General features: G+C 37.9%; 42 protein-coding genes, 4 tRNA genes and 1 other RNA gene. 27 read left to right on the forward strand and 20 right to left on the reverse strand.

Annotated features, from left to right (window positions below; genetic code table 11):
• Positions 1-123: 123 nt before the first annotated feature.
• The 10 genes from phsA (at position 124) to CVS92_RS03795 (ending at position 10432) form a co-directional block, all read left to right on the forward strand.
• Positions 124-2397 carry a thiosulfate reductase PhsA gene (gene phsA / locus CVS92_RS03750; protein ID WP_107788558.1) on the forward strand — a complete coding sequence of 758 codons (2274 nt, stop codon included), beginning with the start codon at positions 124-126 and terminating at the stop codon, positions 2395-2397.
• 9 nt (positions 2398-2406) lie between these two features.
• Positions 2407-2970 carry a 4Fe-4S dicluster domain-containing protein gene (locus tag CVS92_RS03755; protein ID WP_072595164.1) on the forward strand — a complete coding sequence of 188 codons (564 nt, stop codon included), beginning with the start codon at positions 2407-2409 and terminating at the stop codon, positions 2968-2970.
• On the forward strand, positions 2963-3898 hold the full coding sequence (gene nrfD / locus CVS92_RS03760) for an NrfD/PsrC family molybdoenzyme membrane anchor subunit (protein WP_107788559.1): 936 nt from the start codon (positions 2963-2965) through the stop codon (positions 3896-3898). Before CVS92_RS03755 ends, nrfD begins: the two co-directional genes overlap by 8 nt.
• A gap of 90 nt (positions 3899-3988) precedes the next feature.
• Complete coding sequence (locus tag CVS92_RS03765; protein ID WP_103583408.1) at positions 3989-4657, forward strand: response regulator transcription factor; 669 nt, start codon at positions 3989-3991, stop codon at positions 4655-4657.
• On the forward strand, positions 4641-5747 hold the full coding sequence (locus CVS92_RS03770) for a sensor histidine kinase (protein WP_107788560.1): 1107 nt from the start codon (positions 4641-4643) through the stop codon (positions 5745-5747). The genes CVS92_RS03765 and CVS92_RS03770 overlap by 17 nt, the downstream gene beginning before the upstream one ends.
• 48 nt (positions 5748-5795) lie before the next feature.
• Positions 5796-6806 (forward strand): Holliday junction branch migration DNA helicase RuvB, encoded by a 1011-nt coding sequence (ruvB, locus tag CVS92_RS03775; RefSeq protein WP_107788561.1) that lies wholly within the window; start codon positions 5796-5798, stop codon positions 6804-6806.
• Positions 6807-6829: 23 nt separating this feature from the next.
• Positions 6830-7909, forward strand: coding sequence for a cytochrome C (locus CVS92_RS03780; RefSeq protein WP_107788562.1), 1080 nt, complete (start codon positions 6830-6832; stop codon positions 7907-7909).
• 216 nt (positions 7910-8125) lie between these two features.
• On the forward strand, positions 8126-9166 hold the full coding sequence (locus tag CVS92_RS03785; protein ID WP_087583930.1) for an AI-2E family transporter: 1041 nt from the start codon (positions 8126-8128) through the stop codon (positions 9164-9166).
• A 14-nt stretch (positions 9167-9180) separates the two neighbouring features.
• Positions 9181-9552 carry an HIT family protein gene (locus CVS92_RS03790; protein WP_107788563.1) on the forward strand — a complete coding sequence of 124 codons (372 nt, stop codon included), beginning with the start codon at positions 9181-9183 and terminating at the stop codon, positions 9550-9552.
• Positions 9545-10432, forward strand: coding sequence for a cache domain-containing protein (locus CVS92_RS03795; protein WP_107696437.1), 888 nt, complete (start codon positions 9545-9547; stop codon positions 10430-10432). Before CVS92_RS03790 ends, CVS92_RS03795 begins: the two co-directional genes overlap by 8 nt.
• 44 nt (positions 10433-10476) lie before the next feature.
• On the opposite strand, the gene ssrA is transcribed toward CVS92_RS03795, so the two are convergent.
• Positions 10477-10835, reverse strand: a transfer-messenger RNA (tmRNA) gene (gene ssrA / locus CVS92_RS03800).
• 27 nt (positions 10836-10862) lie between these two features.
• Positions 10863-11267, reverse strand: coding sequence for a histidine phosphotransferase (locus CVS92_RS03805; protein ID WP_035167557.1), 405 nt, complete (start codon positions 11265-11267; stop codon positions 10863-10865).
• Positions 11268-11353: 86 nt separating this feature from the next.
• Here CVS92_RS03805 and panB point away from each other — a divergent pair, with 86 nt between their 5' ends.
• Entirely contained in the window at positions 11354-12163 is an 810-nt protein-coding gene (gene panB, locus CVS92_RS03810) for a 3-methyl-2-oxobutanoate hydroxymethyltransferase (RefSeq protein WP_107788564.1), read from the forward strand.
• A 37-nt stretch (positions 12164-12200) separates the two neighbouring features.
• Here the strand turns inward: panB and CVS92_RS03815 are convergent, their stop codons facing one another.
• The 11 genes from CVS92_RS03815 to CVS92_RS03865 all read right to left on the reverse strand — a co-directional run bounded on the left by CVS92_RS03815 (position 12201) and on the right by CVS92_RS03865 (position 19469).
• Entirely contained in the window at positions 12201-13220 is a 1020-nt protein-coding gene (locus CVS92_RS03815; protein ID WP_107788565.1) for a bifunctional 3,4-dihydroxy-2-butanone 4-phosphate synthase/GTP cyclohydrolase II, read from the reverse strand.
• 253 nt (positions 13221-13473) lie between these two features.
• Positions 13474-13550 (reverse strand) — tRNA-Asp (locus CVS92_RS03820).
• An 8-nt stretch (positions 13551-13558) separates the two neighbouring features.
• A tRNA-Val gene (locus CVS92_RS03825) sits at positions 13559-13634 on the reverse strand.
• Between the two features lie 18 nt (positions 13635-13652).
• A tRNA-Glu gene (locus CVS92_RS03830) sits at positions 13653-13728 on the reverse strand.
• 13 nt (positions 13729-13741) lie between these two features.
• Positions 13742-13817: transfer RNA gene (locus CVS92_RS03835), tRNA-Lys, on the reverse strand.
• Between the two features lie 582 nt (positions 13818-14399).
• Positions 14400-14660, reverse strand: coding sequence for a 30S ribosomal protein S18 (rpsR, locus tag CVS92_RS03840; RefSeq protein WP_021091467.1), 261 nt, complete (start codon positions 14658-14660; stop codon positions 14400-14402).
• A gap of 15 nt (positions 14661-14675) precedes the next feature.
• Positions 14676-15233, reverse strand: coding sequence for a single-stranded DNA-binding protein (locus CVS92_RS03845; RefSeq protein WP_107788566.1), 558 nt, complete (start codon positions 15231-15233; stop codon positions 14676-14678).
• 13 nt (positions 15234-15246) lie between these two features.
• A complete protein-coding gene (gene rpsF, locus CVS92_RS03850; protein WP_103618958.1) occupies positions 15247-15666 on the reverse strand; it encodes a 30S ribosomal protein S6 in 420 nt (139 codons plus the stop codon).
• A 77-nt stretch (positions 15667-15743) separates the two neighbouring features.
• Entirely contained in the window at positions 15744-16742 is a 999-nt protein-coding gene (holA, locus tag CVS92_RS03855) for a DNA polymerase III subunit delta (RefSeq protein ID WP_107788567.1), read from the reverse strand.
• Entirely contained in the window at positions 16735-18654 is a 1920-nt protein-coding gene (locus CVS92_RS03860) for an RNB domain-containing ribonuclease (RefSeq protein ID WP_107788568.1), read from the reverse strand. Before CVS92_RS03860 ends, holA begins: the two co-directional genes overlap by 8 nt.
• The gene (locus CVS92_RS03865; RefSeq protein ID WP_107788569.1) at positions 18651-19469 is read right to left on the reverse strand and encodes an HDOD domain-containing protein; all 819 of its coding nucleotides are present in this window, start codon (positions 19467-19469) and stop codon (positions 18651-18653) included. Before CVS92_RS03865 ends, CVS92_RS03860 begins: the two co-directional genes overlap by 4 nt.
• A gap of 142 nt (positions 19470-19611) precedes the next feature.
• Between CVS92_RS03865 and ilvC the strand changes: the two genes are divergently transcribed.
• From ilvC to ruvX, 4 genes are read left to right on the forward strand one after another with little or no spacing between them, the layout of a single operon-like run.
• Positions 19612-20634: a ketol-acid reductoisomerase gene (ilvC, locus tag CVS92_RS03870; protein WP_107788570.1), complete on the forward strand. Its 1023-nt coding sequence runs from the start codon at positions 19612-19614 to the stop codon at positions 20632-20634.
• A gap of 3 nt (positions 20635-20637) precedes the next feature.
• Complete coding sequence (locus tag CVS92_RS03875) at positions 20638-22029, forward strand: divergent polysaccharide deacetylase family protein (protein WP_107788571.1); 1392 nt, start codon at positions 20638-20640, stop codon at positions 22027-22029.
• Positions 22026-22796 carry a DNA-processing protein DprA gene (locus tag CVS92_RS03880; RefSeq protein ID WP_107788572.1) on the forward strand — a complete coding sequence of 257 codons (771 nt, stop codon included), beginning with the start codon at positions 22026-22028 and terminating at the stop codon, positions 22794-22796. Before CVS92_RS03875 ends, CVS92_RS03880 begins: the two co-directional genes overlap by 4 nt.
• Entirely contained in the window at positions 22793-23176 is a 384-nt protein-coding gene (gene ruvX / locus CVS92_RS03885; protein ID WP_087583917.1) for a Holliday junction resolvase RuvX, read from the forward strand. Before CVS92_RS03880 ends, ruvX begins: the two co-directional genes overlap by 4 nt.
• Before the next feature lie 15 nt (positions 23177-23191).
• Here ruvX and CVS92_RS03890 read toward each other — a convergent pair whose 3' ends face one another.
• The 6 genes from CVS92_RS03890 to CVS92_RS03920 form a co-directional block, all read right to left on the reverse strand.
• Complete coding sequence (locus CVS92_RS03890) at positions 23192-23992, reverse strand: hypothetical protein (RefSeq protein ID WP_107788573.1); 801 nt, start codon at positions 23990-23992, stop codon at positions 23192-23194.
• Positions 23989-25011, reverse strand: a complete 1023-nt coding sequence (gene queA, locus CVS92_RS03895; RefSeq protein ID WP_107788574.1) for a tRNA preQ1(34) S-adenosylmethionine ribosyltransferase-isomerase QueA — start codon at positions 25009-25011, stop codon at positions 23989-23991. The genes CVS92_RS03890 and queA overlap by 4 nt, the downstream gene beginning before the upstream one ends.
• Entirely contained in the window at positions 25004-25762 is a 759-nt protein-coding gene (gene tatC / locus CVS92_RS03900; protein WP_107691731.1) for a twin-arginine translocase subunit TatC, read from the reverse strand. Before tatC ends, queA begins: the two co-directional genes overlap by 8 nt.
• Positions 25762-26160 carry a Sec-independent protein translocase protein TatB gene (gene tatB / locus CVS92_RS03905; protein WP_021091442.1) on the reverse strand — a complete coding sequence of 133 codons (399 nt, stop codon included), beginning with the start codon at positions 26158-26160 and terminating at the stop codon, positions 25762-25764. Before tatB ends, tatC begins: the two co-directional genes overlap by 1 nt.
• A 67-nt stretch (positions 26161-26227) precedes the next feature.
• Positions 26228-27274, reverse strand: a complete 1047-nt coding sequence (gene hemW / locus CVS92_RS03915) for a radical SAM family heme chaperone HemW (protein WP_107788575.1) — start codon at positions 27272-27274, stop codon at positions 26228-26230.
• 53 nt (positions 27275-27327) lie between these two features.
• Complete coding sequence (locus CVS92_RS03920) at positions 27328-28212, reverse strand: helix-turn-helix domain-containing protein (RefSeq protein WP_107788576.1); 885 nt, start codon at positions 28210-28212, stop codon at positions 27328-27330.
• Between the two features lie 106 nt (positions 28213-28318).
• On the opposite strand from CVS92_RS03920, the gene CVS92_RS03925 reads away from it, so the two are divergent.
• The 12 genes from CVS92_RS03925 to cmoA all read left to right on the forward strand — a co-directional run bounded on the left by CVS92_RS03925 (position 28319) and on the right by cmoA (position 40540).
• Complete coding sequence (locus CVS92_RS03925; RefSeq protein WP_107788577.1) at positions 28319-30277, forward strand: TonB-dependent receptor domain-containing protein; 1959 nt, start codon at positions 28319-28321, stop codon at positions 30275-30277.
• A 1-nt stretch (position 30278) separates the two neighbouring features.
• Positions 30279-31376: a PepSY-associated TM helix domain-containing protein gene (locus CVS92_RS03930; RefSeq protein ID WP_107788578.1), complete on the forward strand. Its 1098-nt coding sequence runs from the start codon at positions 30279-30281 to the stop codon at positions 31374-31376.
• Between the two features lie 64 nt (positions 31377-31440).
• Complete coding sequence (locus CVS92_RS03935; RefSeq protein WP_021091471.1) at positions 31441-31905, forward strand: RNA pyrophosphohydrolase; 465 nt, start codon at positions 31441-31443, stop codon at positions 31903-31905.
• Positions 31905-33107, forward strand: coding sequence for an aspartate kinase (locus tag CVS92_RS03940; protein WP_021091541.1), 1203 nt, complete (start codon positions 31905-31907; stop codon positions 33105-33107). The genes CVS92_RS03935 and CVS92_RS03940 overlap by 1 nt, the downstream gene beginning before the upstream one ends.
• Positions 33107-33649, forward strand: coding sequence for a HobA family DNA replication regulator (locus CVS92_RS03945; RefSeq protein WP_072594585.1), 543 nt, complete (start codon positions 33107-33109; stop codon positions 33647-33649). The genes CVS92_RS03940 and CVS92_RS03945 overlap by 1 nt, the downstream gene beginning before the upstream one ends.
• The gene (locus CVS92_RS03950; RefSeq protein ID WP_107788579.1) at positions 33650-34270 is read left to right on the forward strand and encodes a DNA polymerase III subunit delta'; all 621 of its coding nucleotides are present in this window, start codon (positions 33650-33652) and stop codon (positions 34268-34270) included.
• Complete coding sequence (gene folP, locus CVS92_RS03955; RefSeq protein ID WP_107788580.1) at positions 34267-35406, forward strand: dihydropteroate synthase; 1140 nt, start codon at positions 34267-34269, stop codon at positions 35404-35406. Before CVS92_RS03950 ends, folP begins: the two co-directional genes overlap by 4 nt.
• 25 nt (positions 35407-35431) lie before the next feature.
• Entirely contained in the window at positions 35432-36292 is an 861-nt protein-coding gene (locus CVS92_RS03960) for an NADAR family protein (RefSeq protein WP_107788581.1), read from the forward strand.
• Positions 36293-36333: 41 nt separating this feature from the next.
• Complete coding sequence (gene ligA, locus CVS92_RS03965; protein WP_107788582.1) at positions 36334-38277, forward strand: NAD-dependent DNA ligase LigA; 1944 nt, start codon at positions 36334-36336, stop codon at positions 38275-38277.
• Positions 38267-38980, forward strand: coding sequence for a TlyA family RNA methyltransferase (locus CVS92_RS03970; protein WP_107788583.1), 714 nt, complete (start codon positions 38267-38269; stop codon positions 38978-38980). Before ligA ends, CVS92_RS03970 begins: the two co-directional genes overlap by 11 nt.
• Positions 38946-39839 (forward strand): bifunctional riboflavin kinase/FAD synthetase, encoded by an 894-nt coding sequence (locus CVS92_RS03975; protein ID WP_107788584.1) that lies wholly within the window; start codon positions 38946-38948, stop codon positions 39837-39839. Before CVS92_RS03970 ends, CVS92_RS03975 begins: the two co-directional genes overlap by 35 nt.
• Positions 39836-40540 carry a carboxy-S-adenosyl-L-methionine synthase CmoA gene (gene cmoA / locus CVS92_RS03980; protein WP_103633694.1) on the forward strand — a complete coding sequence of 235 codons (705 nt, stop codon included), beginning with the start codon at positions 39836-39838 and terminating at the stop codon, positions 40538-40540. Before CVS92_RS03975 ends, cmoA begins: the two co-directional genes overlap by 4 nt.
• Before the next feature lie 146 nt (positions 40541-40686).
• On the opposite strand, the gene CVS92_RS03985 is transcribed toward cmoA, so the two are convergent.
• A complete protein-coding gene (locus CVS92_RS03985; protein WP_320205035.1) occupies positions 40687-42966 on the reverse strand; it encodes a molybdopterin oxidoreductase family protein in 2280 nt (759 codons plus the stop codon).
• Between the last annotated feature and the right edge of the window lie 55 nt (positions 42967-43021).

Below are 43021 nucleotides of genomic sequence, written 5' to 3' on the forward strand. Positions count from 1 at the left end.
GATATTAGCATACCAATTTTTTAAAACTAAAAATCTAAATATAAATATTAAGTAAAATTTAATTTTATTTTCAACTTTAAATACTAGAATAACTAAAGGCAAATATCTTTTAAAGGGAGAAAGATGAGCTTAAATAGACGAGAATTTTTAAAATTCGGTGCTGGAGTTAGTATGGTTGCATCGTCCTTGCCGGGCGGTGCTTTAGAAAATGCTACAAAGCAAGATGAGAAGTACGTCCGTAGCTTTTGCGAGATGTGCTCTTCAAGATGCCCTATCGAAGCAAAGGTCGTTGATAACAAAATTTGCTTCTTAAGCGGTAATCCAAAAGCTGGCGGTACGGCGACTTCGCTTTGTGCAAGAGGTGGCTCTGGTTTTAGTCAGCTTTATGACGAAAATAGAGTCAAAAAACCTTTGATTAGGGTTGGTGAGAGAGGAGAAAATAAGTGGCGTGAGGCTAGCTGGGACGAGGCACTTGATCTAGTTGCTTCAAAAATGCTTGAGATCAAGCAAAAGTATGGCCCTGAAAGCTTTGTCTTTACCTGTAAAAGCTCACAAACGCATAAGCTAATGGTAAATTTTGCCTCATCTTATGGCTCGCCAAACTGCTTTTCACACTTTTCGTGCTGTCCGATCACATATCAAATGGTCTGTGAGCAGATGTATGGCATAGCTAAGCTAAAAAGAGACTTTGCGAATGCAAAATATGTTGTAAATTTTGGCCACAATCTTTTTGAAGGCATCGTCATAGCTGATGCTAAAAAGCTTGCTAAATTTGCGGCTAAAAAAGATACAAAGCTACTTGTGCTTGAGCCAAGATTTAGCGTGGTGGCTTCAAAGGCTGATGAGTGGCTACCAGTTAGACCTGGCACTGATCTAGCTTTTGTGCTAGCTATCATAAATACATGGATACAAAATGGCACTTATGATAAAGAATTTATTGAGAAATTTACAATTGGCTTTGATGAGATCGTTAAAAGCGTAGAGGGCAAAACGCCTGAATGGCAAGAGGCGATCACCGGCATAAAAGCAAGTGATGTTAGACGCATCGCTGATGAAATTTACAAAGCTGCCCCAAGAGTTATTTTTGATTTTGGGCATAAGACAACCACCACAAAAGCTGAATATATGAGGACAAAGGCTATCATGGTGGCAAATGCGATGATGGGCAACTGGGAGGTTAAGGGCGGTCTTTTTGGTGGCAAAAATGCAAAAACATTTAACAAGCTAGTTGGCGAGGATAAATTTCCAGTTCTTAAAAATCCAGATGAGAAATTTAAAGTACCAAAAGTCACTAGATTAGACTTTGCTGGCGAGACTGGTAGGCATAAATTTGTAAGCAGAAAACATGGCGTTTTGATGGATATAAATGATGCTATCTTAAATGAAAAGCCTTACGCCATAAAAGGCTGGTTTAACATCCGATTTAATCACCTAATAAACGTTGCTGAGACGATGAAGAGCATAGAGGCTATGAAGAAGCTTGATTTTATCGTGGTAAGTGATGTCTATCTAAACGATATGGCGACCTTTGCTGATGTTATCTTACCTGAGAGTAGCTACCTTGAGCGCGACGAAGGCATAGAGGATAAGTCAGGTCTAAAGCCAGCTTATATGATAAGAAATAAAATTATTGATCCAGTTGGCGACACGAAGGATGGGGCGTTTATCTTTAGAGAGCTAGCACGCCGCATGAAGATAGACGAGCTTTACACTTGGAACGACATACGTGAGTTTAGGATGCAACAAGCTGGTGGAGATGTAAATTTACTTGCTACGCTTGAAAAAGATGGTTTTATCACGTGGGATGAGCCGGGAATTTTGTTTAGAGAAAAAGGCATGATCGATAAATTTGTCGCTAAATATCCAGTCGCTGCTAAATTCGTAGGCGAAAATGGTCTAATGGATGATATGGCTAAGCTTAAAACAAAAAGCGGCAAGATAGAGCTATTTTTGCCTGATGTCGAAGCGCAGTTTGAAGGATATGGCGCGCTAAATGATAAAGATATGGATACATTTGACGGGCATGATCTTTGTCTAACTTGCGGCAAAACGCCTATTCATACCAATGGACATACTCAGGCGGTGCCGTCGCTTCATGATCTTATGAGTGATAGCCCTATCTGGATAAATCCAAAAACAGCTAAACGTAAAAATTTACGTGATGGCGATATGGTCGTGGTGAAAAATAAATTTGGCGAGCAAAAGGGCAAGCTCATGGTAACTGAGGGCATTAGAGAAGATACGCTCTTTATCTATCACGGCTTTGGACACATCACCCCAGCTCTTAAGAGCATAGATCACGTTGGGCTAAATACAAGCGTGCTTCTTAATCCAGCCGAAGGGCCAGTGGCTGCAACCATGGTTACAAATGTTGGCGTTAGTATAAGTAAAGCGTAAGGATAGAAAATGAAAAAATATATGATGATACATGATGAAAATTTATGCATCGGCTGTCAAGGCTGCTCGGTAGCTTGCAGAAGTGCAAACAACGTACCAAGGGGACTTTACCGCTTACAGGTGCATGCGAAGATGAGTGGAACATTTCCAAATTTAAAGACTGACTTTTTACGTCAAAGCTGCGTTATGTGCGAAGATGCACCTTGTGTTGAGGTTTGCCCAACTGGCGCTAGTTTTAAAACAGCTGATGGCGTGACGCTGCTTGATCACAGAATTTGTGTTAGTTGCAAATACTGCATCCTGGCCTGTCCATACGATGCTCGCTACGTCTTGCCAAATGGTGAGATAGGAAAATGCACATTTTGCTATGAGAGTAGGCTAGAAGAGGGCAAAGAGCCAGCTTGCGTTAGCGTCTGCCCTACAAATGCCCTAACTTTTGGCGACGTAAATGATGAAAACTCTAAAATTTCAAAGAAATTAAAAGAGAGTAAATACTATTTGCCAAAAGCGGAGCTAAATACAAAACCTTCACTTGCGATGATCGCAAATACAAAAGGAGCACACCATGAATAACATGTCAGGAAGCCTAGCTCAATACTCTGAAATTTACTGGGGCTGGCCGATAGCCGTTTATCTATTTTTAGCAGGACTTAGTGCGGGTGCTAGCATCGTTGCTGTGCTCATTTCAAAAAAATATGGCAAAGAGAATTATTACTTTAAAGCAGCTGCTCTTATCGCTCCAGCAGCGATCATTCTTGGGCTTGCTCTTTTGGTGCTTGATCTTGGCAAGCCGCTTAGCTTTTACTGGATACTCTTGCTTTATAACTTTGACTCAGTCATGTCAATAGGTGTTGCACTGCTTCTAGTATATACGCCTCTTAGCGTTATATACGCGCTTGGCGCATTTAAAAACGAGATCGCAATGCTTAAAATTTCTCTTTTTGACGTGGTTGCAAATTTAGCTAGCAAGCTTTCAGGTTTGCTTGGAATTTTACTTTTCATCTTAGGCATTGGCGTTGGTGCATATACAGGCTTTTTGCTAAGTGCAGCTCACAAGATCGCACTTTGGAACACATCAGTCTTGCCAGTATTATTTTTAGTATCAGGCTTGAGCTGTGCTGGTGCATTTACACTGCTTCTAGGCGTGCTAAAAGATAAGGCAAAAAGGCAAAACGATATTGCACACTATTTATTAAAATTTGATTTTTTTGCGATTATTGCTGAGTTTTTGCTCATAGTTGCTCTTTTTATGGTTGTAAAAAGTGCAAGCACAAGTGGTGCGCAGAGCGTAGCAAACGCACTTGGCGCAAATTCTCTTGGGCTGATGTTTTATATTGGCGTCATTGGTTTTGGTATGGCTTTGCCTATCATTTTAGACTTAAGCGTTTTAAAGGTGCATGATTTTAAACGCGAATTTGCCGTGATTAACGCATTATTCGTAATATGTGGCGTCTTTTTGCTAAGGTGTTACATTGTCTATGCGGGGCAAATTTTTATTTAATACTTAAAAAATAATTTTAATTTTGAATTTACCTATTAAATATTACAATAGGGCTAAATCTTAATAAGACTTATTTTTTAGGAGAGAGATTTGAAAATTTTGCTTTTAGAAGATGATTTAGGGTTTCAAGAGAGCGTCTGTGAGTTTTTGCAGACGCTTGATTATGAAGTTACAGCTGTGAGCGATGGCCAAGAAGCGTGTGATCTGATAGAGAAAAATTTCTATCATCTTTTTATACTTGATATAAAAGTCCCTGGCGTAAATGGACATGAGGTTATCAAGTACATAAGGAGCTTAAATCCAAACGCTCCTATCATGATAACAACATCTTTAGTTGATATAGGCGATATGGCTATTGGCTATGAGCTTGGCTGTAACGAATACCTAAAAAAGCCATTTGAGCTTGCTGAGCTTAAATTTAGAGTAGCTGAGCTTATGAGAAAATACTATGGAACTGACGATAAAAACATAGTAAAGATCAATGACGAGTTTAGCTTTAATCTAAACAAGCGTGCGCTATTTAAAAACGGCAAAATGGTAGATCTTAGCGCAAAAGAAGTTGCACTTGTTGAGTGTCTAGTTTCACATCTAAATTCTTACGTCAGCATGGAAGAGTTAAGAGATCTTGTCTGGAATGATAAAGAGATAGAAGGCGCTGATATCAGAATGCACGTTTTAAAGATAAGAAACAAAACAACTAGTGACTTTATCACTTCAAAGAGGCGTATAGGCTATAAGATAGATGCACAAGAGCTTTAAGATCCAGGTCATAGCGACATTTGTGATAATGTCGCTTTTTTGTTTTCAAAGCTTTGTGATCTTAAATTTAAGCCAAAAAAATAGCACTTCAAAAGCTCTTTTTGGTGCGATGAAGCATGAAACCATCATCAAAAATTCATTTTTAAAAAATGAAAATATAACTCCTTCTTTAAAGTATAAATTTGCAATCTATGATGTAAATTTTAATCCAATTATTTCAAATCTCTCCAAGCAGCCAAGCAACTTTAAATTTGTAACACTTGAAGAAAATGGCTTCTTGTTTTATAAAAGCTTTTTTATAAAGGATAAAACGCCTTATTACATTGTCGTTGAAAAAGAGCTTGATAATGAAAAAAGTATATTTCTAGCGGCACTTATGCTCCTTGTCATCCTTGTGGCTGTGCTTTTTATCGTCTATTTTTTATATCTAAGTAGCGTTAAGCCTTATAAAGAGTTTCAAAAGTATATGAATAACTTCTTTAATGACGCCATGCACGAGCTAAAGACCCCACTTGGCGTAGCTGGCATGAACCTTGAGATGCTTGGACTTGAAAACAAGTATATAACCCGTATCAAAAATGCCCTAAAACAGATGCAAATAACCTACGAAGATGTCGAATACTTCATAAAGCGAGGCTATATAAAATTCCCACTTGAGCGGCTAAATTTAGGCGAATACATAATAGAGCGAGTGAAATTTCTCTCAAGCGTAGCTGATGTTAAGCACATCGAGATAAAGACAAATTTAGAAGGCGATGCATTTACTATGCTAAGCAAGGTCGAAGCTCAGCGTATCATCGACAATACCATCACAAACGCCATAAAATACAGCCAAAAAGAGAGCGAGATACTAATAAATTTAAGCTTTGAGGATGAGCGCATAAAGCTTAGTGTGCAAGACTTTGGCAAGGGGATAAAGGACGTCAAAAAGGTCTGGAAACGCTACGTCAGAGAGGATGAAATCCAAGGCGGCTTTGGCCTTGGGCTAAATATCGTCAGCGAAATTTGCCAAAAACATGGCATTACATACGGCGTTGATAGCGTCTACGGCGAGGGCAGCACCTTTTATTATAAATTTAAACGAGCTTAAATTAAGCATAAAAGCGTAAAATGAAGTCTTAAAATTAGAAGGAAAACTTTGGATAGAATCGTTGAAATCGAAAAAGTAAGCTTTGAAAATGACTTTGAAGTCTCGCTTAGACCGACAAAATTTGAAGACTATATCGGACAAGAAAAGATCAAGCAAAATTTAGATGTCTTTATAAAAGCAGCCAAAAAGCGAAATGAGTGCCTAGATCACGTGCTATTTTACGGCCCTCCAGGACTTGGTAAAACTACCCTTGCTCACATCATAGCAAATGAAATGGGCGTAAGCATCAAAATGACTGCAGCACCGATGATAGAAAAGAGTGGCGACCTGGCGGCAATCCTTACAAATTTACAAGAGGGCGACGTGCTTTTTATCGATGAGATCCACCGTCTAAGCCCAGCTATCGAGGAAGTGCTTTACCCTGCGATGGAGGACTTTAGGCTTGACATTATCATAGGCTCTGGCCCAGCCGCTCAGACTATCAAGATAGATCTGCCAAAATTTACGCTTATTGGCGCAACGACGCGTGCTGGCATGATCTCAGCGCCTTTAAGGGACCGCTTTGGGATGGACTTTAGGCTGCAGTTTTACACAAGTAGTGAGCTAAGCCGTATCGTACAGATCGCCTCAGCCAAACTTGGCAAAGAGTGCGACAAAAATGCCTCACTTGAGATCGCCAAACGTTCTCGCGCAACGCCTAGGATCGCTCTTAGACTATTAAAGCGAATTCGCGACTTTGCCGAGGTAAATGATGAGCAAATCATCAGCCACGAGCGTGCAAAAGAGGGACTTAACGCACTTGGTGTAAATTCGCTTGGATTTGATGAGATGGATATTAGGTATTTAGAAATTTTGATGCAAGCAAGGCGCCGTCCTATGGGGCTTAGCACGATCGCTGCGGCACTTAGTGAGGACGAGGGCACGGTTGAGGACGTCATCGAGCCATATCTGCTTGCAAATAGCTTTATCGAGCGCACAGCAAAGGGTAGGATCGCGAGTGCGAAGTGCTTTGAAACCTTTAACGTCAAGATCGACATCGAAAAAGGGCTTTTTGAGTAGCGAAATTTAAATTTGGAGCAAAAATGGGTGAGCCACATCTTTGTCCTAAGTGCAAGCAAAGGACGATTTACTTTGATGGGATCTGCTATGATTGCAGACAAAAAGAGAAGCTGGAGTTTTATCAAGGCTTAAGCGAAGCTGGGATCAAACAAAAGTTAAAAAATGTCCTAGCTCACACAGACGAGATAGGCAAATATGATGAAATTTATAGCGATCTTGTTTATATTTTCTACCTGCACGGAATTTGCGACGAGCAGATAATAAGAGAAGTGACCAAGCAGGGCGAGTACTACCCATTTGAAATTTATAAAAACGCCACAAGCGACGTAAGAGATGAGCTCATAAATAGTCTAAATAGCGCTGAAAATATCGTAAAAATAAATCACATCCTTTGCGCACTTGCCTGGCAGGGCGATGAGGTGGTGAGGGAACTATTTTTTAAGCTTTATAAGGCGCCAAAGCCTTGGAAGGCAAAACTTCACGTCGATACTGACACATACGCTCAGGTTGCTGGCTGGAGCTTTGACGAGAGTGGTAAGAGAAAAAGCCTAGTTTTTGATAAGTGTTTTACATGTGGGCCAAGCCAAAACGTAGATGCAAGCATTAAATTTAAAGCACTAAGTGATGAAAAATGTAAATTTTGTAGCGGTGAGATGCTGGAATTTATCATTAAAAAAGAGAGCCTAAAACGAATTGGTCTAGAGCTTAAAAATGACACTGTGCTTAAATTTTGTCCAACATGCGTTGGCCTTGTGCAGTATTTTTGCCAAAATGACGGCAATAGCGTGCAAACAGAGGTAGTGGGCGAGGGTGATAGTGAAGATTATTTAAGAGACGCTGTGGCAACGCTTGATGGGCAAAAATTTGAGCTAGCTAGCGAGGTTTGCGCTCACTACTCATATATGATAGATAGCGAAATTTTACTTGGTGGATATCCGCAGTGGGAGCAAGATGCTGAGCATTTAAAATGTCCAAAATGTAGCAAAAGCATGAAATATCTAGCACAAATTCCTCTTGGAAGTCTAGTAGATGGCGAGGGAACTATATATGTTCAAATCTGTGATGAATGCGAGATCATTGGGGCAAATTTTCAGTGCACGTAAAAGGCTAAATTTATAGGAGCTTTTGAGCTAGAAATTTTGCATAAAACTATAAATTTATCTAAATTTACTAAGCGCTAGTAGCATGCTAAAAATATCAAAAGCCTAGCCACATTTGCTAGCTCTGTAAGCCTGATGGCAAAGAGATTGAGCAAATTTGGGAAGCAAATGAGCAGCTTTGATAAATTTGCTATAATTACCCCATTTTAAGGGAGCAAGATGAACAATAGACTATTTTTTGGAATTTTTGTATTTTGTGCTTTGGCTTTAGTGGTCTATCTTTTTAAACCTTATCTGCTTGACATTTTTATCGCAGCACTGCTTGCTGTCGCGGTTTCAAATGTCCAAATCGCATTTTTATCGCTCACTAAAAACCGCAAGACGCTTTCATCGGCTCTTACCACATCTGTGCTTCTTTGCTTATTTATCGCCCCACTTCTTTATGCGGTAGTTGAGATCGCAAAATACGCGGCTGGCTTTGATATAAACAATGTTACAAAGACTATCGAATTTATCAAAAATTATGATTTTAGGATGCCTGAGTCGATAAATTTTTTAGAGCCAAAGATAAAAGAATTTATCGGCGGACTTGATATTAAGATGCTTTTTTCTCAACTTGCGACAAATCTTGCAAGTCTGGGCAAGTTAAGCCTTAAATTTGGCGTTGATATGATTATTATTTTGGTCTTTTTCTTCTTTTGCAATCTTTATGGTAATGAACTCATCAGCTATCTAAAATATGCACTTCCGCTAAAGCAAGATGACACAGAGTCTATTTTAAGCGAAGTTGGCAACGTGATGAGCGTCGTTTTTTACTCAACCATTGCAAATATGATAATCCAAGGCTTTTTATTTGCTATTGTCACAAGCTTTTACGGCTATGACGGCGTGCTAACTGGCATCTTTTTTAGCTTTGCTTCACTTATTCCAGTTGTTGGCGGTATTTTGGCGTGGGCGCCTATTAGTATTTATGAGTTTGCAAATGGCAACACAGCAGCAGCGATAACTATCGCAATTTACACGATCGTAGTGATCTCATTTGCAGCTGATACGCTTTTAAAGCCACTTGTTATTAAATTTATAAACTCAAAGCTGGTTAAAATACCAACAAAGATAAATGAACTTCTTATATTCTTTGCAATGCTTGCAGGAATTACGACATTTGGTTTTTGGGGCGTGATCCTTGGACCAGCGATCGTGACGTTTTTTATCTCAACTATCAAGCTTTATACGCTTTTAAGAGAGAGAAATTTTGTATAAAAACAGGAACAAATATGATCTATGAAGATAAATTTATAAAAATCGAGCGTGAAGACAATGAGCTTCCATGGATAAAAATTTTTACCATTAAGCCATTTCGTGAGCTAAGCGATTGCGATGAGGCGAGTAGGGTAAGGCTATTTGAAGCGATGCTAGTAGCTGAAAAGGCGATGCTTGAGTTTTATAAACCAACCAAAATAAACATTGCAAGCTTTGGAAACTACGTGCCACACGTGCATATTCATGTTATTGCTAGATTTAGTAATGACGCATTTTTTCCAGATAGTGTTTGGGCTAATCCAAAAAGAAAAAGCGAGCTTGTGTTGCCAGAATTTGATAAATTTGCAAAATTTTTAGAAGAAAAGTTAAGGGCTAGTTTTGAATAAATATAAAAAATATTTTAATGTCTATATCATTTTTATCTTTATTATAGTGCTTGGAGGGCTTTTTTACTTTCTTTACAGCTCTTATATGGCTGAAAAGATGCAAAATAATATGCGAGTCTTTTTTGATTACCAGGTAAAACAGCTTAATAAAAGCATAGATGATGAGAAATTTTCATCAATGGCGATCTCTATCTTGCTTGCTCAAAATGAGTCTATACAAATGTGCTTGCTAGGTCAAAGCCGCGATGAATGCATAAAAAATATCGAAAATTTAACCAAAACCCTTGGCGCAGCTTCGATGTATAACAACATTAAGCTTCACATTTATGATAAAGATCTAAAAAGCTATGTAAGGAGTTGGGATCTAAACAGATATGGCGATATGATCGCTAGTAGTAGGTTTTTAGTGCAAGAGTCAAGGCATCAAAACAAGCCCATGGTCGGCATCGAGGCGTGGTATGCTGGAACGCATATAAGGGCTGTTTCAAACGTAATACGTGATGGTAAAATTATTGGTAACATCGAGGTTTTATTAAATTTTGACTCACTTGGTAATTATTTTAAAAAGCAAGGAATTGATCTATTTGTTCTTTTAGCAAAAGACAAGATGCCTTCACGTAAAAGCATTCCAAGTGATCAAATTTTAAATGATTATTACATCGAAAATTTAAGCAGTGCAAATTTAAATATCGTAGGTTTTTTGCGTGATATTAATTTTAAAGAATATGAATTTTACGTTTATAAAACACACTACTTTTGCGTGGTACCGCTAATAGACGCTAGCAATACACAGATAGGCTATTATGTGCTTCATGTAAATACTAATGAAAAAGAGCGAAATATTTCACAAAATTATTTTGAGTCAGAAGAGCTTTTTTAATTTAAGCTATTTAATAAAATTTTTATTTGTATTTTAGATAAAAATGGTGGAAGCGAGGGGGATCGAACCCCTGTCCAAAAACAAAATGCATACAGCCTCTACACGCTTAGCAAAAGTGAAAATTTCATCTAAAAAGGCTCACTTTCCAAAACCAAAATTTAGACTAAGACTAAAATTTCAGCTAGCAAACAGTCACTTTGCGAGCCTACTCTAGCTAAATTACTTGCTTTTGTCCTAGCTAGAATTAGACTAAGCAAGGCTCAACTGAACTTACGCAGCTTTAGCGTAAGCAGGAGCGAAATTAACGTTGTTTGCGTTTAAATTTAATTTGAGCTTTTTACGCTTTGCTCAAAGCGACGTGCCACCGTACACACTCTGCTCCTGTCGAAGCCAAGTCGCTCCCAAAAAAATAAAATGGTTAGTGAATTATTTAGTTAAGTTTTGCAGGCACATCAATGATTTTTGGCTCAAGAACACTAAAATATTCAAAATCGTTCTCGACGTCATCTTTATACTTATTAAACTGATCGCTAATAAGTAGCAACCAATCTATAAATTTATCATTTGCTGGCCCTTTTAGACTTCTTGCCTCTTGAGTTATCTCTTCAGCTAAAGTTGTAAGCTTTAATATCGGATCAAGATGCATGAATCCTGCTGCCGATTTAATATTATGAAAAATCCTAGTAAGCTCTAAGATACTATCTTTATATTTATCAGCTCTTCCTAAATTTATTATCAAAGGCTCGAGTAAATCGCACATTAAAGCATAGTGAGATAAAAATTCTTCAACTATATCATAAGAGTAATCTATTTCAAGCCTTTTTAATATACCCATTTTTATGTCCTTAAGAAATTGGCGTAATTGTAGCAAAAATTTGATAAAATTGTTAGCCTTTTAGCTAAAAATCCTTGGAGCTTGCAATGAAAAATGAAAAAACTCAGAAGAAAAAACTAAGCATAAATGATATAAAAAACAAAAAAGGCATTGAGCCTATTGTAATGATAACTGCCTATGATGCGTTATTTGCTAAGCTTTTTGATGATTATGCTGATATTATTTTGGTTGGCGATAGCTTAAATATGAGTTTTAATATGCAAGAAAGCACGATAGGTGCGGACATGAATACCATGCTTTATCATACAAAGGCCGTTTGTAACGGAGCTAAAAATACTTTTATCATGGCTGATATGCCATTTGGCAGCTACACAAATGAAAAGCAAGCGATAAAAAATGCGATGAAATTTTTCAAACAGACAAATGCCGATGCGGTAAAGCTCGAAGTTGGCATGCACCAAGTAAATTTAGTAAAACGTCTTTGCGAAGAGGGTATAAGCGTTATGGCTCATATTGGTTTAAAGCCTCAGTTTTATAAATTTGAAGGTGGTTATAAGATAAAGGGTAGAAGCGAGATCGAGGCAAAAAAACTAATTGACGAGGCTTTGGCGTTTGAGCAAGCTGGAACATTTGGCATCTTGCTTGAGGGTACGATGAGTAGCGTGGCTAGCGAGATAACAAAGCAAGTTCATATACCAGTTATTGGCATTGGGTCTGGGGTAAATGTCGATGGACAAGTGCTTGTGTGGTCTGATATGCTTGGTTTTTTTGAAGACTTTAAACCAAAATTTGTAAAACACTATCTTGATGGAGCGGATATTGTAAGAAAGAGTGTGCAATCCTACGCAAATGATGTAAAAGGCAAAATTTTCCCAAGTGAAGAATTTTGCTATTAGGATGATTAATATCCGCATTAAATAGAACGTGACAAAATTAAATTTCTTTATAGCCTTTTATATCAAGACCAAAACCTGCAAGGCTTACAAATTCTTTATTTTTATTTGAGCTTAAAAGCTCAATTTCACTTATGCCAAAATACTTTAAAATTTGTGCCCCAATGCCATAATCTTTTTGCGAGCTTGTATCGCTTTTATTGCTGTCTAAAAATAGCAACACTCCGCCATTTTTACTTAAAAAATCCAATGCCTTTAATAAATTATCAAGTTTATCTCCGCTTAAAAGCTCATGGTCTTTGCTTATTTTTTGAAATTTTACATTAGTTTGCGCTTTTGTCTCTCCAAAAACATAGGCAGCGTGATTTTTATTTTCGTGATCTTTTATGTCATATCTTTTTGCTTCAAAACCACAGATTTTTACACTCTTTGCAGGCGAAACTTCTATTAAGCTTTCGTGACTAAGTCTGTATTCTACTAATTCAGAAACGCTTATCATATTTAGGTTAAATTTTTTACAGAATTCTTCCAAATAATCACGTCTTGCCATTGTGCCATCTTCTTTTACGATCTCACAAATCGCTGCCATTGGGCTAACGCCAGCAAGTTTGCAAAGATCAACTGATCCTTCAGTGTGACCTGTTCGAACGAGTACGCCGCCTTTTTTTGCAATAAGTGGAAATATATGTCCAGGCCTTACAAAATTTTCAGGCACTGAATCAGTACTAGCAGCAAGTCTAATCGTCATATCTCGCTCATAAGCACTTACGCCTGTTGTTGCCTCCTTTGCGTCAATTGTGACAGTAAATGCGGTTTCGTGACTGGATGTATTTTTAGAAACCATTAGCGGCAAATCAAGTCTTTTTGCGTTTGCTTCATCCATCGCAAGACAAAGCACACCTTTTGCATGAGTGATTGCAAAATTTACCTTTTGCATATCGCTGCTTGCCGCTGAAAAGACCAAGTCTCCTTCATTCTCACGGTCCTCATCATCGACCATAATTACCATTTTGCCATTTTTTATATCTTCAATCGCTTTTAATACATTTTCAAATGCCATAAATTTCCCTTATTAATTTTTTACGATTATATTGATTTTTTGATAACTTAGAGATAAAAATATTAATTTTGATTTATCTTGTATCAATTATTTAGAAATTTTAGAAAAGATTTATTTTCGAATATATGTTATTTGGCAGTAATAACTTAGATTTTATTTTTAATTTGTCTTACGTATAAATTTTTTAATAAAATATACAGTATTTTTTAAGAATAACAATAACTGGGAAAAATGAAAGTTAAAGAATAAAAGATGGCGCAGCGGACGGGGCTCGAACCCGCGACCTCCGCCGTGACAGGGCGGCATTCTAACCAACTGAACTACCGCTGCACCTAAAATGGTGGTCGCTATAAGACTCGAACTTATGACATCCACCTTGTAAGGGTGGCGCTCTACCAACTGAGCTAAGCGACCTAAAAATTTAAAAATATCTGGCGACCATTAGAGGATTTGAACCTCTGTTTCTACACAGAGAAAGTAGAGTCCTGAGCCACTAGACGAAAGGGTCATAAACCCAAAAATGGTGTCCTGCGTTGGATTCGAACCAACGGCCCCCTCATTAAAAGTGAGATGCTCTACCGACTGAGCTAGCAAGACATTCGTTTAAAAAAGAATTGAGATTATACAAAAAACATTATTACATGTCAAGAAAAGGATGTTTAAAATTTGTTTTTAGCTAACATGGTTGCATGGTTAGGTTGGTTTGGCATCAATAAGTTTTCAAAATAAAATATATTATAAAGCCCACTTGTAAGATATGCGGACACCAAATGGATGAATATTGGATTTACTAAGACATGTTTTTATTATAAAGTTTTTCTATATTAAGTATCTTACTTTTTAGCCTCATGTGGACAGCTATTGCCACACAATAGATGATGCGTGATTCGTGGTAAAAATTGTGAATAATATGGATCAACGATATTGATTGTACATATGGCTAAATAAATTATTTTGAACTAATAAATTGATGCTATAGAGTTATTTAAAGACAGCATATATTTGAGATATCCACCTGAATAAATTCTAATTACCTCGTGTAAGTTAAACCAAAATTATAGATAGTGCTTGAAAAATATTTTAAATTGTATTCAATAAATAAAAAACTATAAGAACATAAATCTAGGATATTTAAGATTAGGATTAACCCCATTAATAGGGGTTTAATAAATTAAATAATTATAGTCCATCAAAAGGATTTGAAACTACATCTTTGCGATCTACTATGTAAGGTATAATAGCTGCATGACGAGCTCTTTTGATCGCTTTTTCTACCATTTCTTGATGTCTTTTTGATGTGCCAGTTAAACGTCTTGGCATGATTTTAAATCTCTCTGATAAACAATACTTTAAAAGAGAAGTATCTTTATAATCTATAAAATCAATTTTTGCTTCTGTAAATTTGCAATATTTACGTGAATATTTTCTTTTTTCTGCCATTTTCTATCCTTTAAATTAAAACGGTATTTCGTTGTCGCCATCAAAATTATCGGCGTCAATGTTTATATCAGGGATTTTTTCCTCATAGTACTCTTCTTGTACTTTTTTATTTTGTGGTTGCATTTGCTGTCTTTGTGATGCTGAATTTTGATATCCAGTATTACCATAGCTATTATTTGAACCATTATTTCGTTGTTGCGAGTATGAACTATTTTGATTAAATCCACCTTGACTTTGTCCATTAGCTCCGCTATTTCCGCCAAGCATCTCCATATTTTCAACTACGATTGAGTGTTTTGAACGGTTTTGTCCATTATTGTCGGTCCATTGATCAAATTTTAATCTTCCTTCAATGAGAAGCTTAGAGCCTTTGCTTAGATATTGGTTTGCTATTTCAGCTGATTTGCCAAAAAATGATATATCAATAAAGCATGTTTCTTCACGTTTTTCGCCGTTTGTATTAAATTTTCTAGTAACAGCAATACCAGAATTTCCGATAGCAGATCCACTAGTAGTATATCTAAGCTCTATATCTCTAGTTAAATTTCCAACCAATACTACTTTATTGAACATTTTTTATCCTTAATTATTCTTCTGTAAAAGTTTGCTCGTCTACTTTTTCAACTCTTGGCTCACGTGGTGCTCTTGGCTCACGAGTCTCTTTTTTGATAGTTTGCTTGATACCTTTGCAAAGTCTTTCCCAGGCTGCGATTTCGCGTTTGTTTTCATATTTAACGCTTAAAAATCTTATGATATCTTCAGTGATTCTTACATTTCTTGTAAGCTCTGCTAGAAGTGCTGGAGGAGCTTTGTAGTAGATAACAAAGTATGTTCCACGCTCATATTTTTTGATAGTATAGGCTAGTTTTCTAGTGCCCATCTCAACAACAGTAGCAATCTCGCCGCCGTTTTTTGTTATGACTTCTTTTACGAAATCAACCTTAGCTTTAACTTCCTCTTCCGTTAGTGTCGGCTTAAGAATAAATAAAAGCTCGTAATGTTTCATTTTTTCTCCTTATGGATATTTAGCTCACTCTGTGAGCAAGGATTTTGCATTAAGCAAGGGTGGATTTTAGCTTAAAATTACTTAATGTTTGCTGTTGATATTAGATGTTGTAAGTTTAAAATAGTAGATAGGACAAAAATTTCTTTGTCCATTTTTGTATTTGTCTTTAGCTCTAGTTCGGCTAAATTTAGAGTTTTAAATATCTCTAGATATGTATTTAAATTTAGTTTTAAACTATTGGTTTTTAGTAAATTTGCGACATTTACAGGCGGTTGATATCCGATTGCTTCGTCTAAATTTAAGCGACCATTTATCTTGATATAAGAGTAAATTTTAAATAGCCTAAAAAATGCTTTATATAGTGAGTTTAAAAGTAAAATTTCATTAAAATTAGGATCTTCTAAATAGGTAAAAAAGTCGTTTTTTATATCTTTTAGAGCCATAAATTTATTAAAAAAATCATCAAAATTTATCCCGCCAAGCCCAAAAACAAGTCTTTTAACATCATCTTGTTCGATGTGAGTGTTTAGGCTTTTTAGCTTTGTTAGCTCGCTTGCTGCAAGATATAAATTTTCGTTATGGGTAAAATAAAGCTCATAAAGTGCATTTTTGGTTATATTTAGGCCGATTTTTGCTGAGTTTTTAGCCAGCAAATTTATCGCTTCATCCGGAGTTGAGGGCTTAAAAAATCTTGCAAAATTTGTCCCAAAAGCCTTTTGCGTATCAAAAACTAGCTTCATATCGGCCTCATAAAGCTCAAATAAAAAGTAGTTGTCTTGGCTTTTTGAGCAAAGTGAAATGAGCTCTTTTAGCTCTTTTGCTGGGATTTTTTTGCCGCTTTTTATATAAAGGATATTTTTGCCGCCAAAAAGTGACTGCTCGCTTAGATGAGAGCTTGCCTGCGAGTAGTTGTACTCATCAAAATAAAGGCTTAATAAATTTGCATCTTCGCTTGAGTAAAAGCTCAAAATCTCCTTGCCAAAAAGCTCGATCTGAAATTCGTCCGCACCAAAAAGTAAGAAGTAGTTGCTTAAATTTGCATTTGCTAAATTTAGCTCCAAATCTTTTCTATACATCGATCTTTCTTACCACTTTTGCAAAAATTTTAGCACTTGCGATGTCGGCCTCTGTGATCTTGACGACAAGCTTTTGAAGTAAATTTGCACTGTATCCTGTTATAAAAATCCTAGCGCCAACAAAATGATCATCAAGCTTGGCAACCAAGACATTTTGGTTTTCGCTCACGTAGCAACGTACCTCTTTGCCGATGTTTGCGGCTGCCCAGCGTGCAAATTTCCTATCCATAAAGTCGTAGGCTACCTTGTCGGCTTCTCTTTCAAGCTCGCTTAAGGTTGCGCAGGTGCTTTGGATATTTAAAAGCAAAAAGTTGTAAAGCTTCTCATCTTTTAAAATTTTAGCCTTTAAAAGCCTGTGTAAAATGAGATCAGAATACCTTCTAATAGGGCTTGTAAAGTGCGTGTATCTATCAAATCCAAGCCCAAAGTGACCCAAATTTTCGCTTGAATATTCGGCTTTTTTTTGCGACTTGATGATGAGCTTGTCTATCTCTTCTCGGTTGCCCATCTCGTCGGCCTTTTCTTGGATTTTTCTTATCAAATTTGCAAGGTCACTCTCGTATGTAAAGTCAAGCCCCAAAAGCTGCAGGTCCTCAAGTAAGGTGTCTATCTTTTTAAAATCAGGCGATGCGTGGTTTCTAAAAACACCCTTTGTGATGAGTTTTGCGGCGGCTTTGTTTGCTAAAAGCATACAGTCTTCTACTAGTCTGTGCGAGTCTGAGTCGCTTTCAAATCTAGTTTGTGAAATTTGACCCTCGTCATCAAGGCTCATTCTAAGCTCTTTTGTCCTAAAATCAAATGCATGCAAAAGCCTTTTTTTGCGAAGCTTTGTAGTGAGTTTAAAAAGTGGCTTGATCCATGAAATTTCACACTCTCTTTTGCCTTCTAAAATTTCATCGATCTCGTCGTAGTTAAAGCGCCTTTTTGAAAGGATGATCACCTCAAAAAGCTCCTCTTTTTTTACCTCATTATTCGCATCAAGTGAAATTTTAAAACAAAATGCAAGACGCGGTACATTTGGCTTTAGCGAGCAAATATTTTCACTAAGCGCGCGCGGCAACATCGGCACTGAAATGTGCGGAAAGTAGATTGAAAAGCCTCTTTTTTTAGCTTCACTATCAATGGCGCTATATGCGGTCACATACTCGCTTACATCAGCGATTGCAACGTAAATTTCTCGCTTTTTTTCATCAAAATATATGGCATCATCAAAGTCTTTGGCATCGACTGGATCGATCGTGCAAAAGTCTAAATTTCTTAGATCAACTCTATTTGGATACATGCTAGCATCGACTTCATCGCCAAAAGCCTTTGCCTCAAGCTCGCAAGCCTCGCTAAATTTATCGTTTTTATTATAAATAGCAAGCGAAATTTTCTCATCGCTTAATGGATCTTCTAAATTTCCCAAAACCTCAACTATCTCGTTATTTAGGTTGTTTACCTTAAGTAGCGTCCCAAGCGGGAGCATCTTTAGGCTTTTTTGAGTCGCTTTTAAGGTCGTGCTTAGTCCAGTTTTTAAATTTACCCCTAAAATAGCTGCTCCAAAGCGTTTTGTATAGACTACGCTTGTCTCATTGGCAAGCTTTAGGCTCATCACTATCTTAGCACTTTGGCGTTTTTTCTTAAGCGGCAAAAGCTTTGCTAACACAATGTCACCAAGGTGTGAGTTGTTTAAATTTTTATTTTCTACGATGATGTCTTGCTTGAAGCGTTTATCAAACGGCATGATAAAGCCAGTTGCGTTTTGGCTGATGTCTAGCTTGCCACAGACATAGCCATTGTTTAGGTAAAATTTATCTTTATGAGAGCTTACGGCACCAAGATTTAAGAGATTTCGTAAAATCTCTTTATCTTCGTTTGAAACTTCTTTTTCCTTGATGCCAACTAGTAGTGAGGTTAGAAATTCTTTCACAAATTATCTTTGACTTTAGCGACAGCCATTAAAAACGTATCATGCCCAAAGCCGTATTCGTCAAGAAGAGGTAGAGTATTTTGTATGCTTATATCATCAAGTTGATTAAAGATATTTACAGCCGTTTTTATCACTTTTAGGGCTTTTGCGTAATCTTTTATATGATCTGGTGCCTCTTCTGGATTATTTGAATAGAGTATCGAGCTACTAAGCTCTGTCTCAAGGTTCCATTGTTCAAAAATTTTAGCTGTAACTTCTTCATTTGACATATCTAAAATTTCTGTTTCAAATAGGGCAAGATCGATTGGGCTAGATATATTTTTAAGTTTTTCTCTAAATTCGACGTCTTGCTTATTTTCAGCTAATTCATGAGCAAGAACTATCTTGCCAATCTCAAGCATAAATGAAGCTGGAGAGAGAACTTCTAGACTTTTAGGATTAACTTTAGAATGCCAATTGTACATCAGTGCATTTTGTATTATCGAGATATTTAAAAAATCTTGTGTAGTAATGCCATAAGGCTCTAAATTTATAGAAAAGCTCTTTTTAATCGTACTTGAAAGCGCAAAACCTCGAATAGTAGCCATACCAAAAAGAGAAATAGCTCTTGCGATGGTTGTGATCTCTTGAGAAAACCCATAAAGTGGAGAGTTTGCTGAACGCAAGATATTTGCCGTTAGCATCGGATCCTTTTCGACCACTTTTGTAAGATCACTTATTGAGCTGTTTTCGTCCGCATGTAAGCGTTGAATTTGTATAACCGTGTCATCTAATGGTGGAAGTGCTTTGATTTTTTTAAAAACTGATTCATTCATTGAGTTATCTCTTTTTTTGAAATTTCAGCGTATTTTATCAAAATAAATTATCATAAAACTTAAAAAGAGTTTCTGTATATTTCAGCCGAATTTTTGCTGGCTAAAGTTATAATTTTGCCAAATTTTAATAATAGGAGTAACAATGGCTATAAATGTTTATTATGATAAAGACTGCGATTTAAGCCTTATTCAAAGTAAAAAAGTAGCAATCATTGGCTTTGGCTCACAAGGTCATGCACATGCTGAAAATTTAAGAGATAACGGTGTAAGCGTTGTAATTGGTCTTTCAAAAGGTGGCAAAAGCTGGGCAAAAGCTGAGGCAAAAGGCTTTGAGGTAAAAACCGTAAGCGAAGCTACAAAGGGCGCTGATGTGGTTATGATTTTAACTCCAGATGAGCTTCAAGCAGAAATTTATAAAAATGAGATCGAGCCAAATTTAAAAGATTACGCTGCTATCGCATTTGGACATGGTTTTAACGTTCATTTTGGTCAGATAAAAGCTCCAGCAAATATAGATGTCATTATGATCGCTCCAAAAGCACCAGGACACACAGTTAGAAGCGAATTCGTAAGAGGTGGCGGCATACCTGATCTTATCGCTGTTGAGCAAAATGCAAGTGGAAAGGCAAAAGAGATCGCTCTAAGCTATGCTTGCGGTATAGGTGGCGGTAGAACTGGCATCATTGAGACAACATTTAAAGATGAAACTGAAACAGATTTGTTTGGTGAGCAAGCTGTTCTTTGTGGCGGTCTTTGCGCGCTAGTAAATGCTGGCTTTGATACACTTGTAGAGGCTGGTTATGAGCCTGAAATGGCGTATTTTGAATGCTTGCATGAGCTAAAATTAATCGTTGATCTAATGTATCAAGGTGGCATGGCTGATATGCGCTACTCTATCTCAAACACAGCTGAATACGGCGATTACGTAAGCGGCGTAAGAGTAGTTGGCGAAGAGAGCAGAAAAGCTATGAAAGAAGTTTTAAAAGAGATTCAAAATGGCAAATTTGCAAAAGACTTTATCTTGGAGAGAAAAGCAGGATATGTTAGAATGAACGCTGAGCGCGGTATAGCTGAGAGAAGTTTGCTAAATCAAACTGGCAAAAAACTTCGCGCGATGATGCCTTGGATAACTAACGGCAAACTTATAGATCAGAATAAAAACTAAGCCTTGAGCGAAAAAAAGACTACAAAGAAGCGACCTACAAAAAAGAGTGCAGGTCGCTCTCACAATAAAACCTATCTTGGTATCGGCATTATCGCGGCTATTTTGATAATAGCACTTAGCGTAGCTCTTAGTATAAAAAATAATGGTGCAGAGCAGATAAGTAAAGCAAATGAGCCAAAGGTAGAGGAGCAAATTTCTAAAAAAGCTGAGCCAAAGGTTGCCAGTAAAGAGAAAAAACAAGAATACGAAAAGAGAAAATACCCTCTAAAATTTGATGAAGATGAAAATTTAAGTAAAATTTTTACCGATCCTAAGCATAAAAGTGAGCTTGCTTTAAATTCAAAAGTTGAGCCAAAAGAGCAAAAAAAGATAGCTGAAGTAAAGAGTGAAGCCAAAAAAGAAGAGATAAAAAAAGAGCAAAACGATACTAAAAATTTGCTTGCAAGTTATAAAAACACAGAGCCTAGCGTAATAGAAAATGAACAAAAGATAGAGCCATTTTATAGCTCAAAAATCGAACAAAAAACTGAGTTAAAACCTCAAAATTTTGAAGTAAAAGTCGATCAAAATAAAAGCGCTGAAATAGAAAAAAAAGAAAAATTCAAAAGCGAGAACACAAAAGTCGAGCCAGCTAAAAAAGCTGAAAATTTAACTACCAAAAAGATAAAAAAAACAAAATACGAAGAAAAAAATATAAAAAAAGATAGCTTTGAAGCGGTACCTTTTACGCCAAATGCCAGCATACAAGGACGTGCAAAGCTCGTTATCATAATAGACGATGTGGCGACATTTGAACATGCAAGTATGATAAAATCGCTTGGCTTAAAAATCACGCCGTCTATTTTTCCAGCGACAAAGACTCATCCAGATACTCCAAATATCGCAAGAACATTTGAGTTTTATATGATACATCTTCCGATGCAAGCAAAACACTTTGATAGCCCAGAGATAGGAACTCTTACGATCAACGAGAGTTTTGAGAGCATGCACGAAAAGATAAAAAAGATACGCAAAGACTTCCCACGTGCAAAATATACAAACAACCATACAGGATCGCGCTTTACAAGCGATTTTGACGCTATGGATAAGGCTTATAGAGCGCTGATAGAGCAGGGTTTTGTCTTTGTTGATAGTAAAACTATCGCTCAAACCGCAGTAGCAAGAGCTGCAAAAAAACATAATCAGCCATACATCTCAAGGGATATATTTTTAGACGACGATCCATCGGCTAGTGCTGTTAGGCGTGAGCTTGTGGCTGCTGTAAATTTGGCTAAAAAAAGAGGCTACGCGATCGCCATTGGGCATCCAAAGAAAAATACAATCTCAGTGATAAAAGAGAGCAAAAATAATCTTTTAAAAGATGTTGATGTGGTTTATTTAAAAGATATTTTATGAGACTTGACTTTATCCCAGAGCCGTTAAATAGACTAAAAAATCCACCAAAACAGCTAAATTTTATCGGAGATACTTCGCTTTTATCCTTGCCAAAGATCGCGGTTGTTGGCTCAAGAAAGGCAAGTGTTTATACAAAAGAGTGCGTCACAGCACTTTGTACAGCGCTAAAAAGTGCAAACGTCTGTGTGGTAAGTGGTGGAGCAATCGGCGTTGATATCGCAGCTCATAAAGCTGCTATGCCACGAACAATTGGCATTTTTGCGAGCGGACTTGACACCATCTATCCAAGCCAAAATAAAGTGGCGATAAAAGAAATTTATGAAAAAGCCTTGGCTCTTAGTGAGTATGACGAAGGCGAGCCACCACTTGCTTATAGATTTTTGGAGCGAAACCGCATAGTTGTGGGGTTTTGTGAAGCTTTAGTAGTCGCGCAAGCTGATCTTAAAAGTGGTTCAATGCAAAGTGCAAGGCTTGCAAATGAGCTTAAAATTCCAGTTTATGTACTGCCACAGCGCATGGGCGAAAGCGATGGGACAAATTTTTTGCTTGCAAATAAAAAAGCTGAGCTTATTGATGACTATCATAAATTTGCTTCACTTTTTGGCGAGATAAAAGAGCAAGAAAAGACTAGTGACGAGATCTTAAAATTTTGTGAAAATGGTGTAAGTCTTGATGAAGTTTTGGCAAAATTTGGTGATATTATCTATGAGTACGAGCTTGAAGGGCTAGTTGAAATTTCAAATCTAAGAGTAAAGAGCGTGCTATGAGAGAGAAATTTATGGCTATTGATGTTGGGCTAAAGCGAATAGGACTTGCCTTTGGTTTTGGCGAGATCGTAACACCGCTTGAGCCAGTGCTTAGAAAAAATAGAAATCAAGCCGCAAGAGATGTGAGCCAAAAAGTAAATGAATATGCCCCAGATACGCTAGTGGTTGGCGTGCCAATCGGCGGTAGTAGCGAAGATGAGATGAGAAGACGCATCGAGCATTTTGTCTCACTTCTTGATGTAAAGGCAAATATTGTCTATCAAGATGAGGCCTTTAGCAGCAGCGAAGCTAGTGAAATTTACACCAATACAAAGCGAGATGGTAGGCTAGATAGCATTTCAGCCACTATTATTTTAAAAAGATATCTTGGGATAAATTAAAAAGTAAAAATCGGTCTATTTCTCAAGCGAATTTTTAAAAGCTAGCTGAAAGCTATCTGTGCTAAAGGGTTGCTTTAATACTGTGACATGATTTGGCAGATCGTTAGCCGACTCATCGCTTTTACAAATAGCTACAATACGAAAATTTTTAATATTTTTAAACTCAAGTATATCTTCTAGCATCGCTTCATTTTTTAAAATTTTACTATCGATAAAGATAACAAATGGGGTAAAAATAGAATCTTTTATATGTCTCATTAGATTGCTAAGGTCGTTTTTGCCGATAACTTTTAGACCTAAAAAATTTATCTGAGCACTAATGGTGTCAAATAAAGCATCGTCATCGCAAGCGACTAAGATATTTGTATTTGTTTGATTTTTGATATTTATTTGTCTCTGTGTAGCTCTATCGCCAGTTAGTGCTGCGCTAAAAGATATTAAAAATTCTCCATCATTGTGAGAGATCATAGATTCATTTGCTTTTTTTAGATAGTCATTTATCTTGCTGAGATAGTAATGACTTGGTCTCATTACGCTATGGCTAGATTTTATCTTAATGTCAAAATGTACAGATTTGGGACTATAATTTTTAAGTTGAAAGAGAATGTAAATGTCTGCATATTCGGTAGAGTAAAGGAAAAATTTGCAAATATTTTCAAGTGTTTTTATGAGATTTGTAGCATCAAATTTTAAAAGCCTTGGATAACTTGGATCGTAGCTAAAAATGATGGAATTTTTAGTATCTTGCGCATCTTGGTATATGGCGCTAAGAAAAATTTCCATTCTGTTTATGATATCGATATGCTTATCTTTCATATTATCAACATCCCGTCGCCGTATGAGTAAAATCTATACTTTTCATCAACTGCCGTTTTATAAATTCTCATCGTCTCTTCAAGCCCTATGAAGCTAGTAACTAGCATTATTAGAGTTGATTTTGGTAGATGAAAATTTGTAAGAAGGTAGTTTTGTCTAATTGGTTTATTATTTAGGTTTAAAAATAACTTACAAAAGCCGCTTACTTGCTTGCTCCTTGCAAATTCTTCAACACATCTAGTAACCGTCGTGCCAACGCCAAGGATTGGTTTATTAGAATTTATAATCTCTTGAGCTTGCTCGCTTAGCTCGTAAAATTCTGAGTGCATTTTGTGGTCATTTATATTTTGGCACTCCACGCCTTTAAATGTCCCAGCGCCAACATGAAGCGTAATGTAGGCGACTTCATGCTTTGTTTTTATCTGCTCTAACATTTGTTCGCTTATGTGAAGGCTAGCTGTTGGAGCTGCCACTGCGCCACTATTTTTAGCAAATATGCTTTGATACCAGCTCTCATCATCCTTTGTATCAGCTCTTTTAATGTATGGCGGAAGCGGGACGTGGCCGATCTTTTCAAGCTTACTAAAAAGGTGAACATTATCAAGCAAAATGCCATTTTGCGTAAAATTTACCACCCTTGTGCCATCGTCATTTAGCTCAAGCACATTTACTTTTAGGTTATCAGGAAAATTTAAAATGCTACCAGCGCTTACTTTACCTCTTATATAGACACTAAATTTATTTTCGCCTATGGGCTGATTTAGCATCACTTCGCAAGCCCCGCCGCTTTCTTTTTGTCCTAAAATGCGAGCTTTGATAACTTTTGTGTTATTAAAAATGACCGCTGCGTCCTCTGGGATGAGGTTGGAGAGATCTTTAAATTTGTAGTGTTTTATCTCTTTTGTATTTTTAAAATAGACAAGCAATCTTGCCTCTTCTTTTGGCAAAACTGGCTCTTTTGCGATGAGCTCTTCTGGCAAAAAATAATCATAACTTGAGACGTCGTTTATATTACTCATCGCTTGCTACATCGCTGTCTTGTTCTTCTTTTTCGTCTTCATCGTCGCTCTTGCTAGCTCTTTTGGCGACGATTATTGAAATTCCATAAAGTCCGATGAGTGGTAGCGCCATTAAGACTTGACTTATCACATCAGGTGGTGTAACGATAGCTGCAAAGATAAAGATGATAACAACAGCGTATCTGAAGTAATCTTTTAGCATTTTGTCATCGACAAGTCCGATCTTTGCTAGGAAAAATGTAATGACTGGTAGCTCAAATGAAATTCCAAAGCCAATTAGTAGTTTTGCAAAAAAGCCAACATACTCGCCAATGCTTGGTAAAGCCGTAAAGAGCTGGCCACCAAAATTTACCAAAAATGCAAAGCCAAGTGGGATGACCACGTAGTAACAAAACGCCGCCCCGCACGCAAACATAAATGAAGCTGAGATGACAAATGGGATCACATATTTTTTTTCATTGTCATAAAGTCCAGGAGCGACAAATAGCCAAAACTGCCAAAAAATGATAGGTAGCGCGATCACGACACCAGCAAAAAATGCAACCTTCATTGCTGTAAAAAATGGCTCTTGAATTTGAGTAAATATGATATTTGAGCCAGCTGGCAATACCTGTTTTAGTGGTTCGCTCATCCATGCAAGCAGTGGGTTCCAAAACGTAAAGCAGATGCCAAAACAGACAAAAACGCTTACTATGCTTATAAAAAGTCTCTTTCTAAGTTCGATTAAATGGGGTCTTAGCTCTTCAAACATTACGCCTCTTTTTTATCGTTTAAGATCGCATCTTTAACTAAATTTGTTGGATTTTGTATATTTTCTACCGTTTTTTTCGTGTCGCTTACGACGTTTTGTATGCTTTCAGTGACGTCGCTTGCGCTTTTCTTGATTTCGTCAAGCTCTTCAAAAGTAAGCTTTTTGCGCACACTTTGCGTACTTTTAGTTATGCTTTCTTTATATTTTTGGGCATCTTCTTTTAGCTCAGCTATCTTCATTTCTTGATCAAATGTTGATTTTGCGTCATTTATGCCTTTTTTAAACATTTTTAGAAATTTTGCAATCTGAACCATCGCGCTTGGCAGCTTGTCAGGACCTAAAACTAACACTGCAATAATGGCGATAACTAAGATTTCAGAAAAACTCATTCCAAACATTTTTGCCTCTATTAAATTTTATTTAAGCTTAGTATTTTATCTTGACTTTGCTCAAAATTTTATAAATTTAGCCCTCGATAAAGAGTGCGATCTCGTCACTTAGTAAGAAATTTGGATTGTAAAATTTGCCATTTTTAAAGAGCAGTTTTTCATTTTTTACAAGTATATTTGCTCTTTTTATCTGAGCCTCACTTAAGCGTCCAGCCTCCACGCCCACGATGCTTCTAAGCCCTAAAAATATATGCTCTCTTGCTAGCTCGCTTTGGCTTAAAATTTCTCTTTCTCTATGCGTTGGCTGAGCGATGTAGGCGTCTATGCTACTTTTGGCGTAGTATCTGGTGCCATCCACAAAACCCACACTAAAAGCCCCTGTGCCAAGGTAGTTTTTGCCCTGCCAGTAGCCAAGATTATGTTTGCAAATTTGACCAAAATTTGAAATTTCATACTGCCCAAATCCAGCAAGCCCAATTTGCTCTATCATAAATTTAGCCAAAGTGTCGCTATCCTTTTTATAGCTTTTTTTGCCAGCAAATGGGGTATTTTCTTCAAGTGTAAGAGAGTAAGCACTTATGTGCGTAATAGCAAGGCTTTTTAAATTTTTAGTTTCAGCTAAAAGGCGTTTTTTAGTGTCAAATTTTGTGTCGTAGATGAGGTCTAAATTTATATTGCTAAAGCTAGCTGCCCCGGCATTTTCAACTGCTTTAAAAATTTGCTCTCTGCTGTGAATGCGTCCTAGAAATTTTAGCTTATCTTCAAAAAAACTTTGAGCGCCAAAGCTTATGCGATTTGCGCCTAAATTTTTAACATGCTTTAGCCAAGTAAGACTTGCTGAGTTTGGGTTTGCTTCAAGTGTGATCTCGGTTGTTGGAGTGCAAAGAGGCGCTAAAATGCTAAAAATTTCATCATAAAATTTAGCATTTACCGCACTTGGTGTGCCGCCACCAAAAAAGATAGTAGAAATTTCTTTTACATTTTGGCTTTTTAGCTGAAAATTTAGATCAAGGCAAAGTGCCTTAAAGTAGGCGCTGACCTTGTTAAATTCGTCATCGCTTGAGCCAAAGGCGCAGTAGGGACATTTGCTTTCACAAAATGGCACGTGGATATAAACTTGCAAATTTCTCTCTTTTAAATTTTGAGGATTATAAGAAATTTGGCATTTATAGTAGTTTAAAAGTAGCTTTTGGTCTTTAAGAGTTTGCTTGGCAAAAAGCCAAAATTTATCTTAAAAATTTTTGCAAAATGTGCAGCATTTGTATAGCCTACGATATTTGCAGCTTCTTTTATGCTGATATCATTTTGCTCTAAAAGAGTAAAAGCGAGCTTTAGACGCTCTTTTGCTAAGAGTTGATAGATCGTATCTTTGAAAAATAGCTTAAAATTTTTCTTTAGCCAAAAGTCATTTGTGCCACAAAGATGAGCTAGCTCTTTGATACTTGGAGGATTTTGCATACGACTTAGCAAGATCATTTTAGCCTTTAAAAGAGTCTTTTCTTCATCTCTACTAAGTGAAATTTCGCTCTCTTTTCGTATTTTACTTTTATAAATAAGCTCTAAAATTTTTGACTCGGTAAAAATTTCCCTCATTGCGCCTTCATATAAATTTGTCGTCTCAAGTTCGTTCAAAACGCAAATTTGAGCTAAATCTTTTTTATATTTCAAAAGCTCAAATTTATCATCAAATCTAAGTCCAGCAAATATCTCAAGCTTATTTGCGTAACTTTCGTCAAAAAGTAGTGTTTTTGTCTTATAAAATTTATTTTGATACTCAAAGATACCTTTAAAATCGTCATTAACAAGCCCAATGCAAAATTCATCTTTGTTTAAAATATACTCTTCTCTATCAAGCTTAAAGCAAAGATCGTTTTTAGCCTCATTAAACATTAAAAATAGGTATTTTTTAGACTTTTGACGATCTATTTTTATCCTGCCATTACATAAAATTTCACTTTTTAGATAGCTAATACCGCTGCTTTGCTTGAAAAACTCTACGTTTATTTGCTTTTCCTTTTGAGATATCTTTCTCGTTCCATATTTTTTGTCTAAATTTATCATTTTATCCCTCAAGCGTTAAATTTAATCCCTTTAGCGTTACGTATGATATTGATAACGATTATTTAATTTTAGTAAAATGCGCATTAAATTTTTATAAGGAGTTTTTGTGAAAAGTGCATTAAAAATTTCTATTTGTGCGGCAATTTTTATAAATTTACCGCTTTTTGCAAATGAAGATAAGGTTCTGCCAGAAGTTAAAGTAGTGAGTGCAACAGGTTTTGAGCAAAATATCAAAGACGCACCAGCAACGCTTAGCGTTATAACCAAAGAGGCATTAGAAAAGAAAAATCACAAAGATATCGAGAGTATGACAAGGGATATTCCAAGTCTTTTTGGAGCAACTCTTGGGGCAGCAAATAGACGAGGAATTTCTATTCGAGGTCTTTCTCAAAGACATACAAAAATTTTAGTAAATGGTATGCCAGTACCTGGTGATAACGCCTATAAAGGGCTTAGAAGCGTTGGAGGCTCATATAGTTTCATTCCGCCAGCAAGTGCGATAAGCCGTATCGAAGTGATACGTGGACCTATGAGCTCGCTTTATGGAAGTGACGCACTAGGCGGAGTTATAAATATCATTACAGATGAGTTTAGTAATGAATTTGGTGCAAATCTTGGCTCAAGCTATAAATTTGCAAGAAATAAAAATATAAGTGGCGAGCTTTACAATAGCCTTTATTTGCACTCTGGACTAATAGAAGATGTTTTAAGCGTTTCTGTTTATGGTAAAAATTTAAATAAATCAGAAGATAAGATTTCTTATGCAAACAGAGAGCAAAAGGATAGAAATTTTGGTGCAAAGCTATTTTTTAGGCCAAATGAAAATAATGATCTTAAGCTTGAGCTTGCAAGAAGCGATGTAAAATTTAAAAGAACTAAAGGCAAAACTTTAGCCTCTGGCACAAATAATAGCTCAGTAGATCTTGAGCGAATAAAGGGCGATATGATAAATTTAAGCCACGAAGCAAGACTTGATAATATCTTGCTTCAAAGCTATTTATCTTATGGCAAGATAAAAGAGATAGCACAACAAAATTTAACGTTAAAGACTCTAAATTTTGATACAAAAGGCTCATATTTTACCGATAATAATGCCCTTACATTAGGACTAAATGCTAAAAAAGAAAAGCTTGACGAAAAGGCTACCACAGCAGATGCGGCAAATGTAAAAAGGTATGATGTTTCACTTTATGGCGAAGATGATTATCATCTTACAAAAGATTTTATCTTAAGTACTGGTATTCGCTATAACTACGATGAAAACTATGGCTCGCACGTTTCACCAAGAATTTATGGCGTCTATAGCTTAAGCGACTTTTTTGCTCTAAAGGGTGGAGTTAGCACAGGTTATGCGACACCTGATATCAAGCAACGAACACAAGATCTTGCGTTGCCGTTTGCTGGGGGACTTGGAGCACAGCTTGGTAGAAGTAGTCTTAAGCCAGAGACGAGCGTAAGCTATGAATTTGGTGGCGTTTATAATAATAATGAAGGTTTTGAAACATCTTTAACTGGCTTTTACACAAGCTTTAAAGACATGTTGGGTACACAGCTTATCTGCACCCCAAGACCTGGCAATCCTTGCAAGCACAAAGGTAAAATTTACCGCCGCGGAATTTGGGAAAGTGTAAATATCGGCAAAGCTGAAATTTATGGAGTTGAGTTAACAAATGGGTGGCAGGTAACAAATGCTCTTAGACTAAATCAAAGCTACGTCTATACAAAATCAAAACAAAAAGATGGATCAGAAGTTGGCAAAAGCTTAAACAACTATCCGCTTCATACATTTAAATTTGGAGCGAACTACGAGCTAAATAGATGGCTAAATTTCTGGTCGCAGATAAATTATTATGGTAGAACCAAAGAATCACTTAGCTATGATGATGACATAAGAGCTTATGTGATCGCAGATCTTGGCATAAACTACAATGTAACTAAAAATTTCAGCCTAAACTTAAGCGTTTATAACCTCTTTAATGAGTATTTTACGACAAGATCGGGCAGGTATGACATCTTAATAGCTGACGGACAAAAGATCGAACTCGGTTTTAATTTAAAGTTTTAAAATGTTAAAAATTTGGCGGAAATCTCACTTAATTTTAGCTCTTATCTTTGCTTTGCCGCTTTTGATAATCTCAATTAGTGGAGCGATTATTTCGTACCATGATGAGATAATTGAGGCTTTTAGCAAAGATGAGATAGACATAGCAACTAATAAAAGTGCTTTAAAAATAGATGAAATTTTAAAGGTCTTTAGTAAGACTTGGCCAAATTTTAACCTTAGTTATATAAAGATAAAAGGCGAGACAAATAGAGCTTATGTGGTAAGTGGCACAAGTGAGAATGGCGAGTTTAAGTCGTTCTTTGTAGATCCTTATACGGGCGAGATAGTCTCTGAAAATAGTGTGGAAAAATTTATAGGGCTAGCTTTAAATTTACATAAAAATTTAGGACTAGCTCTATTTAAAAATGAAAATTTATCTAAATTTGCAAGTGAGCTGGTGGCGATCTCGACGCTTGCACTACTTGTGATTTTAATAACCGGGGTGCTGATACATTTTTGGAGATTTAGAAGCAAATTTATTAGCGCCTTTAAGCTAAATCTAAAGGCAAAGAAATTTGCATTTTTATATTCACTGCATGGATTTTTAGGACTTTATTTGGGAGCCATTTTGCTTATTATCTGTGTTAGCGGTCTATACTTTTCTTATGAGAGCTTTGCTAAGGTTATAAATCAAATTTGTGGCGAGCAAAAGGTATTTAAAAAGCCAAATTTTACTAGCAAAAATGGCTTTAGCTTAAATGAAGAGCAAAAGGTAGAAAATCTTCAAAAAGCTTATGAAATTTTTACTTTAAAATTTGGAAATGAGTTTGACGCTTTAAATTTTATTCTCAATAAAGATGGCGTAAAATTTATGATCTTTTACTTGCCAAAAGGTGCTAGTGAGAGTGATGGCATTAGGCTTGCGGTCGATACTGCAAGTGGAGAAATTTTAAAAAATACCATGCCAAAATCTTTTGAAATTTATAAATTTATGCTTGATCTGCACGCTGGATATATATTCGGAGAGGCTGGAAAATTTATCTTTTTTATGGCTTCTTGTGGAGTAGGCGTGTTACTTTTTAGCGGTTGTGTGATTTACTACAAACGGCGTAAAAAGTAGTTTTTATTTATCTATCTCTTAACTCTTTTTAGTTATTATCCCAAATAAAATTTTTGGAAAAATCATGCAAAAAAAATACAGACCAAATGTGGCAGCTGTTATTTTGTCTAGCTTGTATCCATTTAAATGTGAAATTTTAGTCGCAAAAAGGGTGGATATGGATGATATTTGGCAGTTTCCTCAAGGCGGAATAGATGAAGGTGAGAGTCCAAAGCAGGCCTTAAAAAGGGAGCTTAAAGAAGAGATCGGAACTGATAAAATCGATATCTTAGATGAGTATCCGCAGTGGCTAAGCTACGACTTTCCAGCAAACGCGGCAAAGAAATTTTATCCATTTGACGGACAGACGCAAAAATATTTTTTGGTTAGACTTAAAAATGGTGCCAGCATAAATTTAAAGACAGAGCATCCAGAGTTTAGTGAGTATAAATTTGTAGATTTTGGTAGAAGTTTAGAGGGAATAAATCACTTTAAAAAGCCTATTTATGAAAAGGTTTTGAGTTATTTTAAAGAGAAAGGATATTTTTGATGTTGATCGTTCAAAAATTTGGCGGAACTAGCGTAGGAACACTTGAACGCATCGAAGCTGTGGCAAATAGAGTTATTGAGACAAAAAATAGCGGTGCAGACGTAGTTGTGGTAGTTTCTGCGATGAGCGGAGTTACAAATCAATTGGTTGAATATAGTGAGTATTTTTCAAAACATCCAGATGGCGTCGCCACTGATATGCTTTTAAGCTCTGGAGAACAAGTAACGACCGCGCTTTTAACGATCGCACTTAATGCAAAAGGCTATGCGTGTGTGGGTATGACAGGTGCGATGGCAGGCATAATTACCGATGATATTCATACAAAAGCAAGGATCGAAAGGATAGAGACTGCCAGGCTAAAAGCCGAGCTAAAAGCTGGCAAAATCGTAGTTGTGGCTGGCTTTCAAGGTATAGATGAAAAAGGTAATATCACAACCCTTGGTAGAGGTGGTAGTGACCTTAGTGCAGTTGCATTAGCAGGGGCGCTTGATGCTGATCTATGCGAAATTTTTACCGATGTTGATGGCGTTTATACGACTGATCCAAGGATAGAAAAAAAGGCAAAAAAACTTGAGAAGATAAGCTATGATGAGATGCTTGAGCTCGCTTCTGCTGGCGCAAAGGTACTACAAAATCGCTCAGTCGAGCTAGCAAAAAAACTAAATGTAAAACTCATTACAAGAAGTAGCTTTAATCACAACGAAGGTACATTAATAGCAAAGGAAGATGACAATATGGAAGCAGTTTTAGTAAGCGGAATAGCACTAGATAAAAATCAAGCAAGAGTAACACTAAGAGGCGTAGTTGATAAGCCTGGCATCGCAGCAGAAATTTTTACAGCCCTTGCGCATGAAAATATAAACGTAGATATGATAATCCAAAACGTAGGACATGACGGCACTACAAATTTAGGCTTTACAGTGCCACAAAATGAGCTTGAGCTAGCAAAAGAGACTATGCAAAAGCTCTCGGCTGCAAAACATATAGAATTTGATGATGCGATCGTGAAAGTTTCAGTGATCGGAGTTGGTATGAAGAGCCATAGTGGCGTAGCATGTTTGGCATTTGAAACGCTTGCAAAAGAGGGCATAAATATCCAAATGATCTCAACAAGCGAGATAAAAATTTCAATGATCGTTGATCAAAAATATGGCGAGCTAGCGGTTCGCGTACTTCATGATGCTTATAAGCTAGATAAATAATGCAAGATTTTATTCAGTGGACGTTAAAGGCTATTAGGGACGAAGGCCCTTTGATGAGCTGGATGGAGGAAAGGCGTGTTGAATGGACGCCTTTGCTCGCATCTAGGCTTAAATTTTTACTTGAAGGAAGGGCTTTTATAACTATAAGCGATGAAGAGCGAAGATGGTTTGAAATTTATCTTTTAAAAAAGATGAATCATTCAAAAAGCATAAGGCCATTTTTGCCATTTTTTAGCCTAAGATCGCTTTATCCATCGCTTGATGAGATAGAGACAAATGAGCAAAAGCAGCTTCTAAAAGATATGCTAAGTCTTGCTTTTCCAAACGGATACTTGTTTTTTTATATCGGAAAGAGCCTTGATAGATATGCGAATTTAGCTAAAAGCGATGAGGATAGTTATATGTGGCTATTTGACGAGCAGGCACAAAATAGCTTTACTCTTAGCTCAAGCGATGAAAATTTAGACGTTAAGCTAATAAGCCTTTGCAAAATTTTTGATAAAAGCATCGATGCTGCACTTTTTGCTAAGGTGATACTCTAAATGCTCAATAAAATCGTAGTTACAAGCGATTTTGAAAGTTTAAAAGCCAAGCTTGAAAGCGAGTTTGGCATAAATAATTTAAGATTTTTTATAAGCGATGATTTTTTGCTAGAAAACGCAAAAGAGGTCATCGCAGAAGCATACATTGCTGAAAAAGATGAAAAAATTTTAGTAATAAATGCTAATTCTTTTAGGACAGAGGCTCAAAATGCACTTTTAAAGATCATCGAAGAGCCTCCAAGAAATATCAAATTTATAATAGCAACGCAGAGTAAAAATTTACTTCTACCAACGATTAGATCAAGAATGCTCATAGAAAATAACCTCACAAAAAAGCCAAAAATAACTCTTGATCTAAATTTAAAATCGCTTAGCCTAAAAGAGCTAACAAGCTTTATCGATCAAAAGATCGCAGACGAGCAAGCTCAGAAATTTGGCAAAAACGAGTTAAAAGAGCTTGTTGGCGTTATCGTGACAAAGGCAGTTGATGCTGGGTATAAATTTAGTGGCGAGGAGATGGATTATTTTTTCTCGCTTATTAAGCTAGCTGATCTAAATGCCAAGTCTCACGCCGTGCTAACGCCACTGCTGCTTACTATATTTCAAAAAGGACGACGTTGAAATTTTATAAGGTAAATAACAAAAGTGACTTTGATGAAATTTGCAAAGCCATCTCGTCAAGTCCTGCTGGTGCGAAGCTCATGCATGAAAAGAGCGAGATAAATTTTATATTTATAGACGAGATAAAAACCCCAGCGGCAAATATTCTAAAGCAAGATGCCCTAAGCGTTGGAGCTGAGCTTGTGACGCACAAAGATACGATTTTGGGCAAGCAGAGTCTAAATAAAGCATTGCTAATGGCGACAAATGCGCAGCTTAGGCAGCTAGCTAAAAAGGAGAAGTTGCAAGACTTTGGACTTAAAAATTTAGCAGCCTTTTTGGAAACAAAATTTATAAAGCCAGCAAAGCCTCTTATAATGGGCGTTGCAAATATAAACACAGATAGCTTTAACGAACAAAGCCGCATAAATACGCAAAATGGCATAGCGAAAATCGAAGCCATGATTGAAGCAGGTGCAGACTATATCGACCTTGGTGGTGTTAGCTCAAGGCCAGGGAGCGAGTATTGCGGCCGTGAAGAGGAATTTAGACGCATAAAAGATATCGTAGAGGAAATTTATAAGCTAAATTTACATGAAAAGGCGAAATTTAGCCTTGATAGCTTTGATCCTTATTGCCTTGAATTTGCCCTAAATCACGGCTTTAAAATGATAAATGACATCACGGCAAACACCTCACTTGCCACGCTTGCGGCGCAATATGATGCTGAGTTTTGCATGATGCATATGCAAGGAGACCCAGCCACTATGCAGGTTGCGCCAAAATATAACGATCTAATCGGCGAGATAGCGGACTTTTTTGAGCAAAAGATAGCCCTGGCTAGAGAGCTTGGCGCCAAAAAGCTAGTGCTTGATGTGGGTATTGGCTTTGGCAAGACAGCTGAACAAAATTTACTGCTTATTAAGCATTTGGAACATTTTTTAAAATTTGACTGCCCGCTACTAGTAGGTGCTAGCCGCAAATCAGTCATAAATCACTACCACCCAAGCGAGGTCAAAGACCGCTTGCCAGGCTCACTTTACCTGCATCTAAAGGCCTTCGAAAACGGCGCACAGATCATTAGAACACACGATGTGGCCGAGCACAAACAGCTTTTTGATATGCATGAGGCGATGAAGCAAGCCACGCTTTGGTAGGCCGCTTGGCTAAAAAAGAGGCTAAATGAAAAATTTATTGCCGCCACCTTGGATCAAATTTCCAAGTATGGATCCATTTTCCATTGGCTGGAGGATGGGCGCTGGCGAGGATTATAAGTTTAAATTTAATGACTGGCTAAAAACACTCAGCCAAGATAAGCAGCGCCAATATCAGCAGCTTTTTCCTGAGCCTGCAACGTGGCATGGATACTGGGATGAAAGTCTAGGCTCTGATGAGAGCACGCTTTTTATCAACGATGATTTTGCTATCGACCTTTGGGAGTGCGAGCCTAGATATGGGTTGAAGTGGCTTAAAAAGCGCTACAACGCTGGCAAGTCGGATAAATTTATTCTATTTTGGGGTCATCAAAAGAGTGCAGGCATAAGTGCAAGCTGCCTTAGTCAGTGGTACGCCTCTAGTTTTTGGCAAGATGAAACTAGATACCTTTGCGCTGAGCAATATATGATGGCTAAAAAGGCTGAATGCTTTGGTGATAAAGAGGCTTTGGAGGAAATTTTATCCGCCAAAGATCCAGCGCAGATGAAGGCACTTGGCAGGCAGGTGCGAGGCTTTGACGCTAAGGTCTGGGACGAGGTCAAATTTGGCGTCGTGCTAAATGCGAGCTATCTAAAATTTAGCCAAAATGCCCCTTTGCGTGAATTTTTACTACAAACTGGGAGCAAAATTTTAGTCGAGGCAAGCCCGGTTGATAAAATTTGGGGCATAGGCTTGGGCGCAAGCGATGAAAATGCGCAAAATCCTATGAAGTGGCGCGGGCAAAATTTACTTGGCTTTGCGCTGATGAGGGCTAGAGACGAGATAGCAAAGGTCTATAAAAATGTCCATTTATGTGACGCGAGAGAGCTAAATTTGGATCATTTATAAAGTATGTTTAAGATAAAATGCGGTGTAAATTTGGAGCAAAAATGACAAAACAAGAGTATGAAAAAGCGGTAGATACGCTAAATGTGTGGGCAAAGGCCTACTACGACGAGGACGAGCCACTTGCAAGCGACGAGGAGTATGACGCGCTATATCACGCGGTGCTTGATTATGAGCAGGCAAATCCAAGCGAAATTTCTATCTTTTCACCTACAAAACGCGTGGGTGGTACTGTAAAAGAGGGCTTTAGTAAGGCTAGTCACATCAAACGAATGTGGAGTATGGAAGATATTTTTGATCTAGGTGAGCTTGATGCGTGGCTAAAGCGTGGTGATAAAGAGAACTTAACCTTTGTTGCTGAGCCAAAATTTGATGGAGCGAGCTTAAATTTGCTTTATGAAAACGGCGTTTTAGTTAGAGCGATCACGAGAGGAGATGGCGTTACTGGTGAGGATGTGACGCAAAATGCAAAGACGATAAATTCTGTTTTAAAGAGCATTGATTACAAAGGGCTAATTGAAATCAGGGGCGAGGTTGTTATAAGAAAAGAAGACTTTGAGCTACTAAACGCAGAGCGCGCAAAAGAGGGCGAGGCACCACTTTCAAACCCTAGAAATGCCGCAGCTGGCAGTCTAAGACAGCTTGATAGCGCAGTCACTGCAAAAAGAAAGCTGCTTTTCATACCTTGGGGCGTAGGCGAGCAGAGTCTTGGGCTAAAAGATCACAGCGAGGTGATGAAATTTGTGCGTGATCTTGGCTTTGAAAGAGATGATTTTTTTAAAATTTTAACAAAAGACGAGCTTGAAGCTGCATACAACGAGCTTTTGGCGAATCGTGACTCAAAGAGCGTGATGATGGATGGTATGGTGATACGTGTAAATGACCTTGCACGCTGCGAAGAGCTGGGCTATACGGTCAAATTTCCAAAATTTATGGTAGCGTTTAAATTTCCAGCTATTGAAAAGGTGACTAGGCTAAAAGATGTCGCACTTCAGGTTGGCAGAAGTGGCGTAGTAACGCCTGTTGGCGTGCTTGATGAGGTAAATATCGATGGAGCTAATGTAAAATCAGCCACGCTTCATAACTTTGATGAAATAGAGCGCCTTGGCGTTATGAAAAACGACTACATCGGCATCATCCGTTCAGGCGATGTCATACCAAAGATCACAAAGGTTTATAAGGATAGGCGCGATGGTAGCGAAGAGGCGATAGAAAGGCCTAAATTTTGCCCAGTTTGCGGCTCACGCTTGCTTGATGAGGGAGCGTTTTTAAAGTGTCAAAATTTAAGCTGCAGGGCAAGAGTGGTGGGCTCTATCATCCACTATGCATCGAAAAAATGCCTAAATATAGATGGTCTTGGCGATGCGATCGTAAATTTACTATTTGATAAGGGGCTAATTTCCTGCATAAAAGACATTTACGGCCTTAAATTTGATGATCTCATTGCGCTCGAGGGCTTTAAAGAGAAAAAGGTAAATAACCTTTTAAATGCGATAGAGGCTAGCAAAGGTGCGGAGCTATCTCGCTTTATCACCGGCCTTGGCTGCGAGCACATCGGCGAGGTGGCAGCTAAAAAGCTAGCAAGTAGTTTTGGGCTGGGCTGGCTTGATGCTAGTTTTGAAGAGCTTGTCTCGCTTGAGGGCTTTGGCGTGGAGATGGCAAATAGCCTAATTGACTTTGCCGAGGTAAATAGAGCAGAAATTTTAGCCCTTAGCCAGATCGTGCAGCCAAGCGTGACGCAGGCGCAGAGCATCTCAAATGCGCTAAGTGGCAAAACGGTCGTGATAACTGGCACGCTAAGTCGCCCAAGAGATGAGATAAAGGCGGAGCTTGAGAGTTTTGGTGCAAAGGTTTCAAGCTCAGTTTCTAAAAAAACGGACTTTGTCTTAGCCGGCGAGGAGGCTGGCAGTAAGCTAGAAAAAGCAAATGAGCTAGGCGTGCTGGTGATCGATGAGAGCGAATATGAGAGGCTAAAACTTGAGGTTTGATAACTATGTCGCAAGCGTTTTAAATATCAGTAGAAACAAGGCGAGCGAGCTAATAAAATCTGGCAAGGTGCTTTCAAACGGAGAGATTTGCACCAAGGTTTCAAGTGAGGTTAGCGAGGCTAAAATTTCGCTGCTTGATGAAATTTATGTTGGACGAGGGGCGCTTAAGCTAAAAAGCTTTTTGGAGACGATGAAATTTGATCTAGCTGGCAAAAATGCACTTGATATAGGTAGCTCGACTGGTGGCTTTATGCAAATTTTGCTTGAGCGTGGCGTAAAAAGCGTGACTGGTGTGGATGTTGGCACCGATCAACTTGACGCTAGCCTAAGAAGCGATGAGCGAGTAAAAATTTATGAAAAAACTGATGTCAGGGGGTTTGCAAAATCGCATCAAAATAAATTTGATCTAATAACTTGCGATGTTAGCTTTATCTCTTTAGCTGAAATTTTGCCTGCCATTTGTGAGCTAGCAAGTGAGAATTCGCTCATTATCACGCTTTTTAAACCGCAGTTTGAAGTGGGCGTCGGCGTAAAACGAAATAAAAAAGGCGTCGTCACTGATATGAAAGCTATAAATTTAGCGATGAAGAGGTTTGAAGTGATGGCTAATGGCCTAGGATTTAAAATGATAGTTTGCAAAGAGTGCGAAGTAAAAGGGAAAGAGGGAAATGCCGAATTTTTCTACGCTTTTAATAAAAGATAACATCACTGCCGTTGCGATTGGGCATTTTGACGGCGTGCACAGAGGGCATAAACAGCTTTTAAAGCAGCTAGGCGAGTTTGGCGGACTTGTCGTGATCGATAAAAACAAAGCCAACATCACGCCAAAGCTAAAGCGAGCGGAGTACTCAAACTATCCTTGCTTTTTGTACGATTTTGAGAGTATAAAAGGGCTTAGTGGCGAGGAATTTATTGCGCTACTAAAACATGATTTTAAAAATTTAAAAAAGATCGTTGTTGGCTTTGATTTTAGATTTGGTAGAAACAGAGCGTGGGACAAGCACGATTTGAAAAGAATTTTTGATGGCGAGGTAGTGGTCGTTGATGAGGTTTGTTATGACGGCATGGGCGTGCATAGCTCATCCATTAGAGAGCTGATACGCCAAGGCAACATCGAAGAGGCAAACAGGCTAATAGGCAGGGAGTACTCAATCGAGGGCAATGTGATAAAAGGACAGGGCATCGGTGCAAAGGAGCTAGTTGCAACGCTAAATTTGGATGTAAAAAATTATCTTTTGCCTAAAGACGGCGTATACGCCACAAGAACCAGGATAGGCTCATATACCTACGGCTCGGTCACATTTATAGGCAATAGGCTTAGCACGGATGGAAATTTTAGCGTCGAGACACACATATTAGACGAGGTCGCGCCAAAAGTAGCGAAGCATGTCGCGGTTTGTTTTATAAAGCGCCTAAGAGATAATAAAAAATTTGACACACTTGAAGAGCTAAAAGAACAGATCAAATGCGATATAAACGCAGCTAGAGCTTGTGTTGGCGTGTGCGATCTTTTTGGCAACGAGACAATGAGATACTTTGATGGATACGGAGCTGGCATATGAGAGATGAAATTTTTAAAGAGCCTATAAGCAAGCAGTTTGAATTTGACGACTTTGTAGCGAGCGTTTTTGACGATATGATCTCGCGCTCGGTGCCATTTTACGACGTGAGCTCAAATCTAAACGCAAAACTACTTGCTAAAATTTTGCCAAAATCAGCAAAAGTGTGCGACCTTGGCTGCTCGACGGCAAATAGCTTACTTTTACTAAATAATCTTAGAAACGATCTCGTGCTAAGCGGTGTTGATAACTCTGAGGCGATGCTAGCAAATGCAAAAAACAAGGCAAAGGCTTATGGGGCTGATATAGAGTTTATTTTGGATGATATCTTAGAGTGCGAGCTAGAGGGCTTTGACGCGGTTTTGGCAAACTACACTTTGCAGTTTATCAGACCGCCAAAAAGGGCTGATCTGGTGCAAAAAATTTATAACGGACTAAATGAAAATGGCGTCTTTTTGTTTAGTGAAAAGATCATCTTTGAAGATAAAAAGCTTACTAAAAGCGTCATAGAAATTTACGAGGACTACAAGCAGGCGCAAGGCTACTCACGCTACGAGATCGCTCAAAAAAGAGAGGCACTTGAAAATGTGCTGGTGCCATACACTGAAGAAGAAAATAGAAACTTAGCCCTAAATGCTGGCTTTAAGCGTGTCGAGAGCACGTTTAAATGGGGAAATTTTATGAGCTTCATTGCATTTAAGTAAATTTAAAAATATCTGCTTTTGTGTTTAAATATAAAATTTAATCACAAACAGTGAATTTAAAATTTAGATTTTACTTTGCAATGTCAGCATTTTTGGATAATGAAATTTAATAGTAAAGAAATTTAGCGGGATAGCTCCCGCTAAATTTACTCATTTATCGCTGCGTTTCCGTGGTGGTGGAAGTCATCGTAGATGATCTTTGAAGTTTGGAATTTCTCGCGTTTTAGCTCGCGAACTCGTAAAAATTCCTCTTCATCGATCTTTTTGATCTGGATAGCTGCTTTAAATGTCGGAGTTTTACTGATGTAGTCCCAACCGCTGCTTGTTAGCTCGTTGCAAGAGCTCTCCCAGTAGTGGAAAGTCATCTGTATGATGCCATCAGGCACGATGTCAGTCACTTCAGCTTTTACGACGATGTAGCCGTATCTACTCCATGCTTTGATGAAGTCGCCTTGTTTTAAACCGTATCTTGCTGCAAGTGCTGGATTCATTTCGGCGATAGGTCCGATGCTATCTCCGCCTTCTTCGATTGCTCGTGAGCGTCTTGTCATAGTGCCAACGGTGTATTGATAGACCTTTCTAGTGGTTAGAAGCTGTATCGGATACTCATCGTCAGTCTTTTCATCGACTGAGCCAGCCATGATAGGATACTCAGGCGACATATTCATCTTCTTAGCAAACTCAAGTTTTGCGCTCTCGATCTTATCGGCCTTATCCACAAAGAGGCATGGCACAAAACGACCTTTGCCATCAGGTGTGAAAAATTTCTTATCAAGATACAAGCTTTGACCGCCCATATCATCTTCATTTGGACATGGCCAGTGTAGTCCGTGATACTTTTTGATACGGTAATAACTCATACCGCCATATCGTCTTGGATCGCATTTTCTAACTTCTTCCCAAATTTCTTCTGGTGAGTTGAAGTTAAAGCCCTCTGTTGCACCTAAACGGCGTGCGATCTCGCAAACGATCCACCAGTCTTGTCTAGCATCTCCTGGAGGTGTGATGACTGCTTCGTTGTGCTGTACGCGGCGCTCTGCGTTTGTATAAAGTCCTTCTTTCTCGCTACTTGCAACGCCAGGAAGTATGACATCAGCTTTTAGTGAAGTCTCGGTTAAGAATAGATCTTGTACGACGTAGAAATCAACATGAGCGATACCTTTTAGGAAGTGGTTTGTATTTGGCTCAGAGATGACTGGATTTTCGCCGATAGTCCAGAAGAAATGAACTTTGCCATCAAGGATCGCATCAGGTACTTCGGTTTTGTGAACGCCTATTTTTGAGCTCAAAAATCCAGGTTCTAGGTGCCACATTTTTTCAAACCAAGCTCTTTGTTCTGGATCAGTGACTGAGCCAAGATTTGGGAAAATATTTGGTAAAACGCCCATATCACAGCAGCCTTGAACGTTCTCTTGACCTCTAAGCGGCAAGTCGCCTGTGCCAAGCTCGCAGATATTACCAGTGATCAAGAATAAATTTGATACATCGCAAACTCCGCCGACGCCGTGGTTAAAGTGAGTTACACCCATGCCGTGAGTGATGACAGCTGGCTTTGTGGTAGCGTACATTCTAGCAGCCGCTCTGATATCCTCTGGATTTAGCCTTGTGTATTTAGCTACAACCTCTGGAGCATAGTCTTTTACAGCTTCTTTGACATACTCAATACCTATTGTGTGGTCTCTTACAAATTCCTCATTTACAAGGCCTTCTTCGATGATAGTATAAAGAAGTGCGTTGATAACTGGAATATTATGTTCTGGCTCTAGTTGTAAGTGAATGTCTGCTCTGCTTGCAAACTCAGTCTTAATAGGATCAATAACGATCAGTTTCGCACCGCGGTTTAGCGCTCTTTGGATGTGCATAGCTGCGATTGGGTGACCATTTTCTGGGTTTGAGCCTATCATTAATATACAGTTGCTATAAGTGCCAATCTCTGTAAAGCTATTTGTGGCAGCTCCGTTTCCGATTGTTTTAGCAAGTCCTGCTACTGTCGGAGCGTGTCAAATTCTAGCGCAGTGGTCGACGTTGTTTGTGCCAATTACAGCACGCATTAATTTTTGAGCGACGTAGTTGTCTTCAAGTGTGCAACGTGCTGAGAAATTTCCGGCTAATGCATCTGGGCCATATTTTGCTTTGGTCTCTTTCATTTTTTCTACGACAAGATCAAGTGCCTCGTCCCAGCTAGCTTCCTCAAAATCACCATCCTTTGAAAATACGCCATTTTTCTTTCTGATAAGTGGTTTTGTGAGTCTATCTGGACTTGCAACGTAATCCCAGCCATAAAAGCCTTTTAAACATAAATTTCCTTGATTGACTGGATTGTCTTCAACGCCAGTGGCGGCACGAACGACATTGTTTTCCACATGCAAGGTTACTTGACAGCCTGTCCCGCAATAAGGACAGATGACTTTGCCTTCTTTCATCATTTTCTCCTTTGCTATGCAATATATGCATATTTTTATATGGATAATATTAGTAGCC

The sequence above is a fragment of the Campylobacter concisus genome (assembly GCF_003048555.1).
Taxonomy (GTDB): Bacteria; Campylobacterota; Campylobacteria; order Campylobacterales; family Campylobacteraceae; genus Campylobacter_A; species Campylobacter_A concisus_AO.

Excerpts from the sequence above, each read along its gene's own strand:
- CVS92_RS03770 (WP_107788560.1), top strand. The coding sequence starts at position 4,641 with ATGCACAAGAGCTTTAAGATCCAGGTCATAGCGACATTTGTGATAATG.
- CVS92_RS03880 (WP_107788572.1), top strand. The coding sequence starts at position 22,026 with ATGAGACTTGACTTTATCCCAGAGCCGTTAAATAGACTAAAAAATCCA.
- CVS92_RS03935 (WP_021091471.1), top strand. The coding sequence starts at position 31,441 with ATGCAAAAAAAATACAGACCAAATGTGGCAGCTGTTATTTTGTCTAGC.
- CVS92_RS03805 (WP_035167557.1), bottom strand. The coding sequence starts at position 11,267 with ATGGGTATATTAAAAAGGCTTGAAATAGATTACTCTTATGATATAGTT.
- tatB (WP_021091442.1), bottom strand. The coding sequence starts at position 26,160 with ATGTTTGGAATGAGTTTTTCTGAAATCTTAGTTATCGCCATTATTGCA.
- CVS92_RS03920 (WP_107788576.1), bottom strand. The coding sequence starts at position 28,212 with ATGATAAATTTAGACAAAAAATATGGAACGAGAAAGATATCTCAAAAG.
- ilvC (WP_107788570.1), top strand. The coding sequence starts at position 19,612 with ATGGCTATAAATGTTTATTATGATAAAGACTGCGATTTAAGCCTTATT.
- ruvX (WP_087583917.1), top strand. The coding sequence starts at position 22,793 with ATGAGAGAGAAATTTATGGCTATTGATGTTGGGCTAAAGCGAATAGGA.
- tatC (WP_107691731.1), bottom strand. The coding sequence starts at position 25,762 with ATGTTTGAAGAGCTAAGACCCCATTTAATCGAACTTAGAAAGAGACTT.
- CVS92_RS03815 (WP_107788565.1), bottom strand. The coding sequence starts at position 13,220 with ATGGCATTTGAAAATGTATTAAAAGCGATTGAAGATATAAAAAATGGC.
- queA (WP_107788574.1), bottom strand. The coding sequence starts at position 25,011 with ATGAGTAATATAAACGACGTCTCAAGTTATGATTATTTTTTGCCAGAA.
- CVS92_RS03785 (WP_087583930.1), top strand. The coding sequence starts at position 8,126 with ATGAACAATAGACTATTTTTTGGAATTTTTGTATTTTGTGCTTTGGCT.
- phsA (WP_107788558.1), top strand. The coding sequence starts at position 124 with ATGAGCTTAAATAGACGAGAATTTTTAAAATTCGGTGCTGGAGTTAGT.
- nrfD (WP_107788559.1), top strand. The coding sequence starts at position 2,963 with ATGAATAACATGTCAGGAAGCCTAGCTCAATACTCTGAAATTTACTGG.
- holA (WP_107788567.1), bottom strand. The coding sequence starts at position 16,742 with ATGTATAGAAAAGATTTGGAGCTAAATTTAGCAAATGCAAATTTAAGC.
- CVS92_RS03865 (WP_107788569.1), bottom strand. The coding sequence starts at position 19,469 with ATGAATGAATCAGTTTTTAAAAAAATCAAAGCACTTCCACCATTAGAT.
- CVS92_RS03930 (WP_107788578.1), top strand. The coding sequence starts at position 30,279 with ATGTTAAAAATTTGGCGGAAATCTCACTTAATTTTAGCTCTTATCTTT.
- CVS92_RS03960 (WP_107788581.1), top strand. The coding sequence starts at position 35,432 with ATGAAAAATTTATTGCCGCCACCTTGGATCAAATTTCCAAGTATGGAT.
- CVS92_RS03780 (WP_107788562.1), top strand. The coding sequence starts at position 6,830 with ATGGGTGAGCCACATCTTTGTCCTAAGTGCAAGCAAAGGACGATTTAC.
- CVS92_RS03790 (WP_107788563.1), top strand. The coding sequence starts at position 9,181 with ATGATCTATGAAGATAAATTTATAAAAATCGAGCGTGAAGACAATGAG.
- panB (WP_107788564.1), top strand. The coding sequence starts at position 11,354 with ATGAAAAATGAAAAAACTCAGAAGAAAAAACTAAGCATAAATGATATA.
- CVS92_RS03890 (WP_107788573.1), bottom strand. The coding sequence starts at position 23,992 with ATGAAAGATAAGCATATCGATATCATAAACAGAATGGAAATTTTTCTT.
- rpsF (WP_103618958.1), bottom strand. The coding sequence starts at position 15,666 with ATGAAACATTACGAGCTTTTATTTATTCTTAAGCCGACACTAACGGAA.
- CVS92_RS03755 (WP_072595164.1), top strand. The coding sequence starts at position 2,407 with ATGAAAAAATATATGATGATACATGATGAAAATTTATGCATCGGCTGT.
- cmoA (WP_103633694.1), top strand. The coding sequence starts at position 39,836 with ATGAGAGATGAAATTTTTAAAGAGCCTATAAGCAAGCAGTTTGAATTT.
- rpsR (WP_021091467.1), bottom strand. The coding sequence starts at position 14,660 with ATGGCAGAAAAAAGAAAATATTCACGTAAATATTGCAAATTTACAGAA.
- CVS92_RS03845 (WP_107788566.1), bottom strand. The coding sequence starts at position 15,233 with ATGTTCAATAAAGTAGTATTGGTTGGAAATTTAACTAGAGATATAGAG.
- CVS92_RS03945 (WP_072594585.1), top strand. The coding sequence starts at position 33,107 with ATGCAAGATTTTATTCAGTGGACGTTAAAGGCTATTAGGGACGAAGGC.
- ligA (WP_107788582.1), top strand. The coding sequence starts at position 36,334 with ATGACAAAACAAGAGTATGAAAAAGCGGTAGATACGCTAAATGTGTGG.
- CVS92_RS03975 (WP_107788584.1), top strand. The coding sequence starts at position 38,946 with ATGCCGAATTTTTCTACGCTTTTAATAAAAGATAACATCACTGCCGTT.
- CVS92_RS03950 (WP_107788579.1), top strand. The coding sequence starts at position 33,650 with ATGCTCAATAAAATCGTAGTTACAAGCGATTTTGAAAGTTTAAAAGCC.
- CVS92_RS03940 (WP_021091541.1), top strand. The coding sequence starts at position 31,905 with ATGTTGATCGTTCAAAAATTTGGCGGAACTAGCGTAGGAACACTTGAA.